Origin of the sequence: Pseudomonas entomophila (assembly GCF_013523165.1) — a bacterium.
GTDB lineage: Bacteria > Pseudomonadota > Gammaproteobacteria > Pseudomonadales > Pseudomonadaceae > Aquipseudomonas > Aquipseudomonas entomophila_A.
Map to the genome: position 1 here is coordinate 1 of NZ_JAAMQI010000021.1, position 57,671 is coordinate 57,671.

Sequence of the window (57,671 nt, forward strand, 5' to 3'; positions counted from 1 at the left end):
ATCTATCTGACTATCAGTCCAAACTCACAAGCACCCACACGAATTGCTTGATTCAAGTTGTTAAAGAGCGGTTGGTTGAGAAGCTTTCGTCTCAACCGAGGCGCGCATTCTACGCTGTCCTCGTTGTGTGTCAAGCGTTTATTTTGAAGTTCTTTTCGGGAAACCCTAACAACTTCAACCACTTGACTCGCTGCGATCTCTCGAAGCGGGAGGCGAATCATACAGCGTTACAACCTGCTGTCAACTGCCTTTTTTCACCGCTTCCGGTCGAGACCGGAGCACTTCCCGCTTCGTTCTGATTCACGCAACCTGTTGATTAACAAGGCGTTTATCGTTCCGTCTGCGTTGGAAGTGGTGCGCATTATAAGGGGATCTGAAAGTCCGTCAACCGTTAATTTCAAAAAACCTTCATTTCGGTGAAATACGCAGGAAAGCACTCACCTCGCCTTCCTGCGCACGCCTTCACAGACTCGGGAACGCGAACTGCGACGCTTCGTGGGTCTTGCGCTGCGGCCAGCGCTGGGTGATCGCCTTGCGACGGGTATAGAAGCGTACGCCATCAGGCCCGTACGCATGCAGGTCACCGAACAACGAGCGTTTCCAGCCACCGAAGCTGTGATAGGACACTGGCACCGGCAACGGAACGTTCACCCCGACCATGCCCACCTCGATCTCATCGCAGAACAGCCGCGCCGCTTCACCGTCACGCGTGAAGATACAGGTGCCATTGCCATACTCATGGGCGTTGATCAGGTTCATTGCCTCTTCCAGGCTGCCCACCCGTACCACGCACAGCACCGGGCCGAAGATCTCTTCTTTATAGATACGCATCTGTGGGGTCACGCGGTCGAACAGCGTGCCCCCTACGAAGTACCCCTCCTCGTGGCCTGCCACGCGGTAACCACGCCCGTCCACCACCAACTGCGCCCCAGCGGCCACACCGTCGTCGATGTAGCCGACCACCTTGTCACGCGCAGCAGCGGTCACCAGCGGCCCCATGTCCAGGCCGCACGCAGTCCCGGCACCGATCTTCAACGCCTTGATCTGCGGCTCGAGCTTGGCGATCAAGGCATCGGCGATCGCATCGCCCACGCAGACCGCCACCGAGATGGCCATGCAGCGCTCGCCACAGGAGCCATAGGCCGCCCCCATCAAGGCGCTGACGGCATTGTCCAGTTCCGCGTCGGGCATCAGCACTGCGTGGTTCTTCGCCCCGCCCAGCGCCTGCACGCGCTTGCCACGGCGCGTCCCTTCGGCATAGATGTACTCCGCGATCGGCGTCGAGCCGACGAAGCTCAAGGCTTTCACCTCGGGTGCCTCGATCAGTGCATCGACCGCGTCCTTGTCGCCATGCACCACGTTGAGGATGCCCTTGGGCAACCCGGCCTCCTCGAGCAGGCGTGCGATGTACAGTGTCGAGCTCGGGTCACGTTCCGATGGCTTGAGGATGAAGGCGTTGCCGCACACGATCGCCAACGGGTACATCCACAACGGCACCATCGCCGGGAAGTTGAACGGCGTGATCCCGGCGACGATGCCCAGGGGCTGGAAATCGGACCAGGCATCGATGTTCGGCCCGACGTTGCGGCTGTACTCGCCCTTGAGGATCTCCGGGGCCGCGCAGGCGAACTCCACGTTCTCGATCCCGCGCTTGAGTTCGCCAGCGGCGTCTTCGAGCGTCTTGCCATGTTCGGTGCTGATCAGTTGTGCGATGGCCGCCTCGTGCTGCTCGAGCAATTGCTTGAAACGGAACATCACCTGCGCGCGTTTGGCGGCAGGCGTGTTGCGCCACGCCGGGAACGCGGCCTTGGCAGCGTCGATCGCCTGTTGCACGGTCGCGCGGTCGGCCAGCTCGACCTGGCCGATGACCTGGCCGGTGGAAGGGTTGAAGAGATCGGCGGTGCGCCCGCCATGGGAAACCAGCTCACCGTTGATCAGGTGCTGAACAGTGCTCATGCAAGACTCCAGTCGAAAAGGGACGGCAGGCGCCGTGACGGCGCCCGCGCGTGGCATTCAGTCGGTCAGTCGACCTGGGCGAGTGTCTCGCCCACCGCGTCGAACAGACGATCGAGCTCGTGCGGTTGGGTCGCGAAGGTCGGGCCGAATTGCAGGGTGTCGCCGCCATAGCGCACGTAGAACCCGGCTTGCCAGAGCTTCATGGCCGTCTCGAACGGCCGCACGATCGCATCGCCGTCGCGCGGTGCGATCTGGATCGCGCCCGCCAGCCCGTAGTTGCGGATGTCGACCACATGGCGCGTGCCCTTGATGCCGTGCAGCGTACGTTCGAAGTGCGGCGCCAACTCGGCGGCCGCCTGCACCAGGTTCTCGCGCTCCAGCAGTTCCAGCGTCGCCAGGCCGGCGGCACAGGCCAAGGGGTGCGCCGAATAGGTGTAACCGTGCGGGAATTCCACGGCGTATTCCGGGATGGGCTGGTTCATGAAGGTCTGGTAGATCTCCTGCCGCGCGACCACGGCCCCCATGGGCACGGCACCGTTGGTGATCTGCTTGGCGATGCACATCAGGTCGGGCGTCACGCCGAACGCCTCGGCACCGGTCATGGCCCCCATGCGCCCGAAGCCGGTGATGACTTCATCGAAGATCAGCAGGATGTTGTGCTGGGTGCAGATCTCGCGCAGCCGCTTGAGGTAGCCCTTGGGGGGCGGCAGCACGCCCGCCGATCCGGCCAGTGGCTCCACGATCACCGCAGCGATGTTCGACGCATCGTGCAGTTCGATCAGCTTGAGCATCTCGTCGGCCAGGGCGACACCGCCCTGCTCGGGCAGCCCCTGACTGAAGACGTTGACCGGCAGCACGGTGTGCGGCAAGTGGTCGACGTCCAGCAGCTGGCCGAACATCTTGCGGTTGCCATTGACCCCGCCCAGGCTCGTGCCGGCGATGTTCACACCGTGGTAGCCGCGTGCACGGCCGATGATCTTGGTCTTGCTCGCCTGCCCTTTCAGGCGCCAGTAGGCGCGCACCATCTTCAGCGCAGTGTCGGCGCACTCGGAGCCCGAGTTGGTATAGAAGACGTGATCGAGATCGCCAGGCGTCAGCTCGGCGATCTTCTCTGCCAGTTGGAACGACAGCGGATGCCCGAACTGGAAACCTGGCGAGTAGTCCAGCACGCCCGCCTGACGGGCGATGGCTTCGGTGATGGTCTGGCGAGTATGGCCGGCGCCGCAGGTCCACAGCCCGGACAAGGCATCGAAGATCTGCCGACCCTTGTCATCAGTCAGGTAGTTGCCCTGGGCCGCCACGATCAGCCGCGGGTCGCGGTGGAAGTTGCGATTGGCGGTGTACGGCATCCAGTGCGCATCCAGCTTGAGCTGGCTGGCGACACCTGTGGGCGCATTCTCGAACATGTTCATCAAGGGTCCTCGCGGATTCGGTCAGCGATGGGGTGTTGTTGCAGCCACAGTGGCACGCGGATAAAGTTCGGAAAACCCCTCGCTTCTAACCTTCAGTCAGGCGTTCACTAAACCGATGAGCCGTCGCCCCGACGTGCTGGCCCAGGTCAGCGACTTCGATATCCGCCTACTGAAGATCTACCGCAGCGTGGTCGAGTGCGGGGGGTTCTCGGCTGCCGAGAACGTGCTGGGCATCGGCCGCTCGGCCATCAGTCAGCACATGAACGACCTGGAGCAACGCCTGGGCCTGCGTCTGTGCCAGCGAGGACGTGCCGGGTTTTCCCTGACCGAGGAGGGCCGCGAGGTCTACCAGTCGTCCCTGCAGCTGCTCGCGGCCCTGGAAACCTTCCGCACCGAGGTCAACGGCCTGCACCAGCACCTGCGTGGCGAGCTGAACATCGGCCTCACCGACAACCTGGTCACGCTGCCACACATGCGCATCACCCATGCCCTGGCCGAACTCAAAGACCGCGGGCCGGACGTGCACATCCAGATCCGCATGATCCCGCCCAGCGAGGTCGAGCAAGGTGTGCTCGCGGGCAGCTTGCACGTGGGCGTCGTGCCGCAGACCCATCCACTGGCCGGGTTGGACTACCAGCCGCTGTACAGCGAGCGCTCGTTGCTCTACTGCGCCGTGGGCCATCCGCTGTTCTACGCCGACGATGCGCACGTCGACGATGCGCGACTCGACGCCCAGGACGCCGTGGCACCGACCTTCCGGCTACCGGCCGAGATCCAGGCGTACTACCAGGCCCTGCGCTGCACGGCCAGTGCCTCGGATCGCGAGGGCATGGCCTTTCTCATTCTCACCGGACGCTACATCGGCTACCTGCCCGAGCATTACGCCGACACCTGGGTCAGGGAGGGGCGCCTGCGTGCGCTCAAGTCGGCCTCGCGCTTCCATGACCTGAACCTGTGCTGGGTCACCCGCAAAGGGCGTCGCCCGAACCTGGTCGTGGAAAGCTTCCTGGAAAGCCTGGCGGCGACACGCTAGGACTTGTCACCCTGTTTCAGGCAGGTACTCTGTCCCCTCGTCATCCGCACCTTTCGTATGGAAGCGCTCAATGAGTCTAGAAGTGCCCGCGCACCGCGCCTCCCCCTCCGGCAGACCGGCCGGGCGCATTCGTCAGAAGAACGAGCAGGCCATTCTCCAGGCGGCCGAGGACGAGTTCGCGCGCCATGGGTTCAAGGGCACCAGCATGAACACCATCGCGACCAAGGCCGGCTTGCCCAAGGCCAACCTGCACTATTACTTCACCAACAAGCTGGGCCTGTACGTCGCCGTGCTGAGCAACATCCTCGACCTGTGGGACAGCACCTTCAACACCTTGACCGTCGATGACGATCCGGGCGAGGCCCTGACGCGCTACATCCGCGCCAAGATGGAGTTCTCCCGACGCAACCCCAAGGCCTCGCGGATCTTCGCCATGGAAGTGATCAGCGGCGGGCAGCGGCTGGGCGACTACTTCAGCGCCGACTACCGCCACTGGTTCCAGGGGCGCGCCGAGGTGTTCCAGGCCTGGATCGAGGCCGGCAAGATGGACCCGGTCGACCCAGTCCAGCTGATCTTCCTGATCTGGAGCAGCACCCAGCACTACGCTGACTTCGCCACCCAGATCTGCCAGGTCACCGAGCGCAAGCGCCTGACCAAGCAGGACATGCAGATGGCCAGCGACAACCTGGTCCATATCATCCTCAAAGGGTGTGGAATCACCCCGCCCGTCTGACGTGAGCCTATGCCTTCTACCCTGCTCGACCTCTGCGAGTTTCGCGAGGAGATCCGCAAGAGTCGTTTCATCACCCTGGCCGCCCCGATCACCTCGGTCGAGGACGCCGTGCGCTTCCTGGAACGCCATGCCGACCCCGCCGCCACGCACAACTGCTGGGCTTGGAAACTGGGCGACCAGTACCGCAGCACCGACGATGGGGAGCCGGGCGGCACGGCCGGACGGCCCATCCTGGCGGCGATCGAGGCCCAGGACTGCGATCAGGTCGTGGTGCTGGTGATCCGCTGGTACGGCGGTATTCAGCTGGGCACCGGCGGGCTGGCACGGGCGTATGGCGGCGGCGCCAACAAGTGCCTGCAACAGGCACCCAAGCGAGTCCTGGTGCAGCGCGACACGTTCACCTGCACCTGCACGTTCAGTGAACTGGCCCTGCTCAAGCTACGCCTGGCGGAAGTCGATGGGATCGTGGTCGAGGAGCAATTCACCGCCAACGGCGTCGACCTGCACCTGGCCCTGGGTCCGGACCGGGCCGAGCACTTGCAACGGCTGCTGGCAGACTTGAGCCGCGGCCGCATCCAGCTTGTACCCCTGGCCTAAGTTGCCCACATCCGCTGTGGGCCGCCTTGTGGATAAGCTTGGGGCATACCCCTGCACCCCACGCACGGCGTGCCCTGCAAGAGATTGGCTGTTTTTTGACCAGGCGTTTCATACCGGTTGCCGAGTACCGGATCCCACCGTTCATCCACAGGCGGACAGGCAGACCTGGCCAGATCGACGCTGAGTTTCACACACCTGCTGTGGATCAGCCTGTGGATAACCCGTGCGTGCCTCGCGAAGCCCGTGATGCGACAAGGCTCGCAGCCGATAGATCATTTTTTGTACAGCTTACCGGCCTGTCGAGCGCCGTGACCTGGCGTATGCTGGGGCTTTCATTCACCACTAGGAGTTTCCATGAGCGCATCCAAAACCGCAGTGGTCATCGGCGCCTCGCGTGGCCTCGGCCTGGGGCTGGTCCAGCGGCTGCACGAACAGGGCTGGCACGTCATCGCGACCGTGCGCGATCCGGCCAAGGCCACGGCCCTGCATGAATTGCCGGGCGTACGGGTCGAAGCCCTGGACATGAACGACGCCTCGCAGCTCGATACGCTCCAGCACCGCCTGGCGGATGAAGTGCTCGACCTGCTGTTCGTCAACGCCGGCGTCATGGGCCCCTTGCCGCAGTCCGCTGACACCATCCACCTCGAACAGGTGGGCGAGCTGTTCCTGACCAACGCGGTCTCGCCGATTCGCGTCGCCCGTCGCCTGGTCGATCAGGTGCGGCCCGGCACGGGCGTCGTGGCCTTCATGAGTTCGGGCCTGGGCAGCGTGACCAGCCCGGATGCCGGTGAGATCTGCTTGTACAAGGCCAGCAAGGCCGCGCTCAATTCGATGATCAACAGCTTCGTGGTGGCGCTGCAGCGTCCGGACCTCTGCGTGCTGGCCATGCACCCTGGCTGGGTCCGCACTGAAATGGGCGGCGAGAACGCCGAGATCGACGTGCTGACCAGCACCCGAGGGCTGCTCGAGCAGGTCGAGGCCCAGGCCGGTCACGGCGGGCTTCGCTTCCTGGACTACACCGGCAAGCCGCTGCCCTGGTAACTGGCAGGCCTCGCGCGCGGCGGGATTCGAGCACGGCCCTGGCGTCACTCGGTCGACTCGTCCCCCGTGTGGGGGCTGGACCTGTACAATGCTCGATTGTTAGTTGATCGAGATTCGCACCATGTATGACTGGCTCAATGCCTTGCCCAAGGCCGAACTGCACCTGCACCTTGAAGGTTCGCTCGAGCCCGAGCTGTTGTTCGCCCTTGCCGAACGCAACAAGATCGCCCTGCCCTGGCAGGACGTGGACGCGCTGCGCAGCGCCTATGCCTTCGGCAACCTGCAAGAATTCCTCGACCTCTACTACCAGGGCGCGAACGTCCTGCGTACCGAGCAGGACTTCTACGACCTGACCTGGGCCTACCTGCAGCGCTGCAAGGCGCAGAACGTCATCCACACCGAGCCGTTTTACGACCCGCAGACCCACACCGACCGTGGCATTCCCTTCGAGGTCGTGCTCGACGGCATCACCCGTGCGCTCAAGGATGGCCGCGAGCAGCTGGGCATCACCAGCGGGCTGATCCTGAGCTTCCTGCGCCACCTGAGCGAGGAGCAGGCCGAACGCACCCTGGACCAGGCCCTGCCGTTCCGCGATGCCTTCGTCGCCGTCGGCCTGGACAGCTCCGAGATGGGCCACCCGCCCAGCAAGTTCAAGCGCGTGTTCGACCGTGCCCGTGCCGAAGGCTTCCTGACCGTGGCCCATGCCGGTGAGGAAGGCCCGCCCGAGTACATCTGGGAGGCCCTGGACCTGCTGAAGATCGAGCGTATCGACCATGGCGTGCGCGCCATCGAGGACGAGCGCCTGATGCAGCGGATCATCGACGAGCAGATCCCGCTGACCGTCTGCCCCCTGTCCAACACCAAGCTGTGCGTGTTCGAGCACATGGGCCAGCACAACATTCTCGACATGCTCGAGCGTGGCGTGAAAGTCACGGTCAACTCCGACGACCCGGCCTATTTCGGCGGGTACGTGACCGAAAACTTCATGGCCTTGCACGAGCACCTGGGCATGACCCAGGCCCAGGCCACCCGGCTGGCGCAGAACAGCCTGGATGCACGTCTGGTCAAGTAAGGCGTCGCCCCGCCCTGCCGAACGCGAATCGCACCTGTGCGTACGATTCGCGTTCGGCACACGCCGGCGCGGCCGCGGCGTCAGCTAACCGACCTGCCAGGTCGGCAGGCACGCGATCTGATTGATCTGCTGCAAGCCGAAGGCCGAGAGGCGCAGGGCACGCGACTGCTCATGCTCGCGAATCCAGCCTGACTGCATGAACAGCTTGAGGAACGCCTGCCCCATGCTACCGCCCAGATGCGGGCGCTGATCGCTCCATTGGCAGCAATGGCAGATCACGCAGTCACGCTGCGCGCCCGGTGCCAGGGCATCGATGAACACGCCAATCGCGGCCATCTGCTGGCGCCCTTCCAGACTGACACGCTGCTGCGGCTCCTGACCCTCCAACCAGTTCGCCAGCACCAGGCGCTCGTACAGGTCGGCAGCCAGCTTCCCTCCCAGATGATCACCGCACCGCCGTGCCTGGCGCATCGACACAGGAATGTCCAACGGCAGACGCTGGACGGGTTTGCCTGGCGCAGCACCAATGCGAACACTGGCCATGGCTTCCACCGCCATGCCGACCTCGGGCGTGGCCAGGCGGAAATAACGTTTGCGGCCACGCGTTTCCGGCCGCACCAACCCGCCCGTGGACAGCAGCGAAAGGTGGGCGCATGCCGACGACGCGGTCAAACCGGTCATCGCGGCCAATTCCTCGGCCGGCCGCGCGACCCCATCGATCAGCGCCCACAACATGGCGCTGCGTTTGGGGTCGGCCATCAAGCTGGCGATCTGGCTGATACTGCTGACAGCTTTCATCTTTCGGGTACTCCCTGCGTCATCTGTCTGATTGCGGAACATCAGCCAGGCTGGACGAGCGCCTCGGACAATCACCAGGCCGCGCAAGGTACGAACACGTCAGAACGGCATGACCTCTGCCAGGCTGCCCCCACGTGGCCGCGCACTGCGCCCTGGCAGGGAAGCGTCTCTCGCTGGCACTGGCTGCCGGGGGCAGTATAAGCGGCGCGCCTGCACGCGCTTCTGACCTGAAACAGGCTCGAACCGCCGCAGAGGCACAGGGTCGTTCAGGTTGATGGATCCAATGTCGTGCACGTGACCCATCAGTCAGAGCATGCGCACGATGTCATGCCCAGTCTTTGCCAGCTCGCACACGTCGAGGGCATGTCACTGCATCCAGGCGGATAAGCGAATGCCCACGTGGAGGTTCACAAGGTATGGCAGAAGAATAGGAAATTTCCCTATTCGCCAAGTTGTGTCAAAGCTTCACACCCGCGCCGCACGACCCCGGCTTTCAAGCCAAGCGCCTCACCCGGCGCGCCAGTGCGGCCATGACGACCACAGCTGCACCGCACAGGCTGATGACCAGCGCCATGGGCACCGCGCTGCCATCGTGCAGCACGCCGACCAGCGCCGCCGTCCCGGACGCCACGCTGAACTGCAGGCAGCCCATCAGTGCCGAGGCGCTGCCGGCACGTGCGCCCTGCCCGGCCATGGCACAAGCCGAGGCATTGGGCGCGATGCACCCCAGGCTGGCGATACAGATGAACAGCGGCACCAGCAGTGGCCAGAGCGACGCAGGCCGCAGCGTGGCCACCAGCAGCAGGGCGAGCGCTGCCCCCAGGTAGACCCAGACAGCCCGCCCCAGCAGGACGGCCGGGCCACGGCGTGCCAGAAGACGTGCGTTGACCTGGGCGACGAGGATGAAGCCTGCGGCGTTGATCCCGAACAGCCAGGCATAATGTTCGGCCGGTACGCCATAGAGCTTGATGAACACGAACGGCGAGCCGGCGATGTAGGCGAACATGCCGGCGATGGCGATGCCGCCGGTCAAGGCATGGCCCACGAACGCCCGGTCACGCAGCAACCGACCATACTGACGCAGCGCGCCTGACAGGGGTTGGCGCGGCAGGTGCGCCGGCATGCTTTCGCCCAGGCCCAGGTAGACTGCCAGCAGGCACATCGCACTGAACAGGCTCAGCACCAGGAAGATGGACTGCCAGCCCGAGACGCTGACCAGCAATCCCCCGAGCATCGGTGCCAGGATCGGTGCCAGCCCCATGACCAGCATCAGTTGCGAGAACACCTTGGCCGCGTCGATCGGCTCACAGCGGTCGCTGACGATGGCCCGCGACAGCACCATGCCGGCGCAGCCCCCCAGCGCCTGAACGAAGCGTGCGGCGATCAGCGCGTCCAGTGTCGGCGCATAGGCGCACACGAATGAAGCGACGGCGAACAGCCCCACGCCGAACAGCAATGGCAACCGTCGACCGAAACGGTCGGCGATCGGCCCATAGGCCAACTGCCCGATCGACAGGCCGAGGAAGTAGGCCGCGAGCGTGGTCTGCACGTGCTTTTCATCGGTGGCGAAGGCCTGCGCCATGGCCGGAAAGGCAGGCAGGTAAAAGTCGATCGCCAGGGGCCCGAACGCGCTCAGGGCCCCCAGGATCAAGATCATTCGAAGGTTCATCCAACATCCTTAGCAGGCTAAGCAATTGCGCAGTCTACCTGGCCTGCCTGCGCTCGGCATGAAAACCTTGCCGAGCGGTCGGACACCTCCGCACTCGTCTAGAGCGCGTTAGCCTGATAGCCCTCGTCGGTGATGGCTGCGAGGATCTGATCGGCCGACAACGCGCTGGTCACGCTCACCCGTCCGCTCGCCAGGTCCACGTCCACCACCGCCTCGGCATCGTGTGCCTGCAGGGCGCGGGTTACGGCCTTGACGCAGTGGCCACAGCTCATGCCTTGTACCTGGAACGTCTGCATGGTCTTCCTCCTGTCGAAATGAACGTCAGTCTCTTGCTTGCCCCCATGGCAAGGTCAAGCCCGTGCAGCGCCTGGCGCTGGAAATCTGGCCCCAGGTCGGCCAAGCTGCGCCTTTGCCAGGCGGTCGACAGGAGAGCCGTGATGATCAAGACAACGATCGGCGTGATGGGGCTGCTGAGCGCCCTGGCGCTGCCCCCTGCCCATGCCGAAGGCAACCATGACTACAGCGTGCTGATCATTTCCCGGGAGCGCCTGGAAGTGGCGACCAGCTGCGAGATCGGCATCTACCTCAACGATCAACTGGTGGCGCGGCTGTTCCAGGAGCAGTCCACCTCGTTCAACCTGCCGGCCGGACAGGTGGACGTGCGCCTGCGGCGCTTGCCCGGCCAGGCACCGGGCTGCAGCAACGGTCTGGAAAACCAGCGCAGCGTGCGCCTCACGCTGCCGGCCGGGCAGATCGTCAAATACCGTATCGCCATGGAAGGCCCTGGCTTCACGCTGAGGCCGACCAGCCTGGGCTATTGACCTTGACCACGGGGCAAGGTCGATGCTGACGGTGTGAACCGAGGAGCCAGACCATGCCAGCAGCCATCACCTATCACCTGCCGATCGACGGCATGACCTGCGCCAGTTGTGCAGGCCGGGTCGAACGGGCCTTGCGCCAGGTGGCCGGGGCCGACCAGGTCAGCGTCAACCTGGCGACCGAGCAGGCGCGCGTCGACGCCCCGCCGCAGAGCCTGCCGAGCTTGATCGAGGCAGTGTCCCAGGCGGGTTACCACGTGCCCTCGCAGACGCTGGACCTGCGCATCGACGGCATGACCTGCGCCAGTTGCAGCGCACGGGTCGAACGCGCCTTGCTCAAGGTGCCCGGCGTGTTGCAGGCGAGCGTCAACCTGGCCAGCGAACGGGCCCAGGTCCAGGCGCTCGGTTCGGTCGCCCTCGACGCGCTGACCGACGCCGTGCGCGACGCAGGCTACGACGCCAGGCCCCTGACGGATGCGCAGCCGGCTGCTGCCGGGCACCGCCAGGGCCTGTTCAGCGAGCGCACGGCCTTGATCCTCGCCCTGCTGCTGGCCGCCCCACTGGTGTTGCCCATGGCACTGCAACCGTTCGGTGTACACGGGATGCTGCCGATCTGGGCGCAATGGCTGCTCGCGACACCTGTGCAGTTCGTGCTCGGCGCACGCTTCTATGTCGCCGCCTGGAAAGGCCTGCGCGCCAGGACCGGCAACATGGATCAACTGGTCGCGCTCGGCACCAGCGCCGGGTACGGGTTGAGCCTGTACCAGTGGGCAATGGCCGACGCAGGCGCTTCCCCGCACGTGTATTTCGAGGCCTCGGCGGTGGTCATTGCCCTGGTCTTGCTCGGCAAGTACCTGGAGCGGCGCGCCAAACGCCAGACTGCCAGCGCCTTGCGCGCCCTCGAAGCCTTGCGACCGGAACGGGCGACACGGGTGGTCGAGGGTCAGGAAGAGGACGTCGCGATCAGCCAATTGCGTGTGGGGGACCAGGTGCGGATCAAGCCCGGCGAGCGCTTCCCGGTCGACGGCGAGGTCCTGGACGGCAGCAGCCTGGCCGACGAATCGCTGATCAGCGGCGAGAGCCGGCCGGTGCCCAAGCAGCCAGGCGATCGTGTGACGGGCGGCGCCATCAACGTCGACGGGCAACTGCTGGTGCGCACCCTGGCGGTCGGCACCGAAACCGTGCTGGCCCGCATCATTCGCCTGGTCGAACAGGCCCAGGCGGCCAAGGCGCCGATCCAGCAGCTGGTGGACCGGGTCAGCCAGGTGTTCGTCCCGGTCATCCTGCTGGTGGCCCTGTGCACCTTGCTCGGCTGGCTGTGGGCAGGGGCCGAGGCCCAGGTGGCGGTGATCAATGCCGTCGCCGTGCTGGTGATCGCCTGCCCCTGCGCACTGGGCCTGGCCACGCCTGCGGCAATCATGGCAGGCACTGGCGTGGCGGCCCGCCACGGTATCCTGATCAAGGACGCCGAGACCCTGGAGCGCGCCCATGCCGTGGGCCAGGTGGTCTTCGACAAGACCGGTACGCTGACGTCCGGCCGTCCACGCCTGGTGCACTGGCAGGCCAGCGACAGCGATGAGGCCGACGTGCTGGCACTGGCCGGCAGCCTGCAGCGCGGCAGCGAGCATCCACTGGCCCACGCCATGCTCGAGGCCTGCCACGCACACGGCGTGACGGTGCAGCCGCCCGACCGAACCCGCGTGGTCAGTGGGCAAGGCATCGTCGGCCAGGTCCAGGGGCGAACCCTTGCCCTGGGCAACGCTCACCTGCTCACACCGGGCGAATCGCTCCCCAGCGCACTGGCCGTCCAGGCACAGGCCTGGGAGGGGCAAGGTCATACCCTCTCCTGGCTGGTCGAGCAGGCCCCGGTACCGCGCGTACTCGGCCTGTTCGCGTTCGGCGACACCCTCAAGCCTGGCGCACGCGTGGCCGTGCAGGCCTTGCAGGCCCAGGGCATCGCCTGCCACCTGCTGACCGGCGACAATCACGGCAGCGCCCAGGCGGTGGCCGAGGCGACCGGCATCACCCAGGTGCAGACGCAGGTGTTGCCGGCCGACAAGGCTGCCCGGGTACAGGCGCTGCGCGAGCGAGGTGTGGTGGCTATGGTCGGCGATGGCATCAACGATGCGCCCGCCCTGGCAGCTGCCGACATCGGCATCGCCATGGGGGGCGGAACCGATGTGGCCATGCAGGCCGCCGGCATCACCCTCATGCGGGGCGACCCTCGGCAGGTGCCCGCCGCGCTCGAGATCAGCCGCAAGACCTACGCCAAGATCCGTCAGAACCTGTTCTGGGCCTTCATCTACAACCTGATCGGCATCCCGCTGGCCGCGTTCGGCCTGCTCGACCCGGTGCTGGCCGGTGCCGCGATGGCATTGTCCAGCGTCAGCGTGGTCAGCAATGCATTGTGGTTGAAGACCTGGTCCCCCTCCCTACTCCGCGAGGCCTCATGAACATCGGACAAGCCGCCCGACGCAGCGGGCTCAGTGCCAAGATGATCCGCTACTACGAAACCATCGGCCTGTTGCGACCGGCCACACGCAGCGACAGCGGCTACCGCGTGTACCGCGAGCAGGACCTCGACAGCCTGGGGTTCATCAAGCGTGCGCGCGACCTGGGGTTCTCCCTGGATGAAGTCGGCCAGTTGCTGCGCCTGTGGCAGGACGGCGACCGGGCCAGTGCCGACGTCAAGCGGCTGGCCACCCAGCACATCGACGATTTGAACAGGCGTATCGACGAGCTGGTCGGCCTGCGTGACACGCTCGATCGCCTGGTCACCTCCTGCCAGGGCGACACGCGCCCCGACTGCCCGATCCTGGAAGGCCTGGCGAGCGGCTGTTGCAACGCGCCGAACCACACCGACGAAAGACCGCGCATGCCGAACCCGACAGGATGATGTTCCGATCGCGACATCCCTGGCTGAATCCAGACGCGATGCCTCAAGAGAACCCCCTGCGCTGCCGATGGCTTGTGTATCTGCCAAGCTTTATAAAAAAAACCGGGAGCGTGGATGAACATCAAACAAAAACTGACGTGGGCGTTCGCCGTCATCGCCGGCCTGCCCATCGTGCTGGTCGCCACCCTCGTGGTGCTGAACCTGCGCAGCGAGTCGCGTGAGGGCTTTCTCGACAGCAGCACGCGCGAGGTGCGGCAGGTCAGCAATGCCATGCAGCTGTTCTTCAAGGCCATCGACGAGAACGTGGAAATGCTCGCCAATCACCCGGCGATCACGGCCGGCAATGGCGAGCTGAACAAGTACATGAGTGCAGCACCCTCCCGCGTGCTGGGCGAGCGTGACCAGCGCGTCCTGGACATCTTCAACGCCCTGGGCAACAGCCATGCAAGCTACGCCTACCTGTCGTACGGCGTGAGCGACGGCGGGTACGTCTCCTACCCGGCCGGGCAGAACTTCACCAACTACGACCCCCGTCAGCGCCCCTGGTATCAGGCGGCCATGGCGCAGCCGGGCAAGACCGTGCGCACCAGCGCGTACTACTGGCCGGCGGACAACGCCGTGCTCATTGGCAACGTGCGCACCGTCACCAACCAGTTGGGCAACCCTGGGGGCGTCGTGGGGGTCGACGTGTCCATTGGCGGCCTTACCGAGATCGTGCGCAAGATCAAGCTCGGCGACAGCGGCTACCTGATGCTGGTGGAAAACAACGGCAACGTGCTGGTCGACCCGCGCGACGCCGAGCACAATTTCAAGCCGCTGGCCAGCTTCGGCGACGGCTATGCCGAGCTGGCCCGTGCCGGCAAGGGCCTGGTCGAGGTCACCATCGACGGTGAGCGCTACATGGCCAACGTGTACCCCGACGAGGCCCTCGGCTGGACCTTCATCGGCCTGATCCAGGAGCGTGAAGTGATGCAGTCGGCCACCCGCCTGTCCTGGCTGATCGGCGGGATCGCCCTGGTGCTGGCGATCGTCTTCGCCATCGTCGGCGCTGCCTTCGCGCGGCTGATCGTGCGCCCGATCAACAGCGTCACCAGCGGCCTGGAAGACATCGCCCAGGGCGAAGGCGACCTGACCCGCAGCCTGGACGTACGGGGGCGTGACGAAACCGCGCAACTGGCCAGCTGGTTCAACCAGTTCCTGGGCGCCATTCGCAGCCTGATCCAGCACATCGGCGGTGCGGCGGGCAAGATCCTCAGCACGTCAGCCAGCTCCACCCAGGTGTCCGGCAACATGGCCGAGGCCGCCGGGCGCCAGCGCGAAGCAGTGGACATGGTCTCCACCGCCTTCCACGAAATGGTCGCCACGGCCAACGAAGTGGCGCGTTCCTGCAGTCAGGCCGCCGAATCCGCCGACAGCGGTCAGCGCCAGGCGCATGAGGGGCAGCAGCAGATCGACGCGGCGGTGCAGAGCGTGCACCGCCTGAGCCAGGAGATCGAACAGTCGGCGCAGTCGATCCAGCAACTGGAGCGCGACAGCAACTCGATCCAGTCGATTCTCGGGACCATCCGCTCGATCGCCGAACAGACCAACCTGCTGGCGCTCAACGCCGCCATCGAAGCGGCGCGCGCCGGCGAGCAGGGCCGAGGGTTCGCGGTCGTGGCCGACGAAGTCCGCGCCCTGGCCAAGCGCACCGCCGACTCCACCGCCGAGATCGACGGCCTGCTCGGCAACCTGGCGTCGCGGACCGCCGAAGTCGCCGGGCAGATGCACGCCAGCCTGGACGTGTCCCAGGACTCGGTCACCCGCATCAGCCAGGCCCGTGACAGCTTCGGGCAGATCCGCGAGTCGGTGGACATCATCCGCGACATGAACACCCAGATCGCCACGGCGGCCGAGGAGCAGCACCAGGTGGCCGAGGACATAAACCGCCACATCAGCCAGATTCATGGCGATGCGCAACTGGTGGCCGAACTGGCCCAGGCGGCCCGTCACGACTCGGAAAGCCTGGCCGGCCTGTCCAACGAGCTGGATGCACTGGTACGGCGCTTCCGGACCTGATCCTCAGCGCCGCAGTTCGCCGGGCGTGAAACCGAAACGCTGGCGAAAGGCGGCGATAAAGGCCGACGTCGATTCATAGCCGCAGCCCAGCGCGGTGTCCGTCACGCTGTCGCCGTTCTCCAGCAGGGCCAACGACGACAGCAGGCGCATGCGCTGGCGCCAATGCCGGAAGCTCAGGCCCGTCTCGCGGGGGAAGAGCCGGGTCAGCGTTTTTTCCGAGCAGGCCAGGCGCTCGGCCCAGGGCCCGAGCGTGTGGGGCCGATCCGGTTCGGCGAGCATGGCATTGCACAGCGTCAGCAAGCCGGGATGGCGCGGCAACGGCAACGAGAACCCCACCTCCGGCAGGCCTTCGAGCTGATCCAGCAGCACCGCGACCAGGCGCGCCTCGGCGCTGTCCGCTTGTGGATAATGCGCGTCGAACAGGCAGAACTGCTTGATCAGCTCGCGGGTCAGGGGCGTCACCTCCAGGACTCGGCAGTAGGGAGCCGCCCACGTGCAGGCGTCGCGTCGTACGTACAGGCTGCGCATGTCCGCCCGGGTCGAGGTGACCACCTCGTGCGCCACGCCTGCCGGGATCCAGATGCCCCATTGCGGCGGCGCAAAATAGCTGCCGCTTTCGGTGTAGACGCCCAGCACGCCTGTGATCGCATAGGAAAACTGCACCCAGTCGTGGCAATGCCGCGTGGTCCACGAGCCGGCCCCGAGGCTTTCGGCGCGGGCGTACAGTGGCCTGGGCAGGGCCTCGAGCGTCGGGATGGGTCTTGGGCTGGCGAGGCGGTTGGGGAGCGGCATGGCGTCGTCTGGGTCAAAAGCCGGAGCATGCCAGCAAAGACCATGCCGCGTCCTCTGGCGTTCGTGGATACCAGCTTGTGGGTCCTGACGGGCCCAATCGCGGGGTTGCAGGCTATCGCGGTCACCTGTGGGAGATTCTATGGTTTCTGCCAAGTGTGATGTGGGCCCTGTGGGCCCACAAAATCAGTCCCCCGCCTATATATAACGACCCTTCACTGCCTAGCGCTCGATGATCGCCGTCACGCCCTGACCACCCGCCGCGCAGATGGAAATCAACCCCCGCCCCTTCCCGGCATGCGCCAGCAACTTGGCCAGGTGCGCCAGGATACGCCCGCCCGTTGCCGCGAACGGGTGACCGGCCGCCAGCGAACTGCCCTTGACGTTCAACCGGCTGCGGTCGATCGCGCCCAGGGCGCCGGGCAGCCCCAGCGTCTCGCGGCAGTACGCCTCGCTTTCCCAGGCCTTGAGCGTGCACAGCACTTGCGCTGCGAAGGCCTCGTGGATTTCGTAATAGTCGAAATCCTGCAGGCTCAGGCCATTGCGGGCCAGCAACCGGGGCACGGCATGCACTGGCGCCATCAGCAACCCCTCCTGGCCCCTGACGAAGTCCACCGCCGCCGTCTCGCCATCGACCCACCAGGCCTGGACCGGCAGCCCTTGTGCCTCGGCCCAGGCCTCGCTCCCGAGCAGCACCAGGGACGCACCGTCGGTGAGCGGGGTCGAGTTGCCCGCCGTCAACGTACCCTGCCCGCCACGCTCGAACACCGGCTTGAGGGCCGCCAGCTGCGCATCGGTCAGGCCGGGCCGCAACGTGTTGTCGCGCGTCAGCCCCAGGTAAGGCGTGAGCAGGTCGTCATGCCAGCCTTCAGCGTACGACGCGGCCAGGCGCCGATGGCTGAGCAGCGCCAGGGCATCCTGTTCTTCCCGCAGAATCTGCCAGTGCTGGGCCATGCGCTCGCAGTGCTGGCCCATGGACAAACCGGTCCGTGGTTCGCCATTGCGCGGCAACTCAGGCTTCAGGTGCGACGGGCGCACCTTGAGAAAGGGCTTGAGCCGCTGGCCAAGGTCCTTGCCACGATTGGCCTGCAACAGCACCTGGCGCAGGCCTTCGCTGACAGCGATCGGCGCATCCGACGTGCTGTCCACACCGCCGGCGATGCCACAGTCGATCTGCCCCAGGGCGATCTTGTTCGCCACCAGCAGGGCCGCTTCCAGCCCCGTGCCGCAGGCTTGCTGCACGTCATAGGCAGGCGTCTGCGCAGACAACCGCGACCCCAGCACGCACTCGCGGGTCAGGTTCAGGTCGCGCGAATGCTTGAGCACCGCCCCGGCCACCACCTCCCCCAGGCGCTGGCCATGCAGGCGATAGCGCTCGACCAGGCCCTCCAGGGTGGCGGTCAGCATCGCCTGGTTGCTGGCCTGGGCGTAGGCACCGTTGGAACGGGCGAACGGGATTCGGTTGCCGCCGATGATCGCGACCCGACGTGCTTCACGCATGCGCATACTCCTCCTGACACCTCTTGATCCATAGAGCCTAGGTGTTTTTGCCCGGTTCGAACGACCCCGGCGTACGAATGGTCCACACTGCATGCTTGCCTCAAGGAGACCCGTACATGAGTGATCGATACCTTGGCTTCGCCAACTCCCCCCTGGGCCGGCGCCTGGTCGACGCGCTCGGGCTGCCCCGTCCTGCCCCGCTGGAGCGCTGGCAATCCGGCCGCCTGCGCCCGGTCGACGGCGCCCTGGTCATCGGTGGCGGGCCCCTGGCGAATACAGTGGAAGCGTTCGCCGCGCGCCTGACCGACACCTGCTACAGCTACGCCGGCGAAGGCTTGCACACGCCCGCCTGGGTGGCCGGGCTGGGGCCGAAGCTCAAGGCGGTGGTCTTCGACGCCAGTCACCTGTCCGACAGCGGCCAGCTCAAGCAGTTGCGCGAATTCTTCCAGCCGCTGCTGCGCAGCCTCGACCGCAGTGCCCACGTGGTCCTCCTCGGCAAGCCCCCGGAAACCGTGCAGGACCCGGCCGCCAGTGTCGCCCAGCGCGCCCTCGAAGGGTTCAGCCGCTCGCTGGCCAAGGAGCTGCGCAACGGTGCCACGGCTCAACTGCTGTACGTGAGCGAAGACGCCCACGACCAGCTCGAAGGCGCCCTGCGCTTCTTCCTGTCGCCCAAGAGCGCCTTCGTATCCGGCCAGGTCCTGCGCCTGCAAGGGTGCGAGCGCCAGGTCCAGGACTGGACCCGCCCCCTGGGTGGCTGCCGGGCCTTGGTGACCGGCGCAGCCCGCGGCATCGGCGCCTCGATCGCCGAAACCCTGGTGCGCGATGGCGCCGAGGTGGTGTTGCTGGATGTGCCCCAGGCACGTCAGGACCTGGAGGCCCTGGCGGCTCGCCTGGGAGGCCAGGCGCTGGCCCTCGACATCTGCGCCGCCGATGCCGCCGAACGCCTGCAGGCGAGCCTGGGCGACGGCGTGGACCTGGTCGTGCACAACGCCGGCATCACCCGTGACAAGACCTTGGCCAACATGACGCCCGAGTACTGGGACTCGGTCATGGCGGTGAACCTCGACGCCCCCCAGGTCCTGACCCAGGCTCTGTTCGACACCGGCACCCTGCGCAGCGGCGGCCGCGTGGTGCTGTTGGCGTCGGTCAGCGGCATCGCCGGCAACCGTGGCCAGACCAACTACGCCACGAGCAAGGCCGGACTGATCGGCCTGGCACAGGCGCTGGCCCCTCGCCTTGCCGAACGCGGGGTAACCATCAACGCCGTGGCCCCAGGCTTCATCGAGACCCACATGACCGCCGCCATGCCCTTCGGGCTGCGCGAGGCCGGCCGGCGCCTGGCCTCCCTGGGCCAGGGCGGGCGTTCGCAGGATGTGGCCGAGGCCGTGGCCTGGCTCGGGCAACCGGGCTCCGGGGCCGTCACCGGCCAGGTGCTGCGGGTCTGCGGCCAGGCCTTGATGGGAGCATGAACATGGCTATCGAGTGGCATGACCTGCACGCCCCCGACCCGACCGCAAGCCTGTACCTGCGCGCGTTGCGCACACGCACGATACGTGGCAAGACACTGCCCGCCCATGGCCTGCGCTGCACCCTGCGCGTGGACCGCGACCACCTGGCCGCCTACCGAGGCCTGTGCCGCTTTCCTGACGACAGCCATCTGCCGGCGACCTACCCCCACGTCCTGGCCTTCGGCTTGCACCTGCAACTGATGACCGCGCCGGACTTCCCCTTCCCGCTGCTGGGCATGGTCCACCTGGGCAACCGTCTCGAGGTCCTGCGCCCACTGGGCGCCCTCGACAGCCTGCAGTTCGCGGTGCACGCCGAGAACCTGCGCCCGCATGCCAAGGGTGGCACCTTCGACCTGGTCACCGAGGCCGAGGATGGCCTGGGTGTGATCTGGCGCGAGACCAGCCGCATGCTGGTCCGCGGCCTGCGCCTCGACGTCCCGGCAGACGCTGACGCCACAGCGCACGACGCCCCGTCCACGCAGGCCCCTTTGACCCGCTGGTACGCCGACAGTGACATCGGCCGTCGCTACGCCAAGGTCAGCGGCGATTACAACCCGATTCACCTGAGCGCCGTCAGCGCTCGACTGTTCGGCTTCCCCACGGCCATCGCCCACGGCATGTACAGCCTGGCCAGAACCCTGGCGGCCTTGCAGGATCACCTGCCTTCCAGCGGTCATGGCGTCGAGGTCGCCTTCCACAAGCCGATCCGCCTGCCCAGCGAGGTGATCCTCTCCACCAGCGATCTACAGGGCACGACCGGGCAGATGCGCCTGGAGGGGCACAGCGGGCCCTTGCACCTGGAGGGTCGCTGGTACGGGCTGACCTGAGGACCGGGGGGGCACCGACCTGCACGGCCCGTCCGATGCGGTCTTGCCCCTTGCGTTGCCTCGACGCGGGCCCGAAGCTATGCGCCTGGGTCCGCATTGATGAAACGAGTCCGATGAACCTGTCCGAACTGACCGCACGCCTGCATGCCATCCGCGACGCCAACGACTGGCAACGCTTCCACAGCCCCAAGAACCTGGCCATGGCGGCCAGCGTCGAAATGGCCGAGCTGGTCGAGATCTTCCAGTGGCTCGGCGAAGACCAGTCACGTCAACTGCCCGCCGATCAGCTGGCCCACGCCGGTCAGGAGATCGGTGACGTGGTGCTGTACCTGTTGCTGCTGTGCAGCGAACTGGGGCTGGACCTGGACACCGTCGTGCGCGACAAGCTGGCCGACAGCGAACGGCGCTTCGCCCGATGAACGATCGTCACTTCGACGCGCTGGCCACGCGCTTTGCGCACAAGATCTACGGCGGTGCCAAAGGCGCCATCCGCCTTGCCGTCCTGCAGGCCGACCTGGCGCAGACCCTGCCCGACCGCCCGTTGCGCGTGCTCGACGTCGGTGCCGGGCTGGGGCACATGGCGCTGTGGCTGGCCGAACGTGGGCACCAGGTGACGCTCGCCGAGCCTGCCGCGCCCATGCTCGAAGGCGCGCGTGAGCGATTTGCCGAGGCCGGTCGACACGCCACCTTCCTCCAGGCCGACTGGCAGTCCCTGCCGGCGCAGCTCGACACTCCCTTCGACCTGGTCGTCTGCCATGCCGTCCTGGAGTGGCTGGCCGAGCCACCGGCCATCCTGCCGGTCCTGCGCCACCTGACCCGTGACGATGGCTGGCTGTCCCTGGCGTTCTACAACCGCGATGCCCTGGTCTACCGCAACCTGCTCAAGGGCCACTGGCGCAAGTTGCGCAGCGACGAACTGGCCGGAGAGAAGCAGAGCCTCACCCCACAGACGCCCCTCGACCCTCGCGAACTGCGCACGCAACTCGAACCCCTCTGGCAGGTCGAAAGCGAAAGCGGCGTACGTGTCTTCCACGACTACATGCCCAGGGACTTCCAGACCAAGGCGGCGTTGGCCGACCTGCTGGAGATGGAACTGGCCCACCGCCGTCACCCCAGCTTCGCCGGATTAGGTCGCTACCTGCACTGGATCTGCAGGCCACGCTGATGACAACCCGGCAGGAGGTCACCATGTTGCATCGACGCCTGTGCCTGGCCGTGCTGCCTTTCGTGCTGAGTGCCTGCCAGAGCCCCAACCCGTACGTCGCCAGTTCGCTGCCCCTGCCGCCCGCGCCGGCGCAGGCCAGCCGGACCTTCGACGCCAGCGCCTACCCGGCACCTCCCCGCGACTACGGCCGCTACCGAAGCTGGAGCTGGCGTGAAGGTCGCCTGCCGAGCGGGGGGGCCAACACCGACCCTGCGCAACTGGCCGATGCCATCGGCAGCGCGCTCGACCAGCAAGGCCTGCGCCCGGCACGGGACCGCGCGGGCGATGTGCTGGTCAGCGCGAACGTCCGGCTCGAGCGGCGGGTGCGCCAGGTGCGCGATTATGACGACTACCCCTACGGCGGCTCGCCCTACGGCGGCGTAGGCTACGGTGGCTATCGCAACGGCTATGGCGGTTACGCCAGCGTTCCGGTGGTGCGCACCTACACGGTCGAAGTGATGGTGGTGAACATCGACCTGTTCGATGCGCGGGACGGCCAACCCGTGTGGAGCGGCAGCGCCGAAACCGGCAGCGATGGCTCATCGCCGCGGGAACGCGAAGGCGCCGTGCGCGAGGCGGTCAAGAAAGCGCTGAGCGGCTTCCCGCCCAGCTGAATACAGGTAACGGAGAAAGGCCATGGTCTCTCGTATCGTGCTGCTGTCGTTCATGCTGTTGCTGGGCGCTTGCGCCACCAGCCACGTCTCACAGGATTTCGATGCCGGGCGCGATTTCGCGGCCTATCGCAGCTGGGCCTGGCAACGACCGGCACTGGAGTACCGCCCGGACGACCCACGCATCAAGAGCGACTTGACCGAGCAACGCATCCGCGAAGCCATCGCCAGCCAGCTCGACCAACGGGGCCTGCGCCCGGCTCAGGCGAGTGCGCCGGCAGACGTGACGGTACGCGCCTACCTGGTGGTCGAGGATCGTCAGCAACAGGTCACCAACAACTACGGCGCAGGCTGGGGCGGCTACTGGGGAGGGGGGTACTGGGGCGGTCCGATGTACAACGAGACGCGCAGCATCGACTACAAGGTCGCCACGCTTCAGATCGACCTGTTCGACGGTCGCGACGGCAAGCTGGTCTGGCGAGGCAGCGCAGAGCACGTGGTCGACGAATCGGCGTCTGGCCCGCAGGCGCGCAGCCAGGCCATCCAGAAAGAGATAGGCCAGATCATGGCGCATTATCCGCCGCGCTGACCCTGCATGATGCCATCTAGCCATCGTTTCAGGTTTTTTACATCCGTTTACAGGCTCGCATCGCCGAGACGGTCTACCCTGAAAGCAAGGCTGCCGTCAGCCTGAACCGATGACCAACCTGAAGCGTGGTGCTGGGTCGATGCAGAGCATTGTTCTCTTGATGTGGCTGGCCATGTGTTCCGAGCAGGACATCCGCGGACGTCAGATCGCCGACACCCTGACCCTCGGCGTTGCCACCGGGGCCCTGATCTGGCTGTTCGCCACGGGGCACACCTGGATTGGCGCCTCGGCCAGCGATGCCGGATGGGGGCTGGCAATCGTCATGATGATGACGCTGCCCGGTTACTGGCTCGGGCATTTCGCGGCTGGGGATGTGAAACTGCTAGGTGCCTTGGCATTGGCGACCAGCCATGACTATGTGTTGGGCACTTTCATCGGTGCAGGCATTGCCTTGCTGGTCTGGATACTGGGGCGTCGTCGCCTGTGGACGGTGCTCAACGCACGGCTCAAGCAGCGCATGCGCCAGGTGATCGAAGGCCTTGGCGACAAACAGCCGCTGGCACCCTACGTGATGGTCGGGTTCGTCTGGACGGTGCTGTGGTTGTCGTGAATCTGATCGCGCTGCAGGCCTTTCTGCAGCCATGAATCGCCCGGTAATGGCGCAGGAGCGCCACCGTCGACAGGGAGTTGAACGTGAGTCAGCGTAACCATGAAGTGAAAGTCCTCATCGTCCATGATGGCGTGTGCGCCGTCGATGCCCTGCGCACCGTGCTCACACGTGACGGTTACGCCCACGTCACCGTCGAGGGCCCGGCGCAGGCCTTGAAGCGCTATGCCGCCGAAGCCGACATCGGCTTGATCGTCTGCGCCGTACAGACACCCGATGTCGAGCACTGGGCGCTGGTCCGATCCCTGGAGCGTGTCGGCACCCCGCAACGTGCCTTCAGGGCCACGCTGATCACTCAACGCGACGACGCCCCTGCCGTGCTCCAGGCGCTGCGTGCAGGGTTCGCCGATTATCACGCACGCCCGCTCGATCTCGACGAGTGGCTGCTCGAGATGCACCGACTGGAACACGAAGTGCTCCAGGGGCGCCGGGTCCAGCAGGACGTCGAGCACCTCAGCCAGCGCCTGCAAGACCTGGGCGATTTCATCGACCATCTGCACCAGGATCTCGAACGCGCCCGCGGCGGCAACCTGTCTCGTCGCTCGAGTGATCCAGACATCGAGGTGGACACCGACCTCGAATTGTTGCCAGCCGTGTTCGGCGCCCTTTCGCCCCGGCAACTGGAAGTCGCGCGCCTGGTCGGGCGCGGCCAGACCAACCATCAGATCGGCTGCGCGCTCGGTATCACCGAAAACACGGTCAAACTCTACGTGTCCCAGGTGCTACGCCTGACACGCATGCACAACCGGACCCAGCTGGCCCTTGCCCTGACGCCCAGCTCGTCGCCGGTGCGACAGCGGTTGACCAACCATTGAGCGAGCAGGCGGCCAGTGACGTGGCCTGCGAGGCAGGTGGCGACGAGCCGGACGCTATCGCGGGCAAGCCCGCTCCCACAAGTGGCTGCTCCCACAGGTTGCTTCAGGCAGGCAGCACAGCTCGCTGCTTCAGATGGCAGCACAATGATTCGCATCGGTACCTGTTTCTAGCAGGCAGAAACAGGCTGGCTCAGCATCCTGTGGGAGCGGGCTTGCCCGCGATGGCGGTCGTGATTTCACCTGATTGGTCAAAGGCTGTCTTGCCCCTCACCGACGCCTCACTCCCGCACCTCGAACGCCACCCGACCCGTCTGTCCGCTGTCATCCAGCACACTCAACTCAAACGACCCGACGCGCGTCAGCGCCACCATTAGTTCCTCCTGCCCTGCCGTCTCTCCGACCTGCCCGCCATTCAGGAACCACCAGCGCTGACCGTCGCCGCCAAGTGCCGACACGCGCAGACGCAAGGGCTCCCCGCTGGCCGCTAGGCGACGCAGCTGGTCGCCAGGGCGAATACCGACGATCGACAGCGGCGCTGCCGGCGGGGACTGCCGCGGAGGGCATGCAGGATCGACCGCAGGCAACCGTGCAGCACGGCGCTCGGCTTTCGGCAGCCAGGGTTCCACCGGTGCGGGCCACAAGGCGAAAACACGCGGCGTCGCACCGGGGCAATCCTCGTTCACCCGCAGCCCCTGGGCATTGACCCACACCGTGTCGCGCAGCCCCAGGCCCAAGGGCTGGTCGCTGGCCTGCAGGGTCGGCGGCACCGTGCCCTCCAAGGTCCAGGCGAAGCGCTGGCGCCGGCAATTCGGGTCGGTGCGGTCGAGGGGCTGGCCCAGCGGCCAGCAGATCGCGGCCACCCCGACACTCGCCGGCTTGTGCGGGGCCGGCTGCCCGAGGCCACGTTGCCGATCACGGTTGCTCAACAGGTCGTGCACCTGCAGCATCAACGGCGCGGCCGAGGCCAGGCCGAACTGGCCTGGCACCGGGGTGCCGTCCGGTCGACCGATCCACACCCCGATCAGGTAGCGCGGCCCGACCCCGATGGACCAGGCGTCGCGAAACCCGTAGCTGGTCCCGGTCTTCCAGGCCAGGGGCGCTGGCCCGGTCAGCTCGGCGTGCGGGTCACGGTCCGGGCGTGCCAGCCCCGACAGAATCCGCCGCGTGATCCAGGCCGCCCCGGGCGACATCAGCCGTCGCTCGATCAGCGAATCCTGTGGCTGCAAGCGGATCCGCGCCGCCTTGCCGTCACGCGCCAGGGCCGCGTAGCCACCGACCAGGTCCTCCAGGCGGCTGCCGACACCGCCCAGGATCAACGCGAGGTTGGGTTCGGCCAGCGGCGGCAAGGCCAGCGGCACGCCCCCCATGCGCAGTTGCGCGGCAAAGCGCTTGGGCCCGTAGGCTTCCAGCAGCTGCACCGCCGGGAGGTTCAACGACAGCGCCAACGCCGAGCTGGCCGACACCGGCCCGCTGAAGCCGCTGGAGAAGTTGCCTGGGCGATAGTCCCCGTACCGGCGCGGCACGTCCTGCAACAGCGACTCGGAATGGATCAACCCATCGTCCATCGCCATCGCGTACAAAAACGGCTTGAGCGTCGAGCCCGGCGAGCGCAGCGCATGGACCATGTCGACGTGACCGAAGCGCCGTGCGTCCTCCAGATCCACCGAGCCCAGGTAGGCGCGCACGGCCATGTCGTGGGCATCGACCACCAGCAGCGCGGCGGACGTGCGCTCCGGCAGCCGGGCGCGCCACCCCAGCAGCAGGTCTTCCAGGCGCCGTTGCAGCGCAGCGTCGAGGGTGGTGCGGATCAGCGGCGGGCTGCCAGGACGGTTCAGGCGCCGGGCCAGCAAGGGAGCCAGCGCAGGCTCTTGGCGCGGAGCCAGCAACAGCGGTTCCTCACGGGCCTCGGCGATGCGCTGGGCCGGCCAGGTGTGGTACTCGGCCAGGCGCTCCAGCACCTTGTCGCGGGCCTGCCGCGCGCGCAGCGGGTGACGATCCGGTCGCAGGCGGCTGGGTGCCTGGGGCAGCACCGCCAGCAAGGCGGCTTCGGCCGGCGTCAGGTGCTGGGGTGACTTGCCCAGGTAGGCCCAACTGGCCGCCGCCACCCCCTGCAAGGTGCCACCGAAGGGTGCCCGGTCCAGGTACAGCTGGAGAATCTCTCGCTTGGACAGGTGCCACTCCAGCTGCATGGTGCGCGCCATCTGCCGCAACTTGCCGCGCAAGGTCCGCGGGTGAGGCTCGAGCAGCCGCGCCACCTGCATCGACAGCGTGCTGCCACCCGACACCACACGCCCGCCGTGCAGGTTCAGCCAGGCCGCGCGCGCCAGCGCCAGGGGGTTGATGCCCAGGTGGTGGTAGAACCAGCGGTCCTCGTAGGTCAGCAGGGCCTCCAGGTACAGCGGTGACACCTGCTCGGCACTGACGGGGTAACGCCACACGCCATTGGCATCGGCGAACCGCCACAACGGCGTGCCATCCTCGGCGACCACCACCCGCGCCAGGTCATCCTCCGGCAAGGGCAAGGGCCACAGTCGGTCGGCCAGCCACACCAGGCTCAGAAGCGCCAGCGACGCACCGGCCAGCACACGCAGCCAACGCGGCCCACGCATCACGTAGCGCATCGACGCCCCCGGGTCAGGGAACCGAACCGGGCGCTCGGCAGCCAAAGTGTGGGCAACGGCAGCGACGCCGGCACTTTCATCAGGAAACGACTATGCATGTAGAAGGCTTTTTCGAATGGTTGGGCCAGGCGCTGGGCGCGTTGATCCGGGTCGTCGTGGACGCGCTCAGCGGCGTGTTCAATGGGCTGGCCAATGCCGGCGGCAACTTCGTCGACGGGCTCTCGCGAACGCTGGGGATGGACACGTCGCTGATCAGCATCCTGGCCTTGATCGTTGGCCTGGCGCTGCTGTACTCGGCGGTGCGTGCTTTCATGCGGGCGTCGGTGATCGCGGGCATCATCTGGGCCTTGCTGGGGTTGTGGGTGCTGAGCTGGGTCGTGCACTGAGTCACGCCCCCGCTCTGGGGCCGGGCGATCCCGCCCTGCCCCGTTCGCCCTCCGTTACCGCCCCTTGATCACCATCGGTGCCTGAGAGGCGCCGACCGCTTGCAGGTTCGGCCGGTACATCGACTCGACCTGCGGCGGCGGCACCTGATAGCTGCCCGGCGTGACCGCACGTGCCAGGTACAGCAGGTGCGAGGTCTGCTGGGCCTCGAGCTTAAGCGCTGCCACGTAGCGGTCGTCGCGGAACTCCTGGTGCACCAGGTTGGCGTTCTGCATCCCGTCGCGCCACTCACGCACTGTGCCGCTGGCATTGTCCAGGCTGGCCGAACTCTGCGCCAGGTTCTGGTTCTCCAGCTCCAGGCCCGCAGGCAGCAGGTCGACCACCAGGGCATCCGGCACCTGCGTGGCGGCCTTGACCGCCAGGTGGACCAATACCAGATCACCGCTGCGCACGTTGCGCAGGTCCAGCGGCTGGCCGTTCAGGCCCAGGTAGTCGCGCTGGATCTGCAGGCCATGGCTGCTGGCCGGTGGCGCCTGGCGCGGGTAACCGGACAGGGTCAACTGCTGGTAGAGGGTCTGATCGCTGTCATTGTGCAGGCTCAACGGGGCGGCCAGTTGCGAGCCTTCCAGGGTCAGCCCGGACGCCGCAGACGTCAGCTCGCGGACCTCGTCGCCGGTTTCCAGGCGCGCCTGCCAGTCGCTTTCGGGCTTGCCGAGCAATTGGCGACCGGCCAGGAACAGCGCGTTGCGCTCCTGGGTCGACAGCCAGGCATTGGCAGCCAGTGCGTCGGACAGCGCGAACAGCCGCTGCTCGACCTGATCGCTGGCCAGCTTGTCTTCCTGCAGCAGCGCCAGGATCAGCGCCTGGTCCCGCACTTCGCTGCCATAGTCGGCCATCCAGTCCTTGCCACGCTTGACGTTCAGGCCGGCATGCAGGGCTTGCTGGGCGCGCGGCTTGTCGCCCATGGCGTCCAGCGCGACCGCCAGTTGCACCAGCGGCAAGCCGGAGCGCGCATCGGCGCGCCGCTCGAACAGGCTGCGCAGGGCACCCAGCGGCGCCTGCTGACTGCGGGCCAGCACCAGCCCGGCATACGCCTGCACGGCGAAGCGGGTGTGATCGATGTTCTCGCTGTAGTCGGCCTCGATCAGGTTGCGCTCCTGCACGTAGCGCAGCAGGCGCTCGCTGGCCTTCTTCAAGGCCTCGGCCGGGACGCCGTAGCCCTGGTCGCGCGCGCGCAGCAGGAAGTCGGTCACATAGGCGGTCAGCCAGTACTCTTCATCGCTGTCGGCGCTCCACAGGCCGAAGCTGCCGTTGTAGCGCTGCATGCCCAGCAGGTGCTCGATGCCCATCTCGATCTTGCGTTTGCGCACCTCGGCCGGCTCGCCCTTGATGCCCAGCCGCTGCAGACTCTGCGGGTCGGCATAAAGCGACGGGTACAGGCCGCTGACGGTCTGTTCCAGGCAGCCATAGGGGTAGGCTTCGAGCGCGCGGATCTGCTCGGCCAGGTTCAAGGGTGGGCGGCTGGACAGCGCCAGGCTGGCTTGCAGGCCGGCCGGTTCGAAAGCTTCCAGCTCGCCGGGCGGCAAGGTCCAGGACTGATCCTTGAGCGCCACCCGGTAGTGCTTGAGCGTGGCGGGATAGGCCGGGCGCACGCCCAGCGTCCAGTGCCGCTCGAAGGTGCCGAACGACTCGCCCGGCAGCGTCAGGCCGTCGATGCGCACACGCACCGTGCCCTGGCCCAGGCCGCCCTGGGCATGCACCGGGATCATCAGCGTGGTGCGCTGGCCTTTCTCCAGGGTCAGCGAGCGTTGCGCGGCGCCGTCCAGCGCCAGTTGGCCTTCGGCGTCGAGCTGCACGCTGAGCTGCTGGGCCTGGCCGGACTGGTTGGCCAGGTCCAGGGCCAGCTGGGTCTGATCGCCACTGGCCATGAAGCGAGGTGCCGACAGCTCGGCGATCAGGGGCGCGGCGACCACGGTGCTGGCTTCGGCGACGCCGAACTGCTCGTCGCTCCAGGCTTGCGCCATCAGCCGCAGCTCGCCGTTGAAGTCCGGGATGTCCAGCGAGACCTGGCCTTCCCCCTGCTCGTTCAAGGTCACGGGCAGGCTTTGCAGGGCGACGATGTTGACGGTGGTGTTGGGCCGCTTGCCGCCCTTGGCCATGGCCGCATCGCCACCGAACGCCAGGCTGGCCAGACGACCCTGGCCGGCTTCGATCAGTTGGCCATAGATGTCCAGCTGGTCGGCCCCGTAGGCCTTGCGCCCGAACAGGCCGGTGAAGGGGTCCGGAGTCTTGAACTCGGTGATGTTGAGAATGCCGACGTCAACGGCCGCCAGCAGCACGTGCACCTGCTTGGGCAGCGTGCCCTCGGTCGTGCTGGCCTTGAGCTTGACGGTCAGCGGCTGCTTCGGGCGCATCTGCTGCGGCGCCTGGAGGGTCAGGTCGAGCTTGCGCTGCGACCGCGCCAGCGGCAGGTGCAGGATGCCCACGGCACGCTTGGGCGTGGCGTTGGCCTTGCGCTCGCCGGGCCGGATCACCAGCGCGCTGACGTAAAGGTCGTGCCGGGCCCAGCTCGGGTCCAGGCGCACGTCGAAGGTCTTGCCTTCGGCGGGGACGTCGATCTGCTCCCACCACAGGGGGCCGTCGCTGGACTCGACCATCAGGTAGCCACTGCCGGCCGCGGGCGGCGTGACGGTGACCTTGGCGGTCGCGCCATCGGCATACGCCGGGCGATCCAGCGCCAGCTTGACCTGATCCGGCCGCACGGCGCCGCCTTCGGCATTGTCCTGGGCACGGTAGCCGGCCCAGAACCGTTCGCTGGTCACCAGGCCGGTGTCCGGGTCTTCGACCTCGATGCGGTAAGGGCCCCACTCGACCTGGAAATCGACCTTGGCAGTGGCGCCGGCCGCCAGGTTGACGGTCTGCTCGCCTTCGTCGAGGAATTTCTCGTTGTAGGCGTAGCTCCAGCCGTCGCTCTGCGAGTAGTTCCAGTAGTAGTCACGGCGCTCGCGGATCAGCCGGACCTTGAGGCCCTCGGCGGCCAGCTTGTGCCCGTCACGGTCGGCCACCAGCACCTCGAAGCTGACCGGCGCATCGCTGTCGGTTTCCTCGCCGTCGAACAGCGCACGGACCCCTGGCAGCCGCTCGGCAGGCCAGATCGGCTGTTCCAGGCGCCGGGTGATGGGACGGCCGCCCGACTCCTGCAGGCTCGCCTGCACGGTCAGCTGCAATGGCGAACGTGCCTCGGCCCAGCGGCTTTCGATGGCCAGGGTGGTCTTGCCGGCCTGGTCGAGGGTGACCTCGTCGAGTTCCAGGTCCTGGCTGAGTTCGCTTTCGGTGACCGACCCGAACTGGTAGCCCGGCAGCGCCTTGACCGCTTCGCGCAAGGGCCGCAGGTACGCCTGGCCGCTGAGCCGGTTGCCGGCGGCCGGTGCGCCATAGAGGTAACGCCCTTCGACACGGACCTTGGCAGTCTGCTCGGGGCTGATCGGGCGCTCGCTGCCCTTGAGGTTCAGTGCCAGGCGCTCGGGCAGGAAGTCCTCGACCAGGAACTCGTGCACCTGCTTGCGCCCGCCGCCCAGGTCGAACAGCAGTTGCCAGCGCCCGGTCGGCGCCTCGTCGGCCAGTTGCAGCTGGTACTGGTACAGCCCGCTGTCGCCGGCCTCCCAGACGAACTTGCGGCTGACCTGCTCGTCGGGACGGCGCACCTCGACGCTGACTGGCTGGGCCTTGACCGGTTTGCCGTCCTGGTCGCGCAGCAGGCCGTTGAGCAGCACCGTCTCGCCCGGGCGATACAGGTCGCGCGGGCCGAACACGAAGAACTGCAGCGGGTTGGACGGTGGCCCGGCGATGTCGAATTCGGCCAGGTCCAGGGCGGCGCTGTCCAGACGCAACAACGTGGTCTCGCTGCCCTGGGTGGCAATCAGCGTGTTGGCCTTGGCCGTGATCGGCAACTGCGCATGGCCGTCACCGTCGGTCTTGGCCTGGGCCAGCAGCTTGCCCTTGTCGTCGCGCACTTCGAGGTCGACGCCACCGAGCGTCTTGCCACCCTCCAGGGCCTGGGCGAACACGTCCAGGCGGTCGCGGTAGCGGTGCGCCGACAGGCCGATGTCACTGAGGGTGAACAGCGTCGCCGGTTGCGAGTAGTCGTAGGTGCCGGCCGCGCGCATCACCGCCAGGTAGACGCCCGGCGCCTGCAGCGGCTTGATCCCGGCGATGGGCAGCAGCACGGTGTCGCGGGTGTTGCGCGGCGAATCGAGGTCGAAGCGGCCGCTGTAGACCAGCTCGGCCAGGTCCAGCAGCTCCTTGGACTGGTAGTACTCCAGGCTGCTGTTGCGCCCCCAGTTGACCAGGAAGGTCGACAACGTCTCGGGTTTGACGCGGAAGAACTCGACGTCCACCTTGTTCACGTTCAAGGCGATCACCGGCAGCCCTTCGGCCAACCGCGTCGGCAGCAGCGAGCCACGGCTGGCGAAGCCGACGGTCGGCTGCATGTCGCGGGTCTCCAGGCGCGTCACCGATTCCTCGGCCAGGCGCTTGCCGGTCACCGCCAGCAGGCCCGGCTCGACGGTCAGCACCAGCTTGCGCTGGGGCTCGAGGTGCCGCAGACGCAGCTCCATCTGGTTGTCCGACAGCTCCCAGGCGCCGTCGACCTTGCCCTTGACCGTATCGACCAGGTGAACCTTGGCGGCGAAGTCCTGGTTGGCATCCAGCGGGGCCGAGAAACTGATCGACAGGGCCGCTGCGCCTTCGAGCTGGATTTCCGAGGCGTCCGCCACGGTCAGCTCGCGATCGGCGTAACGCTTGGCCAGTACCGCCGGGTCCTGGCGCACGGGCGCCTTGGCCTGGGTAGGCGCGGTGGCTTGGGTGGTCGGCGCCGCCGGCGGCGCGCTCGAGGAACCACTGTCGCAGGCGGTCAGCAACGCCAGCGCACAGGCCAGCAACAATCCTTTGTCCAACATGGAGGGCAACTCTTAGGCAGGGAGGTCGTGAGGGCTGCAATCATAACGCACCTGCCGGCCCGCGTAGCGCTCGACTTTCGCCCTAGAGGCAGACGGCAGGCCGCATGCCCTGACGGCTGGCGACCGGTATACTGGCCCCTTGTCACAGGAGCCTGCATGTCCGTCCTATCCCACGACTGGCGCCATCGACGCACCCATCGTCAGGTCTGGGCCCTGGCTGCGCCCATGGTCCTTTCCAACATCTCGGTGCCCTTGGTGGCCCTGGTCGACAGCACGGTGGTCGGGCACTTGCCGCATGCCCATCAGTTGGGCGCCGTAGCCGTCGGTGCGACCCTGTTCACCTTCATGATCGGCCTGATGACCTTCCTGCGCATGGGCGCCACCGGGTTCGCCGCCCAGGCAGCCGGGCGGGCCGATGGCGACGGGCTGCGCCAGGTGCTGGCCCAGGGTCTGCTGCTGGCGCTCGTGTTCGCCGTGTTGCTCGGTGGGCTGGCCCTGCCCTTCAGCCGTCTGGCCTTGCAGGTGATGCAACCGAGCGCGGCCCTGGGCGAGGCCACCGAGGCGTTCTTTCACATCCGCCTGCTGGGCCTGCCGGCCGCGCTCGCCACCTATGCTCTGGTGGGCTGGTTCCTCGGCACGCAGAACGCCCGCGCGCCGTTGGCCATCCTGCTGACCACCAACGCCCTGAACATCGTGCTCAACCTGTGGTTCGTCCTGGGCCTGGACTGGGGCGTGCAGGGCTCGGCACGGGCCTCGGTGATCGCCGAGTGGAGCGCGGCACTGCTGGGGCTGGCCCTGACACGGCCCGCCCTGCGCACCTACCCGGGGCGCCTGGTCTGGGCCAGACTGAAGCGCTGGTCGGCCTGGCGCCCGCTACTCAGCGTGAACCGCGACATCTTCGTGCGCAGCCTGGCCTTGCAGGGTGTGTTCCTGCTGATCGCCCTGCAGGGTGCGCGCCTGGGCGAAGCGACGGTCGCGGCCAATGCCCTGCTGCTCAATGGCCTGATGCTCACCGCCTATGCCCTGGACGGGTTGGCCCATGCCGTCGAGGCGCTGTGCGGCCATGCCATCGGCGCCCGCGATCACGCAGCGCTGCGCCGTGCCCTGGTGGTGGCCTGTGGGTGGTCGCTGATCGTCAGCCTGGGGTTCGCGGCGGTCTTTCTGCTGGCCGGCCCTTTGTTCATCGACCTGCAGACCGACATCGCCGTGGTACGCGACGCGGCCTACCCCTTCCTGCCCTATCTGGCCGTGCTGCCCCTGGTGGCCGTGTGGAGCTACCTGCTGGACGGGCTGTTCATCGGCGCGACCCGCGCGCGGGACATGCGCAACGCCATGCTCTTCAGCGTGGTGCTGATGCTACCGGTGGCCTGGGGGCTGAGTAGGTTCGGCAACCACGGGTTGTGGTGGGCGTTCCTGGGGTTCATGGCGCTGCGGGCGCTGAGCCTGGGGTGGCTGGGCTGGCGGCTGGCGCGGCGTGGGGCGTGGGTGGGGTAACGTGAGGCAAGGCCCTCATGGCTGATTCCGTGGGCCTGCAAAGCCCCGTCGCAGCCGGTGCGGACCTGTGGGGGCAGGCTTGCCCGCGATGGCGGCCGATCCGTCACCGCCTGCATCGCGGGCAAGCCCGCTCTCATAGAACATGAAATATCTTGTTGATTTTAAATGAAGTAATTACAGAGCTTTGTGGGCCCTGCGGGCCCAATCGCGGCACAGGGGCCGCACATGAGACCGCGATTGCCTGTACCACTGCGGCGGGTGTAGGAGCGGCCCCAGTGCCGCGATGGACCGCAAAGCGGTCCCAGAAATCGATCAGCGACACAGTATCTGAGCACTGCCAGCTATCGCCATGTTCTCTGCGCGACAGCGCGGCGCCAAGGCGGCGGGCGGACTCCCACAGGGAGGGTGTTGGTCTCAGAGCGGCGTTGCAAGCCCGCGCAGTACCACCCACTTGCTACCCATGAAAAACCGCAGCTCAAGGCTGCGGTCCGAAGGGCATCGCGGTCACGGGGCGGGCCGGGCGAACGGCCCGCCCTGCTCTGTCAGGACGACAGGTAGGACGATCGCGTCAGCCCCAGCCGCAACGCGTCCAGGTACTGCGTCCGCTCGCGCGCGGTGATCCGTGCGCTGGCGACCTTGTCGCGGTAATGGGTCATCAGCTCTTCCGGCGACAGGTGCACGTAGCGCAGCATGTCCTCGATGGTGTCGTGGGTCTCGATACCGGCGTGGTAGACGCTGCCGTCGGCACGCTGGTAGATGTTCACCGAGTCGGTATCGCCGAACAGGTTGTGCATGTCGCCGAGAATCTCCTGATAGGCGCCTACCAGGAAGATGCCCAGCAGGTAGTCCTCGCCTTCACGCACGGCATGCACCGGCAGGCTGGTCTCGATGCTCTGCTCGTCGACGTACTGGTTGATCTTGCCGTCGGAGTCGCAGGTCAAATCCTGCAGCACCGCGCGGCGCAGCGGCTCTTCGTCCAGCCGGTGCAGCGGCAGGATCGGCAGTACCTGGCCGATCGCCCAGGTGTCGGGCAGGCTCTGGAACACCGAGAAGTTGCAGATGTACTTGTCGGCCAGCTTGTCGTTGAGCTCGTCGAGCACCTGGCGGTGGGAGCGCTGGCGCGCCTTCAGCGAGTTGTACAGCCGCCGGCAGACGGCGTAGTAGCACTGCTCGGCCAGGGCCTTCTCGGCCAGCGTGACCTTGCCGTCGGCATACTGAGCGGCCACGTCGCCGATGTAGTGCGTCGCGCGCCAGTAGGTTTCGGTGACCATCTCGATGTCGGTCGGCCCCAGCAGGTCCACCAGCCACTGCACGGTTTCCGGCAGGCTGTCGCGGTTCTCGATCAGCGGCATCTCGTCGTTGTGGCGCTCGACGTCGGTGACCTGCACCACCAGCATGGCGTGGTGCGCGGTGAGCGCCCGGCCGCTTTCGGAGAAGATGTGCGGGTGCGGCAGGCCCTGCGCGTCGCAGAATTCCTTGAGCATGCCCACAACCACGGCCGCGTATTCGTCGATGTCGTAGTTGATCGAGCTGGCGTTGCGCGAATGGGTGCCGTCGTAGTCCACGCCCAGGCCGCCGCCCACGTCGATATGGTCCACCGGCAGGCCCAGGGCACGCAGCTCGCCGTAATAGCGGATGGCCTCCTTGAACCCGTGCTGGTAGTCGGCCAGGTTGGCGATCTGCGACCCCATGTGGAAGTGCAGCAGGCGCACGCCCTGATCCAGCCCGGCATCGCGGAAGCGTTGCACCACCGACAGCAGCTGCGCCGCCGACAGGCCGAACTTGGACTTCTCGCCCCCGGTGTCGGCCCACTTGCTCGAGGCCAGCGACGAGAGGCGCACGCGCAGGCCGACCTGCGGCTTGACCTTGAGGTCGTTGGCCTCGTCGATCACCAGGGCGACTTCGGACTCTTTCTCGATGACGATGAACACGTTGTGACCGAGCTTCTGCCCCATCAGCGCCAGGCGGATGAACTCACGGTCCTTGTAGCCGTTGCAGACGATGGTGCCACCCTTCGGCGCCAGTGCCAGCACCGCCAGCAACTCCGGCTTGGAGCCGGCTTCCAGGCCGATGGAGACGTTCTCGGTGGCGATGATGTTCTCGACCACCGCTTCCTGCTGGTTGACCTTGATCGGGTACAGCGCCGTGTACTGGCTCTGGTACTCGAGCCGCGCGATGTTGGCGTCGAAGGCGCCGGTCAGCTGGCGCACCCGGTCCTGCAGGATATCGGGGAACCGCACCAGCAACGGCAACGAGAGGCCGCTTGAACGCAGCTGTTCGACCTGCTCGTACAGGTCGATCGGCGAGCTGTCCGGGCCATTGGGACGCACTTCGACACGCCCGGCCTCGTTGATCGCGAAATAACCGGCGCCCCAGTGACGGATGCCATAGACACTGCGGCTGTCGCCCACGGTCCATTGGCTGCCATCGTCTTTGCGTGTGCGTCGTACGGACATTCAAGTCCCCTATAAGAAAGTCGAAGACACGGCAGGCGAAACCCTCGGCCCACCGTGCAGAAACTGAAAATGACGAGTTCCCGTGTCAGGGGTAGACCCTGCCCACCGGAGCGAGTTTAGAACCTGCCTGGCAAAAAACCTGTGACAGCGCTCAGCCGCCGGACTTCTTGGCCTTGAACCCTTGGCGGATCAATTCGGCCAGCAGCAGCTCGACATGATCGCCCTGGATCTCGATCACGCCGTCTTTCAGCGCGCCACCGGTCCCGCAGCGACGCTTGAGCGTGGCGGCCAGGTCCTTGAGCTGGTCGAGCGGCAACGGCACGCCGCTGACCGAGGTGACGGTCTTGCCGCCACGCCCCTTGGTTTCACGGCGTACCCGGGCGATACCGTCGCCCTCGGGGATCACCGCCTGGCCACAGATGCAGGCATCAAGGGGCTTGGCGCAGGTCGGGCAATGTCGCCCGGCGTCGGTGGAATACACCAGACCGCCCAGGGCGGCGAAGGATGAGGCTTTCTTGGCCACTTTTGTGCCTCTTGCTGAGGACAAAAAATGATCGACCCCTGGCACCAGGATCGACCGCGATGCCCCACTCTGGCAGGGGCGGCGCTACCGTCGCATGCAGTGCGTCGGCCCGAAAAGGTCGCGCAGTGTACCCAGATTGCACGCGCTTGCTAAGCCGGGAATGCGCCATTTCCTGAAGCTGTCGCGACGTCAGCCACGCCGGTCCAGCACGTGCTGCAGCGCGACCAGCGAATCGGGGCAGTAGGGTTGCCAGCGGCAGTCGGTCTCGACCTGCGCCAGGCTGAGAAAGCGTGCTTCGCTGACCTCCTCGGGCTGCAGCTGCAGCGGGCCGTCCCAGGTCGCCGAATACACCGCGCACCAGACCCGGTTGCCGGGCTGGTCGAAGAAGAACGTGTCGTGAAAGTGCAGCGCGACGCCACTCACACCCAGCTCTTCGCGCAGTTCCCGTGCGGCGGATTCGTCGTAGCTTTCTCCGGCCGCGACCATGCCGCCGGCGGCCACGTCCCAGTAGCCTGGGTAGATCGCCTTGCTCAACGTGCGCCGGTGCACGCACAGCTCGCCGGCGCGGTTGAACAACAGGATGAAGGTGCAGCGACCGATCAGCCCGCGGGCGCGCAGCTCGGCACGTGGCAGGCTGCCGAGCGGTTGATCGTGCTCGTCGACCCAGGCGATGGGCTCGGCATCGGAGGCCGCACGGTGTGCGGCCTCGCGGGCAGAGGGCGTCATCAGCCCTGGGACAGCAACTGACGCAGGTCGATGACCGCAGCGTTGGCACGCGAGATGTAGTTGGCCATGACCAGCGAGTGGTTGGCCCACATGCCGAAGCCGCTGCCGTTGAGCACCATCGGGCTCCACAGCTGCTCCTGGGAGGCCTCCAGCTCACGGATGATCTGACGCACGCTCACGGTGGCGTTCTTCTTGGCCAGCACGTCGGCGAAATCGACCTCGATGGCGCGCAGCAGGTGCGACAGGGCCCAGGCCTGGCCGCGGGCTTCGTAGAACACGTTGTCGATCTGCAACCACGGCGTCTCGACCACTTCTTCGTCGAGCTGTGGCGCCTGACCGGCGACCACGGCTTCGGTCTTCAGGTTGCTGTTGAGCTTGACCCGGCCAACGCTCGCCGACAGGCGCTGGGACAGCGAACCCAGACGCGTGGCGACATCGCCCAGCCAGTTGTTCAGGTTGTCGGCGCGGGTGTAGAAGATCGCGCCCTTGTCGCCCGAGGCCAGGCGCGCCTGGTAGCGGCTCAGCGACTGGATGCCCTCGCGGTATTCGGATTCGCTCGACGGCAGGATCCAGCTCTTCTGGTCGAAGTTGAAGCGCGGTTCGGCACGGGCCAGGTCGGCGTCTTCGGTGGACTGCGACTGCGAACGGGCGAAGTCCTTGCGCAGTGCCCGGGACAGGTCACGGACCTGGACCAGCACACCGTATTCCCAGCTCGGCATGTTGTCCATCCACAGCCCTGGCGGGAACCGGTCGTTGCTGATGTAGCCGCCCGGCTTGGTCAGCAGCGTGTCGGCCACGGTCTTGAGGGTTTCGATGGTGGTGTAGCCCACGACCATCTGCTGGTTGTTGCGCTGGGCGGCCGACTGGGCGTTCTGCTGCACCGGGAACAGCTCCGGTTCCTGACTCCAGTACCAGCTAAGGCCAATGCACACCAGCAGGTAGAGACCGATCAGGATGGCCAGCGCCTTGCCCCACAAGCCGCCGAGGTAGGTACGGGTGGCGGTGCCTCGGGTGTTCACGCGCTCGCGCGGCTCGGCTTGGCCCTTTCGGTTTTTCCAGTCCAGCATGGCAGTGTCCTTTTTAGTCACGACGATTCAGGGGCTTGGACCACGTGCACCGGCCAGGGTGCCACGGCAAGCATCGCTGAACTATAAAGCAAGCGTGCCCAGGAAGATAAGCGGCAAGGGCCCGGCAGGCGGGTGGGTCGCTGTCGCATCGGGCGGCGTCGCTTCCACGAATCGCCACACCCGGACACGCGCCACCGCCTGAAGGCCAATGGCCACTTCTTTTGCGTGTCTCGTCATCACAGCGTCACAGAAACGCCCTAGGTTCAGCGGCCTATCGTTGACTCCAGAGGCAGAGACGGCAATGCGCCTGAAATGGCTGACCAACCTCAATACCACGCTGCTGGTGGCCGTCTGCCTGGCCTTGGCCGCCACCTTGTGGTGGTCGCAGCGCGCCCTGGAACAGCCTTACCAGTGGATGGAGCGCTACCTGGCGCTGTCCCAGCACTTCCAGAACCAGGTCGCCCGGGGCATCGAGGGCTACCAGCGTACGGGCGACGCGGTGCGTCACGCCGCCGCCATGGAGGCCATCGAGCAGGCCTCGGCCAGCCTGGACGACTGGCCCGCGTCATTGACCGGCCACGTGCGGCCAAGCCTCGAGGCACTGCACGGCTTCATGGGCGGCGAACTGCTGGCGGCCGGCAAGCTGGCCGGCGACCCGCAGGCCTTGCTGCTGCAAGCCGAGCGCGAACTGGGCGCCACGCTGGAACAACTGATGCGCTACGCACGCGACGGCGGCCCAGCCGGTGAGGCGTATCGCCCGCCGTTGCTCGAAGCGACCTTGCACCTGGGCCGTCTTTCACTGGCCCGGGACAAGCTGGTCAGCAGCGGCCATGCCGAACTGACCGAGGACGTGCTGCGCGAAGTGGCGCTGATCCGGGCACAGGCCGAGGTGCTCGACGGGCTGCCACTGCTGGGCGTGACCCGCGACAGTGACTCCGGCGCCGATGACTTTGCCGCGCTGATGGGCCTGCAGAGCCAGGCGAACGCACAGCGCGAGGACGCGGCCGTGCCCTTGAAGCGCGAGCTGTCGAGCCTGCTCAACCGCTATCCGGCCGAACTGCAGCGCACCCGCCAGCAGATCGAGCAGCGCACGGCCCTGACGGCGCGCACCGCGCAACTCATCGACAGCGTGCGCCTGGCCTTCGCGGCCCTGGAGCCGGAGGTTCGCGCCCAGCACGCGCGGATCCAGGGCGAAGTGCGGCTGCTTCAGGGCCTGATGATCGCCTTGATCCTGGGCATCGCCGTGCTGGTGGACACGCTTCAGCGACGCCTGGCCCGAGTGCTGACACGCCTGGCGCCTGCCCTGTCACGCTGGGCGGAAGGCGACTTCAGCCAACCGATCGGCCTGGGCAGGAGCCACCGCGAGCTGCAGGACATCCAGGGTTCGCTCAACCGCCTGCGCGATTACCTGCTCGACCTGGTCGGCACCTTGCGTCACCAGGCCGAGCAGGTGGCCAACAGCAGCCATGCTCTGGCCGGGGTGAGCAGCGCACTGCACGCCGGCGCCGAGCGCCAGGCCGGCGACACCGGGCAGATCCGCGATGCACTGGGCGCCCTGGAGGCGACCATCCAGCAGGTGGCCGGTGATGCCAGCGCCGCCGCCCAGGCCAGTGGCGATGCCGGCCAGGCCGTCGAGCAGGGCCAGGTGGTGATCGGCCAGAGCCTCGAAGGGCTGCGTTCGCTGGTCGATGAGGTGCAGGGCAATGCCCAGGCCATCGAGCAACTGGCCGACGAATCGGCGACCATCGGCAGCGTGCTCACGGTCATCCGCAGCATCGCCGAGCAGACCAACCTGCTGGCCCTCAACGCCGCCATCGAGGCGGCCCGTGCCGGTGACATGGGGCGCGGCTTCGCGGTGGTGGCCGACGAAGTCCGCTCGCTGGCCCAGCGCACCACGGGGGCGACGGGCGAGATCCAGGCACTGATCGACCGGTTGCAGGTGGCCGCGCAGCGGTCCGTGCAGGGCATGCGCGCCCAGCTCGCCCATGCCGAGACCACGGCCGGACAGGCCCAGGCGGCCGACCAGGCGCTGGCGCGAATCGTCGGTGCGATCGGCACCATCGCCGACACGGCGGTGCGCATCGCCGAGGTGACCGGGCAGCAGACCGGTGCAGTGAGCGAGATACGCGATCACAGCGAACGCATCCATCGGCTGGGGGAAGACAACCTGCAGCGCATCGGCGAAGGGCGCGAGCAGGGCGAGCATCTGCTGAGGCTGGGTGGGACGTTGAATACGGCAGTCTTGGCGTTCAAGGTGTGAGGCCGCCATCGCGGTGACGGGTTTTGCGGGCCCGATCGCGGCACTGGGGCCGCTCCCCCAGGGAACCGCGATGGCCTGCCTCATCGCAGTGTGACTACAGGTGAGCGGCCCCTGCCGGAGCGTCGGACTGGCCGCGAGTGGGCAGCGTTGCGCTCAGGTCGATCAGGTAGACACCGCCCTTCTGTGGGAGCCGGCTTGCCGGCGATGGCGTCGGCGGGGTCGATGCTGATCGTGAACCCCGCCCGGCCGCGATGCCCCTGGGGCCGTCAGACTCCGCTATCATGCCCGCACGTTCCACCGTGCGAGACCACCATGCGCCGCCTGTTCTTCCTGCTGCTCCTGTCGCTGGCCCTCCCCGTCTGCGCCGCGGGTCTGCTCGACAACCGCCCCAGTGCCACCTTGGGCGCCGCCGCCCAGAGCGGCGCGGACTTCCTCCCCGTGCGCGAGGCGTTCGCCCTCAGCCGGGTCGACAGCGATGACCCGGAGACCCTCAAGCTGCGCTTCGTCGCCGCCGAAGGGTACTACCTCTATCGCCACCGCCTGCAGTTCAAGACCGAGCCGGCGGACATTGCCCTGGGCGCCCCGCGCCTGCCGCCAGGCGAGGCCAAGCACGACGAGTTCTTCGGTGACGTCGAGGTCTACCATGGCGTGCTCGATGTCGAGATCCCGCGCCCGACCGACGAGACGCGTGCCTTCACCCTGCTGGTGACCTACCAAGGGTGCGCCGACAAGGGCCTGTGCTACCCGCCGGAAACCGAACGCCTGGCGATCGCCGGCACCGCAGGCGCCACGGTCACGCCCCCCACCCTGCCGGCCGAGGGCTGGAGCTGGCGTTCGCTGGCCCTGTTCTTCTTCGCCGGCCTCGGCCTGACCTTCACCCCGTGCGTCCTGCCAATGCTGCCGATCCTGTCCGGGGTGGTGCTGCGCGGGCAGAACGGCGGCCTGCGCGGCCTGAGCCTGTCGCTTGCGTTCGTGCTGCCGATGGCGGCCTGCTTCGCACTGCTCGGCGCGCTGATGGGGGTGTTCGGCGCCGGCCTCAACCTGCAGGCACGCTTGCAGTCGGCCTGGGTGCTGGTGCCCTTCGCGCTGTTCTTCGTGGTGTTCGCCCTGGCCATGTTCGGGGTCTTCGAGCTGCGCCTGCCGCGGCGCCTGAGCGATCGCCTGGACCAGATCGCCCACCGCACCCAGGGCGGCTCGCTGCTCGGTGCGGCGGTGCTGGGCGTGCTCTCCAGCCTGCTGGTGTCGCCCTGCGTCTCGGCCCCGCTGGCCGGCGCCCTGCTGTACATCAGTGCCAGCGGCGATGCGCTGGGCGGTGCACTGAAGCTCTTCGCCCTGGGCCTGGGCATGGGCGCCCCCCTGGTGCTGATCGCGGCCGGCGGCGCCGCCTGGCTGCCACGCAGCGGCCCCTGGCTGGGCACGGTGAAGAACGCCATCGGCGTGCTGCTGCTGGGTCTGGCCATCGGCCTGCTCAGCCGCGTGCTGCCTGGCCCGCTGACGCTGCTCGCCATCGGCCTGCTGGCAGCTGGCGTGGCGCTGTTTCTCGGCACCCTGGAATTCGGCAGCAAGACACCCGGCCAGCGCCTGGCGCAACTGGCCGGTCTCTGCCTGCTGTGTTACGCCCTGGCCTGCTGGTATGGGGCCTTGAGTGGGCAGAGCGATCCGCTACGCCCCCTGCCATCGGCTGCTCCGGCAGGTGTCTCGGCCAGCCCGGCGACCGCTGCCGAGGCCTGGCACACGGTCGAGACGCCCGAGGCGTTGACCGCCGCGCTCGCCGAAGCCAAGGCCCAAGGGCGACCCGTGGTGCTCGACTGGTACGCCGACTGGTGCATCAGCTGCAAGGTGATCGAGCGCGATGTGCTGACCGACACCGCCGTCAAACGCGGCTTGCAGGGCTTCATGCAGGTGCGGGTGGACATGACCCAAAGCACGGCCGCGCAGCGTGCGTTGCTCGACCGCTACCACCTGTTCGGGCCACCGGCTTTGCTGTTCTTTGCAGCGAACGGCAGCGAACTGACCACTGATCGGGTGATCGGCGAGATCGGTGCCGCCGAATTTGCTGCTCGTCTGCAGACCCTACGCACGCACCTTGGCCTGTAACCGCCCGTCCGGCAGGCCTTTTTCACCTGGAATGACCAAACCCGCGATTCCAGTCACATACTTTCCACGATTCTCGGACAACGTGCGGGCTATTGCCGGGAACTGGACAGTGGGTGCCGCTTGCGGCATAGTCGCCGCGCTACGGCGATTTGCCCTACACGATCAAGGAACTGCAGATGGCGACCTTTCTGGTGCTGCATGGCCCCAACCTGAATTTGCTCGGGACCCGTGAGCCCACGGTCTATGGTGCCACCACCCTGGCGCAGATCGACCAAGGCCTGGTGCACCAGGCGCGTGCCGCCGGTCACCATCTGCTGCACCTGCAAAGCAATGCCGAGTACGAACTCATCGAGCGCATCCATGCCGCGCGCGACGAGGGCGTCGACTTCATCCTGATCAATCCGGCTGCCTTCACCCACACCAGCGTCGCATTACGTGACGCGTTGCTGGCGGTGAGCATCCCATTCATCGAAGTGCACCTGTCGAACGTGCACAAACGTGAACCGTTCCGTCATCACTCCTACTTCTCCGACGTGGCGGTGGGCGTGATCTGCGGCCTTGGCGCCACCGGCTACCGCCTGGCGCTGGAGTCGGCGATGGAACACCTGGCTGCGCGCGTACAGCCCTGATGCCACACGACCCTGGCCTTGAAGGGCCCGGGTCTCGAGAAACGTCTTCGCTACGTTTTCAATTCAATCCCTGACCAACTTGGGAGCTGCTGCTCAATGGATATCCGTAAAGTCAAGAAACTGATCGAGCTGCTGGAAGAGTCTGGCATCGACGAGCTGGAGATCAAGGAAGGCGAAGAGTCCGTCCGTATCAGCCGTCACAGCAAGACCCCAGCCGGTCAGCAGTACTTTGCCGCCCCCGTCGCCGCACCGGCACCTGCCGCTGCACCAGCGCCTGTCGCTGCCGCCGCCGCCCCGGCCGCCGAAGCCGCCCCTGCCCTCAAAGGCACCGTGATTCGCTCGCCGATGGTCGGCACCTTCTACCGCAAGCCTTCGCCGACCTCGCCGAACTTCGCCGAAGTGGGCCAGACGCTGAAGAAAGGCGACACCCTGTGCATCGTCGAAGCCATGAAGATGATGAACCACATCGAAGCCGACATCGGCGGCGTCATCGACGCCATCCTGGTAGAAGACGGCCAGCCGGTTGAGTTCGACCAGCCGCTGTTCACCATCGTTTGAACCGCGGAGAGCCTCCGATGTTGGAAAAAGTTCTGATCGCCAACCGCGGCGAAATCGCCCTGCGGATCCTGCGCGCGTGCAAGGAGCTGGGCATCAAGACCGTCGCCGTCCACTCCACGGCCGACCGTGAGCTGATGCACCTGGGCCTGGCCGACGAGTCCGTCTGCATCGGCCCGGCGCCGTCCAAGGATTCCTATCTGCACATTCCGGCGATCATCGCCGCGGCCGAGGTGACCGGCGCGACCGCCATCCACCCAGGTTATGGCTTCCTCGCGGAAAACGCCGACTTCGCCGAGCAGGTCGAGAAATCCGGCTTCGCCTTCATCGGCCCGAAGGCGGACACCATCCGCCTGATGGGCGACAAGGTGTCGGCCAAGGACGCCATGATCAAGTCGGGCGTTCCGACCGTGCCGGGCTCCGACGGCCCGCTGCCGGAAGACGAAGAGGCCGCGCTGGCCATCGCCCGCGAAGTCGGCTACCCGGTGATCATCAAGGCCGCCGGTGGCGGTGGTGGTCGCGGCATGCGTGTGGTGCACAAGGAAGAGGACCTGATCTCCTCGGCCAAGCTGACCCGCAACGAAGCCGGCGCCGCGTTCGGCAACCCGATGGTCTACCTGGAGAAGTTCCTCACCAACCCACGTCACGTGGAAGTGCAGGTTCTGTCCGACGGCCAGGGCAACGCCGTTCACCTGGGCGACCGCGACTGCTCGTTGCAGCGCCGTCACCAGAAGGTCCTCGAAGAAGCGCCGGCCCCCGGCATCGACGAGAAGGCCCGCCAGGAAGTCTTCGCTCGTTGCGTGCAGGCCTGCATCGAGATCGGCTACCGTGGCGCGGGGACCTTCGAGTTCCTGTACGAGGACGGCAACTTCTACTTCATCGAGATGAACACCCGCGTGCAGGTGGAGCATCCGGTGTCGGAGATGGTCACCGGGATCGACATCGTCAAGGAGATGCTGAGCATCGCCGCTGGCAACACGCTGTCGTTCACCCAGGACGACGTGGTCATCCGCGGTCACGCGCTGGAGTGCCGGATCAACGCCGAAGACCCGCGCAAGTTCATCCCGAGCCCAGGCACCGTCAAGCACTTCCACGCGCCAGGCGGCAACGGCGTGCGGGTCGATTCGCACCTGTACAGCGGTTACACGGTTCCACCGAACTACGATTCGCTGATCGGCAAGCTGATCACCTACGGCAAGGACCGCGACGAAGCCATGGCACGCATGCGCAATGCCCTGGACGAGATCATCGTCGACGGCATCAAGACCAACGTCCCCCTGCACCGGGACCTGGTACGCGATGAAGCCTTCTGCAAGGGCGGCGTCAACATCCACTACCTCGAGCACAAACTGGCCGACCAGGCGTGATCGACAGGTAGGCCTCAGGGCACCTCGTCCCTGGGTCGTGCGGCTGTTCAACTGAGCAGCGCGCGTCCAGGCGAGGCGTTTCGAAAAAATCCGGTACCAGGCTCTGGTGCCGGATTTTTTTTGGCTGTCCAAACGTGAAGATTGGCCATGCCAAGACACCGATGTCACTACAGGTGATGGTGATCGCCTACGGGAACGATCGCATTCTACTGTCTCGATCCATGCCTGAACGCGCTGACGATGCGCGCTTGGCATCGGAGATCGTGGGCTTGCCCGCGATAGCGTCCGGACCGTCACCTCCTCTCATAGAACATAAAATAAATTTTTGATTTAAAAGTAAATAATTTCAGATTTTTGTGGGCCCTGCGGGCCCAATCGCGGCACAGGGGCCGCTCCCACAGGGGAATGCGATTGCCTGCGATGCCGTGGTGCGGCTACGGGAGCGGCCCCTGTGCCGCGATTGGGCCCACAGGGCCCACATCACACTTGGTAGAAACCATAGAATTTCCCACATGGGACCGGGATTGCCTGTGCCACTGCGGCGGGTGGAGCGGCCCCAGCCGGGGCGCCGGACCGGCTGCGATGGACCGCAAAGCGGTCCCAAAAATCGATCAGCGACACAGCATCTGAGCACTGCCAGCTATCGCCATGTTCTCTGCACGACAGCGCGGCGCCGAGGCGGCGGGCGAAACTCCCACAGAGGGGCATCAGGCCTGGGTATCTGCTGGAGAAAGACAGGGACCACAGCAGCCTGCGCCACCTCACCCTTCTGCACAAACCCCCTGCACTCAAGTAGACTGCACGCCTCTGGCAGCCTGGCGCTGCCCTTCTCGAATCTGTCACAGGTACCCGCCATGCCCTGGCTGCAAGTACGCCTGGCCATCAGCCCGGAACAAGCCGAAACCTACGAAGATGCGCTGCTGGAAGTCGGCGCCGTCTCGGTCACTTTCATGGACGCCGAGGACCAGCCGATCTTCGAGCCAGACCTCAACACCACGCCGCTGTGGAGCAACACCCACCTGCTGGCGCTGTTCGAGGCCGACACCCAGCCCGACAGCGTGTTCGCGCACCTGCGCCTGCTGACCGATGCCGAACTGCCCGAGCACCAGGCCGAGGTGATCGAAGACCAGGACTGGGAGCGCAGCTGGATGGACAACTTCCAGCCCATGCGTTTCGGCCAGCGCCTGTGGATCGTGCCGAGCTGGCACGAGGCGCCGGATGCCCAGGCGGTGAACCTGCTGCTCGACCCGGGCCTGGCCTTCGGCACCGGGACGCACCCGACCACCGCGCTGTGCCTGGAATGGCTCGATGCCCAGGCGCTGGACGGCGTTCAGGTCCTGGACTTCGGTTGTGGCTCGGGGATCCTGGCGATCGCCGCCCTGCTGCTCGGCGCCCGCGAAGCGATCGGCACCGACATCGACGTGCAGGCGCTGGAGGCTTCGCGCGACAATGCCGGGCGCAACGGCATCGCCGAGGCGCGTCTGAGCCTGTTCCTGCCTGAGCAATTGCCGGCACTGCACGCCGACGTGCTGGTGGCCAACATTCTGGCCGGTCCGTTGGTCTCGCTGGCGCCCCAGTTGGCCGGTCTGGTCCGCCCAGGTGGTCTGCTGGCCCTCTCCGGCATCCTGGCCGAACAGGGTCAGGAAGTGGCCGACGCCTACGCCGAGGCCTTCGACCTCGACCCGATCGTCGAGCGCGATGGCTGGGTCCGCATCAGCGGCCGTCGGCGCTGATCCTTGCACTCCAGCAGACTCAGGACCGGCGTATGAGCGACAGCTTCGTCACCCAGTGCCCGCATTGCCAGACGCGGTTTCGCGTCACGCACCACCAGCTCGGCGTCGCCCGCGGGGTGGTGCGCTGCGGCGCCTGCATGCAGATGTTCAATGCTGCCAAGCAGTTGCTCGACGCCCACCGTGCGCAGGGTGATGCGGCGACCGGAGAGCCTGCCGTGGCACCGGCCGTGGACACGTCTGCACCGGCCTCGGTAACGCCTGCGCCGGCCACGCCCGTGGCACCGGCCCATGACTGGACCCACAGCACGCTGGACGAGGTCGATCTCGACGAGGAGCTGGCCCGCCTGGAGCAGCGCGACCGCCCCGTCGAGGCCCGTGACTCACGCCAAGCCGTGAGCCTGCACGCACGACGCGACGAACACCGCGACGAGCCCCAGGACGAACGCCCGTTCGGCACGGCCTCGGACGGTGCCGATGAGCCGGTGTCCACGGTGCTCGATGCCGACGACATCTCGCCCCGTGACGTGCCGGCCCTGTTCGAACGCGACGAGCCGACCCTGAGCCTCGAGGCCGCCGTGGACGCACCCGCTGACACGGCCCCTCCCCGGCTCGGCGACCTGCGTGACACGTCGGAGCCGTCCGCCCCGCTGGGGTCGCTGTCGGCAGTCGATGACGAAGAAACCGACGATCGGCTCGGGGGCCACTCCCTTGCTGCCGACGACGCGGACCGCATCGAGCCAGGCCTGGGCCAACCCTTGCCAGAGGCCCGACGCAAGGAGCCGTTGATCGACGTGGTCGACGACCCCTTGCGCCTGGACTGGCAGAAACCCAAGCCCAACTGGCGCAAGCGCATCCTGTGGAGCGTTCTGACGCTTCTGGCCCTGGGCGGGCTGGCGCTGCAATACGTCATCTATCACTTCGACGCGCTCGCCCGGCAGGACCAGTACCGCCCCCTGTTCCAGAGCCTCTGCCCGGCCCTGGGCTGCCAGGTGCCGACGCGGGTCGACATCGAACGGATCAAGAGCAGCAACCTGGTGGTGCGCAGCCATCCGGACTTCAAGGGTGCGCTGATCGTCGACGCGATCATCTACAACCGTGCGCCCTTCGCCCAGCCGTTTCCGCTGCTCGAGCTGCGTTTCGCCGACCTCAATGGCCAGCTGATCGCCAGCCGCCGCTTCAAGCCCACCGAATACCTCAGCGGCGAACTGGCCGGGCGCGGTGACATGCCCAGCCAGACCCCCATCCACATCGCCCTCGACATCCTCGACCCGGGGCCCAACGCCGTGAACTACAGCCTGAGCTTCCGCTCGCCACAGTGAGCCGTGCGCCCGATACCGTGAACGGCAGGTTCCAAGCGTCACGCTGCAAGTAACAGCGGATCGCGTCGTTTCGCCGATCCGCTCCTGCTTGCAGCGTGACACTTGTCGCTCGAAGCCCGAAGCTCGTCGCCTGCCCCTCCAATTGCTCAGATTTTATCCAATTCCATCTTTATCCAGTCACCGAGAGCGGGTATCATGCGATCCCTTTTTCGAACTCCCATGATCCGGCCCCACAACAGGGAACACCTATGTCGGCGGTACGCATCGGCCCTTATACATTACGGAACAACCTGATCCTTGCGCCCATGGCCGGGGTCACGGACCAGCCTTTCCGTACGCTCTGCCAACGGCTGGGCGCTGGCATGGTGGTCTCGGAAATGGTCACCAGCGACCTGCGTCTCTGGAACAGCCGCAAATCCCGGCTGCGTCGCATCCACGAAGGCGATCCCGAGCCGCGCTCGGTGCAGATCGCCGGGGGCGACGCGCAGATGCTGGCGGCTGCCGCACGGGCCAATGTCGAGTCGGGGGCACAGATCATCGACATCAACATGGGCTGCCCGGCGAAAAAAGTCTGCAACAAGGCGGCAGGCTCTGCTTTATTGAGAGATGAAGCGCTGGTCACCGAGATCCTGCACGCCGTGGTCGGTGCCGTGGACGTCCCGGTGACCCTGAAGATCCGTACCGGCTGGGACCGGGACAACAAGAACGGCCTGAACGTGGCGAAGATCGCCGAGCAGGCCGGGATCCAGGCCCTGGCGGTGCACGGCCGTACCCGCGCCGACCTGTACACCGGCGACGCCGAGTACGACACCATCGCGCAGATCAAGCAGGCGGTGTCGATCCCGGTCTTCGCCAATGGCGACATCACCTCGCCGGCCAAGGCCCGGGCGGTGCTCGAGGCGACCGGGGTCGACGGCCTGCTGATCGGCCGTGCGGCGCAGGGTCGGCCGTGGATCTTTCGCGAGATCGAGCATTACCTGCGCACCGGCGAGACGCTGCCGGCGCCAGGGCTGGACGACGTGGAAAGCATCCTGCTGGGGCACCTGGCCGCATTGCATGCCTTCTATGGGGATGTGATGGGCGTGCGCATCGCGCGCAAGCATGTGAGCTGGTACCTGGCGACACAACCGGGCGGAAAGGAGTTTCGCCAGCGATTCAATGCCTTGGAAGAGACACAAGCGCAGTGCGCCAACGTTCGCGAATTCTTCGAGGAACGTCGACAGAGCCTTGAGACAACGGAAGGACCAGGGGTGGCCGCATGACGATGATGACCGAGACTTTAGTGAGTGGAACAACGCCCGTGAGCGACAACGTCAACCTCAAACAGCACCTGAACACGCCGAGCGAAGAGGGCCGGACCCTGCGCGGCAGTGTGGAAAAGGCGCTGCACAACTACTTCGCCCACCTCGAAGGCGCGACCGTCACGGACGTGTACAACCTGGTGCTCTCCGAAGTGGAGGCGCCGCTGCTCGAAAGCGTGATGAACTACGTCAAGGGCAACCAGACCAAGGCCAGCGAGATGCTCGGACTCAACCGGGGCACCTTGCGCAAGAAGCTCAAGCAGTACGACCTGTTGTAACCCGAATCCCAACCAGAAAAGGCGACTCCCATTCGATGAGGTCGCCTTTTTTGCTGACTCCACCGCGTTATGGAATCCGAAATGACCGACCAGACTACCCGCCTGCCGATCCGCCGCGCCCTGATCAGCGTCTCCGACAAGACCGGTATCCTCGAATTCGCTCGTGAACTGCAACAGCTGGGCGTCGAGATCCTGTCCACCGGCGGCACCTACAAGCTGCTCAAGGACAATGGCGTCGACGCGGTGGAAGTGGCCGATTACACCGGCTTCGCCGAAATGATGGACGGCCGGGTCAAGACCCTGCACCCCAAGATCCACGGTGGCATTCTCGGGCGCCGCGGCACCGATGACGCCATCATGGCCGAGCACGGCATCCAGCCGATCGACCTGGTGGCCGTCAACCTCTACCCCTTCGAGGCGACCATCACCAAGCCAGGCTGCGACCTGCCGACGGCGGTCGAGAACATCGACATCGGTGGTCCGACCATGGTCCGCTCGGCGGCCAAGAACCACAAGGACGTGGCCATCGTGGTCAACGCCAGCGACTACGCCAGCGTGCTCGACGGCCTCAAGGCCGGCGGCCTGACCTACGCCCAGCGCTTCGACCTGATGCTCAAGGCCTTCGAGCACACCGCGGCCTACGACGGCATGATCGCCAACTACATGGGCACCCTCGACCAGTCCCGCGAGACCCTGAGCACCGACGCGCGCAGCGAATTCCCACGCACCTTCAACAGCCAGTTCGTCAAGGCGCAGGAGATGCGCTACGGCGAGAACCCGCACCAGAGCGCGGCGTTCTACGTCGAGGCCAAGCAGGGCGAAGCCAGCATCTCCACCGCCGTGCAGCTGCAGGGCAAGGAACTGTCGTTCAACAACGTGGCCGACACCGACGCCGCACTGGAATGCGTGAAGAGCTTCACCAAGCCGGCCTGCGTGATCGTCAAGCACGCCAACCCCTGCGGCGTGGCCGTCGCCCTGGACGCCGACGGCGGCATCCGCCAGGCCTACGAACTGGCCTACGCCACCGACAGCGAGTCGGCGTTCGGCGGCATCATCGCCTTCAACCGTGAGCTGGACGGCGCCACCGCCCAGGCCATCGTCGAGCGTCAGTTCGTCGAGGTGATCATCGCCCCGAGCATTTCCCAGGCCGCCCGCGACGTGGTCGCCACCAAGCAGAACGTACGCCTGCTCGAGTGCGGCCAGTGGCCCGCCGAGCGCGCCGCCGGCTGGGACTTCAAGCGGGTCAACGGCGGCCTGCTGGTGCAGAGCCGTGACAACGGCATGATCACCGCCGACGACCTGAAGATCGTCACCCGCCGCGCCCCGACCGAACAGGAAATCCACGACCTGGTGTTCGCCTGGAAAGTCGCCAAGTTCGTCAAGTCCAACGCCATCGTCTACGCCAAGAACCGCCAGACCATCGGCGTCGGTGCCGGCCAGATGAGCCGCGTCAACTCCGCCCGCATCGCCGCCATCAAGGCCGAACACGCCGGGCTGCAGGTGCAAGGCGCGGTCATGGCCTCGGACGCGTTCTTCCCGTTCCGCGACGGCATCGACAATGCCGCCAAGGTCGGCATCAGCGCCGTGATCCAGCCAGGCGGCTCGATGCGTGACGCCGAAGTGATCGCCGCGGCCGACGAAGCGGGCATCGCCATGGTATTCACCGGCATGCGCCACTTCCGCCACTGATTGACCGTAATCGGCCGCACTGAAGCAGGCATCTGCTGCGTTGGGGCCGGTTCCGCTGATGCTCATTGCCATCAGGCAACCCCGCTCATCGGAACCGGCCCCGCCTTGCATCTACCCACTTCATTGCGGCCTCGTACAGTGCGAAGCAACGCTTCCCGTTCGACAGATTTCGAGGTTTTGACATGAAAGTTTTGATCATCGGCAATGGCGGTCGCGAACACGCCCTGGCGTGGAAAGTCGCTCAGGACCCCCGCGTCGAAAAAGTCTTCGTCGCGCCAGGCAACGCCGGCACCGCCATCGAGCCCAAGTGCGAGAACGTCGCCATCGACGTCACCGCCCTGGAACAGCTGGCCGACTTCGCCGAGAAGAACGTCGACCTGACCATCGTCGGCCCCGAGGCGCCGCTGGTGCTGGGTGTGGTCGACCTGTTCCGCAGCCGTCGTCTGGACTGCTTCGGCCCGACCAAGGGCGCAGCGCAGCTGGAAGGCTCCAAGGCGTTCACCAAGGACTTCCTGGCGCGTCACAAGATCCCGACCGCCGACTACCAGAACTTCACCGAGATCGAGCCGGCGCTGGCCTACCTGCGCGAGAAGGGCGCACCGATCGTGATCAAGGCCGACGGCCTGGCCGCGGGCAAGGGCGTCATCGTCGCCATGACCCTGGACGAGGCCGAAGCCGCCGTGCGCGACATGCTGGCGGGCAATGCCTTCGGCGATGCCGGTTCGCGGGTGGTGATCGAAGAGTTCCTCGACGGCGAAGAAGCCAGCTTCATCGTCATGGTCGACGGCCACAATGTGCTGCCGATGGCCACCAGCCAGGACCACAAGCGCGTCGGCGACGGCGACAGCGGCCCGAACACCGGCGGCATGGGCGCCTACTCCCCTGCCCCGGTGGTGACCGCCGAGGTGCACCAGCGCGTCATGGACCAGGTGATCTGGCCGACGGTGCGCGGCATGGCCGAAGAAGGCAACGTCTACACGGGCTTTCTGTATGCAGGCCTGATGATCGACAAGGCTGGCAACCCCAAGGTCATCGAATTCAACTGCCGCTTCGGTGACCCGGAAACCCAGCCGGTCATGCTGCGCCTGGAATCGAGCCTGGTGCTGCTGATCGAGGCGGCATTCGCCGAGGCGCTGGACAAGGTCGAGGCGCAATGGGACCCACGGCCGAGCCTGGGCGTGGTCCTGGCTGCCGGCGGCTACCCGGGCGACTATGCCAAGGGCACGCCGATCAGTGGCCTGGACGCAGCGGCAGCGCTCGAAGGCAAGGTCTTTCATGCCGGCACGGCGCTCAAGGACGGCCAGGTCGTCACCAGTGGCGGGCGTGTGCTGTGTGCTACGGCGCTGGGCGACACGGTCGAGGCAGCCCAGCAGCAGGCCTACCGCCTGGCCGAGCAGATCCGTTGGGACGGCGGCTTCCACCGCAGCGACATCGGTTACCGTGCCATCGCCCGCGAGCGCGGCGAGCAGCACTGATCGCTCACGGACCGGACAGCGCCAGCGGTGCGACGCACTGTCCCCGGTTCGTCGCAAGGCCCGCCCTGGGCCTTGCCTTCGGCTTGGTATGCCACGCATAGTGGCGACCCCGGCACCTAGCAAAGAAGGGAACTCGTCGTGCGTCGGCTTCGGATTGCCATTGTCCTGATCTTCAGTGCACTGACCTTGTTCTGCCTGCCGCCGGCCACTGCCAACCAAGGCGATGGCTGGGCCGTGCTGCTCGACGAGCAGGCCAACCTGCAGGTGAGCGACGTGCGCTCCGACCGCTATCGCCACCAGTTCAGCCCCCTGCGCCTGGAGGAGCTGGATGCGGCACTGCCCGACCAGGCCCTGTGGCTGCACTACCGACTCGAACCTGGCCAGCAGGAACGCCTGCTGCGCATCTTCGCCCCCGACCTTTCGCGCCTGGACCTGTACGCCCTCGACGGTCAGACCGTCGTGCGCCAGTTGCACCATGGGCGCGACATGACCGGCGCCAGCCCGACCCTGCGCAGCAGCGATCATGTGCTGGCGCTGCCCAACACCGACCGCCCCTTGGACATCTACCTGAGGCTGGTCTCCGAACACCAGTTGCGTCCGGCGATCAGCCTGGAAACCGCGGCGGTCGCCGCCGCCCACCAGTTCCAGCCGCTGCTGTTCGGGATGCTGTTCGGTGGGCTGGTGATGCTGATCCTGCACAACCTGATCCGCTTCTTCCATTCACGCTCCAGCACCTGCCTGGTCCTGGCGCTCTACCATGGGCTGATGCTGCTCAGCGCCTTGATCCTGCTCAACCTCAGCGGCCCCTGGTGGCACCTGTGGCACACCGCGCAAACCCCGGCGGCCTACCTGACGCTGGTGCTGGCGGGCATGGCCGGGCTGTATTTCACCCAGCACTTCTTCGCGCCTTGCCAGTCGGCGCGGCTGAACCGGCTGCTGCAGATCGAGATCCTGGTCGCCGGCATCAGTGGGCTGGTCCTGCTGTTCGTCGACACCCTGCCCCTGAACCTGATGACCTATGGTCTGCTCGCCCTGGGCAGCCTGAGCATGCTGGCGGTGGCGATCTACCACGGACATCGCGGCTACGCCCCGGCGCGCCTGTTCATCGCCGCCATGCTGGTGTTCACCGTCGGCGGCCTGGTGCTGCTGCCGGCCCTGCTGGCGTTCACCCGCACGCCCATGCCCTGGCTGCTGTGCACCCTGATGGGCATGACGGTGATCAGCGGGGTGCTGTTCAACATGGCGGTCGGCGAGCGCCTGCGCAAGATCAGCCTGGCGCGCATCAGCGCCAGCCGGGCCCTGGCCGCGAGCGATGCCGAAATCAATGCCAAGGCCGAGTTCCTGTCCAAGATCAGCCACGAGATCCGCACCCCGATGAACGGGGTGCTGGGCATGACCGAACTGCTGCTGGGCACTCCGCTGTCGGTCAAGCAGCGCGACTACGTGCAGACCATCCACAGCGCCGGCAACGAGCTGCTGACGCTGATCAACGAGATTCTCGACATCTCCAAGCTCGAATCCCGGCAGATCGAACTCGACGACGTGCAGTTCGACCTCAACGCGCTGCTCGAGGACTGCCTGGACATCTTCCGCGCCAAGGCCGAGCAGCAGGACATCGAGCTGATCAGCTTCACCCACCCGTCGGTGCCCAAGGTGGTGAGCGGCGACCCGACCCGCCTGCGCCAGGCGCTGTCGAGCCTGCTGGACAATGCCCTGAAGAACACCGAGCAGGGCGAGATCCTGCTGGCGGTGGCGCTCGAGCAGCGTGGCGAGTCATCGCGCCTGCGCATCGCCGTGCAGGACAATGGCGCCCCCATGCCCGAGGCCGAGCGCGAGGCCCTGTTGCAGTCCGAGCTGCACAGCCGGCACTTCCTGTCCGACCATGAACTGGGCGGGCACCTGGGGCTGGTCATCGCCAAGCAGCTGGTCGGGCTGATGCAGGGCGAGTTCAACATCAAGAGCACCAGCGGGCTGGGCAACACCTTGTGGTTGACCCTGCCACTCGACCCGAGCCGCCTGCAACAATCACCGACCGACCTGGACGAGTCCCTGCGAGAAGCACGGGTGCTGGTGGTCGACGACAACGAAACCTGCCGCAAGGTACTGGTGCAGCAGTGCAGCGCCTGGGGCATGAACGTCAGCGCGGTCGCTTCGGGCAAGGAAGCTCTGGCCCTGCTGCGTACCAAGGCCCACCTGCGCGACTACTTCGATGTGGTGCTGCTCGACCAGAACATGCCCGGCATGACCGGCATGCACTTGGCGGCCCGGATCAAGGAAGACCCCAGCCTAAACCACGACATCCTGGTGATCATGCTCACCGGCATCAGCAACGCCCCGAGCCGGGTGGTCGCGCGCAACGCCGGGATCAAGCGCATCCTGGCCAAGCCGGTAGCCGGGTACACGCTCAAGACCACCCTGGCCGAAGAGCTGGCCCAGCGTGGCCGGGAGGCCGTAGCGTTCCTGGGCGTCGAGGGTGCGCCTGCCCTGGAGCTGCCCAGCGACTTCCACATCCTGGTGGCCGAGGACAACAGCATCTCCACCAAGGTGATCCGCGGCATGCTCGGCAAGCTCAACCTGGAGCCCGATACCGCCAGCAATGGCGAAGAGGCGCTGCAGGCCATGCAGCGCAAACGCTACGACCTGGTGCTGATGGATTGCGAGATGCCTGTGCTCGACGGTTTCTCGGCCACCGAGCGCCTGCGCGCGTGGGAAGCCGAGCAGCAGCGTCCCCGCACCCCGATCGTGGCCCTGACCGCGCACATCCTCTCCGAACACAAGGACCGCGCGCTGCAGGCCGGCATGGATGGGCACATGGCCAAGCCGGTGGAGTTGTCGCAGTTGCGCGAGCTGGTGCAGCACTGGGTCGAGCAGCAGGCGCAGCAGGCGGGAAAGCGGGTGTCGTGAGGCTGGGGCTGGTCTCGAGCGCCCTGCGGGCTCGTCGCGGGCAAGCCCGCTCCCACAGGGGCCAGTCAGCAGGCTGATCTCACTCAGGGGCCAGTCAGTGGGCTGATGCCAGACAGTGGTTTGGAATGAGGGCCGGTGGGAGCTGGCTTGCCAGCGATAGCGTCCGATCCGGCGGCGCCTGCATCGCGGGCAAGCCCGCTCCCACAGAGGCCAGTCAGCAGGCTGATGCCAGGCAGTGGTTTGGAATGAGGGCCGGTGGGGCTTGCCAGCGATAGCGTCCGATCCGGCGGCGCCTGCCTCACGGGCAAGCCCGCCCCACCAGCCCCTGCCAGTAGCCGCTATCACGGCGCTCGAGGCTCACGGCTTGCTGCCATACCACCGGGGCGTGTACACCCACACCCCACCCTCGGCGCGCGGGAACGTGCAGGTCGTCGACGACCCCACCAGCACCATGGTGCGCATGTCGACCATCTCCGGCACCAGCTCGCCCAGGGTCACTACCCGCAGCGCCTGGGCCGGACGGCCGACGTCGCGCCCGAGCACGACCGGCGTCGCCGGGTCGCGGTGACGGCGCACCACATCCAGGGCCTTGCCCAACTGCCATGGACGAGCGCGGGAAATGGGGTTGTAGAACGCCAGCGCCAGGTCGGCCTGGGCGGCCAAATCCAGACGGGTCTCGATGATCGACCAAGGCTTGAGGTTGTCGGACAGCGACATCACGCAGAAGTCGTGCCCCAGAGGAGCGCCTGCCAAGGCGGCGGTGGCCAGGGACGCGGACACGCCCGGCAGCACCTCCAGCTCGACCCTGGCCCAGGCCGGGTCGCTCGATTCGTGCAGGGCCTCCATCACCGCCGCCGCCATGGCGAACACGCCCGGGTCCCCCGACGACACCACCACCACCGAGCGGCCTTGCGCCGCCAGTTCGAAGGCATGCCGCGCACGCTGCATCTCTTCACGGTTGTCGGTGCAGTGCAGCACCTGGTCCGCGCGGAACGGGCCGGCCATGCGCACGTAGGTCTCATACCCCAGCACATCGTTGGCACGGGCCAGCTCGGCCTTGACCGCAGGCACCATCAAGTCGGCAGCGCCCGGCCCGAGGCCGATCACCGCCAGGCGTCCACGGGCACGCCCTACCGCCTCGGGCGGCACCGGTTGCGCGGCCACGGCCAGCGCGACACCGGTGACGTCGGTCGGGACGAAGCGCGCCTCCGGCAAGGCCTGGGCCAGCACGGCTTGTGCACA

At 66.7% G+C, this 57,671-nt stretch carries 45 protein-coding genes and 1 pseudogene (1 of these 46 running past the window's edge); 32 read left to right on the plus strand and 14 right to left on the minus strand.

The window, feature by feature from the left end; all coding sequences use genetic code 11:
- Positions 1–462: 462 nt before the first annotated feature.
- Together G7Z99_RS15670 and G7Z99_RS15675 are read right to left on the minus strand one after the other, a co-directional pair.
- Positions 463–1,956 (minus strand): CoA-acylating methylmalonate-semialdehyde dehydrogenase, encoded by a 1,494-nt coding sequence (locus G7Z99_RS15670; RefSeq protein ID WP_181095347.1) that lies wholly within the window; start codon positions 1,954–1,956, stop codon positions 463–465.
- Positions 1,957–2,021: 65 nt separating this feature from the next.
- Positions 2,022–3,368 (minus strand): aspartate aminotransferase family protein, encoded by a 1,347-nt coding sequence (locus G7Z99_RS15675; protein WP_181095349.1) that lies wholly within the window; start codon positions 3,366–3,368, stop codon positions 2,022–2,024.
- A 115-nt stretch (positions 3,369–3,483) separates the two neighbouring features.
- Between G7Z99_RS15675 and G7Z99_RS15680 the strand changes: the two genes are divergently transcribed.
- The 5 genes from G7Z99_RS15680 to G7Z99_RS15700 all read left to right on the plus strand — a co-directional run bounded on the left by G7Z99_RS15680 (position 3,484) and on the right by G7Z99_RS15700 (position 7,844).
- A complete protein-coding gene (locus tag G7Z99_RS15680) occupies positions 3,484–4,401 on the plus strand; it encodes a LysR family transcriptional regulator (RefSeq protein WP_181095351.1) in 918 nt (305 codons plus the stop codon).
- A 70-nt stretch (positions 4,402–4,471) separates the two neighbouring features.
- The gene (locus G7Z99_RS15685) at positions 4,472–5,134 is read left to right on the plus strand and encodes a TetR/AcrR family transcriptional regulator (RefSeq protein WP_181095353.1); all 663 of its coding nucleotides are present in this window, start codon (positions 4,472–4,474) and stop codon (positions 5,132–5,134) included.
- Positions 5,135–5,143: 9 nt separating this feature from the next.
- The gene (locus G7Z99_RS15690) at positions 5,144–5,731 is read left to right on the plus strand and encodes an IMPACT family protein (protein WP_181095355.1); all 588 of its coding nucleotides are present in this window, start codon (positions 5,144–5,146) and stop codon (positions 5,729–5,731) included.
- 354 nt (positions 5,732–6,085) lie between these two features.
- Positions 6,086–6,772, plus strand: a complete 687-nt coding sequence (locus G7Z99_RS15695) for an SDR family oxidoreductase (protein ID WP_181095357.1) — start codon at positions 6,086–6,088, stop codon at positions 6,770–6,772.
- Positions 6,773–6,893: 121 nt separating this feature from the next.
- Positions 6,894–7,844 (plus strand): adenosine deaminase, encoded by a 951-nt coding sequence (locus tag G7Z99_RS15700; protein ID WP_181095359.1) that lies wholly within the window; start codon positions 6,894–6,896, stop codon positions 7,842–7,844.
- 84 nt (positions 7,845–7,928) lie between these two features.
- On the opposite strand, the gene G7Z99_RS15705 is transcribed toward G7Z99_RS15700, so the two are convergent.
- From G7Z99_RS15705 to G7Z99_RS15715, 3 genes are all read right to left on the minus strand, one after another.
- The gene (locus tag G7Z99_RS15705) at positions 7,929–8,642 is read right to left on the minus strand and encodes an ArsR/SmtB family transcription factor (RefSeq protein WP_181095360.1); all 714 of its coding nucleotides are present in this window, start codon (positions 8,640–8,642) and stop codon (positions 7,929–7,931) included.
- 493 nt (positions 8,643–9,135) lie between these two features.
- Positions 9,136–10,311 carry a multidrug effflux MFS transporter gene (locus G7Z99_RS15710; protein ID WP_181095363.1) on the minus strand — a complete coding sequence of 392 codons (1,176 nt, stop codon included), beginning with the start codon at positions 10,309–10,311 and terminating at the stop codon, positions 9,136–9,138.
- A gap of 98 nt (positions 10,312–10,409) precedes the next feature.
- Positions 10,410–10,607 carry a heavy-metal-associated domain-containing protein gene (locus G7Z99_RS15715; RefSeq protein WP_181095365.1) on the minus strand — a complete coding sequence of 66 codons (198 nt, stop codon included), beginning with the start codon at positions 10,605–10,607 and terminating at the stop codon, positions 10,410–10,412.
- Positions 10,608–10,748: 141 nt separating this feature from the next.
- On the opposite strand from G7Z99_RS15715, the gene G7Z99_RS15720 reads away from it, so the two are divergent.
- From G7Z99_RS15720 to G7Z99_RS20225, 5 genes and pseudogenes are all read left to right on the plus strand, one after another.
- The gene (locus G7Z99_RS15720) at positions 10,749–11,132 is read left to right on the plus strand and encodes a hypothetical protein (RefSeq protein WP_144940027.1); all 384 of its coding nucleotides are present in this window, start codon (positions 10,749–10,751) and stop codon (positions 11,130–11,132) included.
- A 53-nt stretch (positions 11,133–11,185) separates the two neighbouring features.
- Complete coding sequence (locus tag G7Z99_RS15725; protein ID WP_181095367.1) at positions 11,186–13,582, plus strand: heavy metal translocating P-type ATPase; 2,397 nt, start codon at positions 11,186–11,188, stop codon at positions 13,580–13,582.
- On the plus strand, positions 13,579–14,025 hold the full coding sequence (gene cueR / locus G7Z99_RS15730) for a Cu(I)-responsive transcriptional regulator (protein WP_181095369.1): 447 nt from the start codon (positions 13,579–13,581) through the stop codon (positions 14,023–14,025). Before G7Z99_RS15725 ends, cueR begins: the two co-directional genes overlap by 4 nt.
- Positions 14,026–14,334: 309 nt before the next feature.
- Positions 14,335–15,225 (plus strand): annotated as a pseudogene (locus G7Z99_RS20220) (cache domain-containing sensor histidine kinase); the annotation flags it as partial.
- 129 nt (positions 15,226–15,354) lie between these two features.
- Positions 15,355–16,083 carry a methyl-accepting chemotaxis protein gene (locus G7Z99_RS20225; protein WP_375139165.1) on the plus strand — a complete coding sequence of 243 codons (729 nt, stop codon included), beginning with the start codon at positions 15,355–15,357 and terminating at the stop codon, positions 16,081–16,083.
- A gap of 3 nt (positions 16,084–16,086) precedes the next feature.
- Here G7Z99_RS20225 and G7Z99_RS15740 read toward each other — a convergent pair whose 3' ends face one another.
- Positions 16,087–16,875 (minus strand): AraC family transcriptional regulator, encoded by a 789-nt coding sequence (locus G7Z99_RS15740; protein WP_181095373.1) that lies wholly within the window; start codon positions 16,873–16,875, stop codon positions 16,087–16,089.
- Positions 16,876–17,094: 219 nt separating this feature from the next.
- Positions 17,095–18,372, minus strand: a complete 1,278-nt coding sequence (locus tag G7Z99_RS15745) for an acetyl-CoA C-acetyltransferase (RefSeq protein ID WP_181095375.1) — start codon at positions 18,370–18,372, stop codon at positions 17,095–17,097.
- 116 nt (positions 18,373–18,488) lie between these two features.
- On the opposite strand from G7Z99_RS15745, the gene G7Z99_RS15750 reads away from it, so the two are divergent.
- The 8 genes from G7Z99_RS15750 (at position 18,489) to G7Z99_RS15785 (ending at position 24,593) form a co-directional block, all read left to right on the plus strand.
- Positions 18,489–19,841, plus strand: coding sequence for a 3-oxoacyl-ACP reductase (locus G7Z99_RS15750; RefSeq protein WP_181095377.1), 1,353 nt, complete (start codon positions 18,489–18,491; stop codon positions 19,839–19,841).
- A 2-nt stretch (positions 19,842–19,843) separates the two neighbouring features.
- Positions 19,844–20,707 (plus strand): MaoC family dehydratase, encoded by an 864-nt coding sequence (locus G7Z99_RS15755; protein WP_181095379.1) that lies wholly within the window; start codon positions 19,844–19,846, stop codon positions 20,705–20,707.
- 113 nt (positions 20,708–20,820) lie between these two features.
- Complete coding sequence (locus G7Z99_RS15760; protein ID WP_181095381.1) at positions 20,821–21,126, plus strand: MazG-like family protein; 306 nt, start codon at positions 20,821–20,823, stop codon at positions 21,124–21,126.
- Positions 21,123–21,872, plus strand: coding sequence for a methyltransferase domain-containing protein (locus G7Z99_RS15765; protein WP_181095383.1), 750 nt, complete (start codon positions 21,123–21,125; stop codon positions 21,870–21,872). The genes G7Z99_RS15760 and G7Z99_RS15765 overlap by 4 nt, the downstream gene beginning before the upstream one ends.
- Positions 21,873–21,895: 23 nt before the next feature.
- Positions 21,896–22,525, plus strand: a complete 630-nt coding sequence (locus G7Z99_RS15770) for a DUF4136 domain-containing protein (protein WP_181095385.1) — start codon at positions 21,896–21,898, stop codon at positions 22,523–22,525.
- Between the two features lie 22 nt (positions 22,526–22,547).
- On the plus strand, positions 22,548–23,111 hold the full coding sequence (locus tag G7Z99_RS15775; protein WP_181095387.1) for a DUF4136 domain-containing protein: 564 nt from the start codon (positions 22,548–22,550) through the stop codon (positions 23,109–23,111).
- A 139-nt stretch (positions 23,112–23,250) separates the two neighbouring features.
- A complete protein-coding gene (locus G7Z99_RS15780; RefSeq protein ID WP_181095389.1) occupies positions 23,251–23,721 on the plus strand; it encodes a prepilin peptidase in 471 nt (156 codons plus the stop codon).
- Between the two features lie 83 nt (positions 23,722–23,804).
- Positions 23,805–24,593 carry a LuxR C-terminal-related transcriptional regulator gene (locus tag G7Z99_RS15785; RefSeq protein WP_181095391.1) on the plus strand — a complete coding sequence of 263 codons (789 nt, stop codon included), beginning with the start codon at positions 23,805–23,807 and terminating at the stop codon, positions 24,591–24,593.
- Between the two features lie 278 nt (positions 24,594–24,871).
- On the opposite strand, the gene pbpC is transcribed toward G7Z99_RS15785, so the two are convergent.
- Positions 24,872–27,214: a peptidoglycan glycosyltransferase PbpC gene (gene pbpC, locus G7Z99_RS15790; RefSeq protein ID WP_181095392.1), complete on the minus strand. Its 2,343-nt coding sequence runs from the start codon at positions 27,212–27,214 to the stop codon at positions 24,872–24,874.
- 92 nt (positions 27,215–27,306) lie between these two features.
- Here pbpC and G7Z99_RS15795 point away from each other — a divergent pair, with 92 nt between their 5' ends.
- Positions 27,307–27,600 (plus strand): hypothetical protein, encoded by a 294-nt coding sequence (locus tag G7Z99_RS15795; RefSeq protein WP_060395050.1) that lies wholly within the window; start codon positions 27,307–27,309, stop codon positions 27,598–27,600.
- A gap of 54 nt (positions 27,601–27,654) precedes the next feature.
- Here the strand turns inward: G7Z99_RS15795 and G7Z99_RS15800 are convergent, their stop codons facing one another.
- A complete protein-coding gene (locus tag G7Z99_RS15800; protein WP_181095394.1) occupies positions 27,655–32,556 on the minus strand; it encodes an alpha-2-macroglobulin family protein in 4,902 nt (1,633 codons plus the stop codon).
- A 156-nt stretch (positions 32,557–32,712) separates the two neighbouring features.
- Between G7Z99_RS15800 and G7Z99_RS15805 the strand changes: the two genes are divergently transcribed.
- A complete protein-coding gene (locus tag G7Z99_RS15805) occupies positions 32,713–34,050 on the plus strand; it encodes an MATE family efflux transporter (protein ID WP_181095396.1) in 1,338 nt (445 codons plus the stop codon).
- 542 nt (positions 34,051–34,592) lie between these two features.
- On the opposite strand, the gene speA is transcribed toward G7Z99_RS15805, so the two are convergent.
- The 4 genes from speA to G7Z99_RS15825 all read right to left on the minus strand — a co-directional run bounded on the left by speA (position 34,593) and on the right by G7Z99_RS15825 (position 38,822).
- Positions 34,593–36,506: an arginine decarboxylase gene (gene speA / locus G7Z99_RS15810; protein ID WP_060395053.1), complete on the minus strand. Its 1,914-nt coding sequence runs from the start codon at positions 36,504–36,506 to the stop codon at positions 34,593–34,595.
- A 151-nt stretch (positions 36,507–36,657) separates the two neighbouring features.
- Positions 36,658–37,029, minus strand: coding sequence for a translation initiation factor Sui1 (locus G7Z99_RS15815; protein WP_181095398.1), 372 nt, complete (start codon positions 37,027–37,029; stop codon positions 36,658–36,660).
- A gap of 189 nt (positions 37,030–37,218) precedes the next feature.
- A complete protein-coding gene (locus G7Z99_RS15820) occupies positions 37,219–37,755 on the minus strand; it encodes an NUDIX hydrolase (protein ID WP_181095400.1) in 537 nt (178 codons plus the stop codon).
- Positions 37,755–38,822: a DUF2333 family protein gene (locus G7Z99_RS15825; RefSeq protein ID WP_181095402.1), complete on the minus strand. Its 1,068-nt coding sequence runs from the start codon at positions 38,820–38,822 to the stop codon at positions 37,755–37,757. The genes G7Z99_RS15820 and G7Z99_RS15825 overlap by 1 nt, the downstream gene beginning before the upstream one ends.
- Before the next feature lie 301 nt (positions 38,823–39,123).
- Here G7Z99_RS15825 and G7Z99_RS15830 point away from each other — a divergent pair, with 301 nt between their 5' ends.
- From G7Z99_RS15830 to G7Z99_RS15885, 12 genes are all read left to right on the plus strand, one after another.
- Entirely contained in the window at positions 39,124–41,082 is a 1,959-nt protein-coding gene (locus G7Z99_RS15830; protein WP_181095404.1) for a methyl-accepting chemotaxis protein, read from the plus strand.
- A gap of 312 nt (positions 41,083–41,394) precedes the next feature.
- A complete protein-coding gene (locus G7Z99_RS15835) occupies positions 41,395–43,179 on the plus strand; it encodes a protein-disulfide reductase DsbD (RefSeq protein WP_181095406.1) in 1,785 nt (594 codons plus the stop codon).
- Positions 43,180–43,355: 176 nt separating this feature from the next.
- On the plus strand, positions 43,356–43,808 hold the full coding sequence (gene aroQ, locus G7Z99_RS15840) for a type II 3-dehydroquinate dehydratase (RefSeq protein ID WP_181095407.1): 453 nt from the start codon (positions 43,356–43,358) through the stop codon (positions 43,806–43,808).
- 96 nt (positions 43,809–43,904) lie between these two features.
- Positions 43,905–44,366 carry an acetyl-CoA carboxylase biotin carboxyl carrier protein gene (accB, locus tag G7Z99_RS15845; RefSeq protein ID WP_181095409.1) on the plus strand — a complete coding sequence of 154 codons (462 nt, stop codon included), beginning with the start codon at positions 43,905–43,907 and terminating at the stop codon, positions 44,364–44,366.
- A 17-nt stretch (positions 44,367–44,383) separates the two neighbouring features.
- Positions 44,384–45,730: an acetyl-CoA carboxylase biotin carboxylase subunit gene (gene accC, locus G7Z99_RS15850; RefSeq protein WP_181095411.1), complete on the plus strand. Its 1,347-nt coding sequence runs from the start codon at positions 44,384–44,386 to the stop codon at positions 45,728–45,730.
- An 854-nt stretch (positions 45,731–46,584) separates the two neighbouring features.
- On the plus strand, positions 46,585–47,463 hold the full coding sequence (gene prmA, locus G7Z99_RS15855) for a 50S ribosomal protein L11 methyltransferase (RefSeq protein ID WP_181095413.1): 879 nt from the start codon (positions 46,585–46,587) through the stop codon (positions 47,461–47,463).
- Positions 47,464–47,495: 32 nt separating this feature from the next.
- Positions 47,496–48,782: a DUF3426 domain-containing protein gene (locus G7Z99_RS15860; protein ID WP_181095415.1), complete on the plus strand. Its 1,287-nt coding sequence runs from the start codon at positions 47,496–47,498 to the stop codon at positions 48,780–48,782.
- 248 nt (positions 48,783–49,030) lie between these two features.
- A complete protein-coding gene (gene dusB, locus G7Z99_RS15865; RefSeq protein WP_181095417.1) occupies positions 49,031–50,044 on the plus strand; it encodes a tRNA dihydrouridine synthase DusB in 1,014 nt (337 codons plus the stop codon).
- On the plus strand, positions 50,041–50,361 hold the full coding sequence (gene fis / locus G7Z99_RS15870) for a DNA-binding transcriptional regulator Fis (protein WP_060395064.1): 321 nt from the start codon (positions 50,041–50,043) through the stop codon (positions 50,359–50,361). The genes dusB and fis overlap by 4 nt, the downstream gene beginning before the upstream one ends.
- Positions 50,362–50,442: 81 nt before the next feature.
- A complete protein-coding gene (purH, locus tag G7Z99_RS15875; protein ID WP_181095420.1) occupies positions 50,443–52,050 on the plus strand; it encodes a bifunctional phosphoribosylaminoimidazolecarboxamide formyltransferase/IMP cyclohydrolase in 1,608 nt (535 codons plus the stop codon).
- Between the two features lie 182 nt (positions 52,051–52,232).
- On the plus strand, positions 52,233–53,525 hold the full coding sequence (gene purD, locus G7Z99_RS15880; protein ID WP_181095422.1) for a phosphoribosylamine--glycine ligase: 1,293 nt from the start codon (positions 52,233–52,235) through the stop codon (positions 53,523–53,525).
- 138 nt (positions 53,526–53,663) lie between these two features.
- The gene (locus G7Z99_RS15885) at positions 53,664–56,429 is read left to right on the plus strand and encodes a hybrid sensor histidine kinase/response regulator (RefSeq protein WP_181095424.1); all 2,766 of its coding nucleotides are present in this window, start codon (positions 53,664–53,666) and stop codon (positions 56,427–56,429) included.
- Positions 56,430–56,786: 357 nt separating this feature from the next.
- Here the strand turns inward: G7Z99_RS15885 and cobJ are convergent, their stop codons facing one another.
- On the minus strand, positions 56,787–57,671 hold the 3' portion of the coding sequence (gene cobJ, locus G7Z99_RS15890) for a precorrin-3B C(17)-methyltransferase (RefSeq protein WP_181095426.1). It continues 828 nt past the right edge of the window; only the last 885 of its 1,713 coding nucleotides appear in the window; its start codon lies off the right edge, out of view; it ends in the stop codon at positions 56,787–56,789.

What these genes read in the sequence shown, in the direction of transcription:
- G7Z99_RS15670 (WP_181095347.1), bottom strand. Translation starts at nt 1,956, where the DNA reads ATGAGCACTGTTCAGCACCTGATCAACGGTGAGCTGGTTTCCCATGGC.
- G7Z99_RS15675 (WP_181095349.1), bottom strand. Translation starts at nt 3,368, where the DNA reads ATGAACATGTTCGAGAATGCGCCCACAGGTGTCGCCAGCCAGCTCAAG.
- G7Z99_RS15680 (WP_181095351.1), top strand. Translation starts at nt 3,484, where the DNA reads ATGAGCCGTCGCCCCGACGTGCTGGCCCAGGTCAGCGACTTCGATATC.
- G7Z99_RS15685 (WP_181095353.1), top strand. Translation starts at nt 4,472, where the DNA reads ATGAGTCTAGAAGTGCCCGCGCACCGCGCCTCCCCCTCCGGCAGACCG.
- G7Z99_RS15690 (WP_181095355.1), top strand. Translation starts at nt 5,144, where the DNA reads ATGCCTTCTACCCTGCTCGACCTCTGCGAGTTTCGCGAGGAGATCCGC.
- G7Z99_RS15695 (WP_181095357.1), top strand. Translation starts at nt 6,086, where the DNA reads ATGAGCGCATCCAAAACCGCAGTGGTCATCGGCGCCTCGCGTGGCCTC.
- G7Z99_RS15700 (WP_181095359.1), top strand. Translation starts at nt 6,894, where the DNA reads ATGTATGACTGGCTCAATGCCTTGCCCAAGGCCGAACTGCACCTGCAC.
- G7Z99_RS15705 (WP_181095360.1), bottom strand. Translation starts at nt 8,642, where the DNA reads ATGAAAGCTGTCAGCAGTATCAGCCAGATCGCCAGCTTGATGGCCGAC.
- G7Z99_RS15710 (WP_181095363.1), bottom strand. Translation starts at nt 10,311, where the DNA reads ATGAACCTTCGAATGATCTTGATCCTGGGGGCCCTGAGCGCGTTCGGG.
- G7Z99_RS15715 (WP_181095365.1), bottom strand. Translation starts at nt 10,607, where the DNA reads ATGCAGACGTTCCAGGTACAAGGCATGAGCTGTGGCCACTGCGTCAAG.
- G7Z99_RS15720 (WP_144940027.1), top strand. Translation starts at nt 10,749, where the DNA reads ATGATCAAGACAACGATCGGCGTGATGGGGCTGCTGAGCGCCCTGGCG.
- G7Z99_RS15725 (WP_181095367.1), top strand. Translation starts at nt 11,186, where the DNA reads ATGCCAGCAGCCATCACCTATCACCTGCCGATCGACGGCATGACCTGC.
- cueR (WP_181095369.1), top strand. Translation starts at nt 13,579, where the DNA reads ATGAACATCGGACAAGCCGCCCGACGCAGCGGGCTCAGTGCCAAGATG.
- G7Z99_RS20225 (WP_375139165.1), top strand. Translation starts at nt 15,355, where the DNA reads ATGGTCTCCACCGCCTTCCACGAAATGGTCGCCACGGCCAACGAAGTG.
- G7Z99_RS15740 (WP_181095373.1), bottom strand. Translation starts at nt 16,875, where the DNA reads ATGCCGCTCCCCAACCGCCTCGCCAGCCCAAGACCCATCCCGACGCTC.
- G7Z99_RS15745 (WP_181095375.1), bottom strand. Translation starts at nt 18,372, where the DNA reads ATGCGTGAAGCACGTCGGGTCGCGATCATCGGCGGCAACCGAATCCCG.
- G7Z99_RS15750 (WP_181095377.1), top strand. Translation starts at nt 18,489, where the DNA reads ATGAGTGATCGATACCTTGGCTTCGCCAACTCCCCCCTGGGCCGGCGC.
- G7Z99_RS15755 (WP_181095379.1), top strand. Translation starts at nt 19,844, where the DNA reads ATGGCTATCGAGTGGCATGACCTGCACGCCCCCGACCCGACCGCAAGC.
- G7Z99_RS15760 (WP_181095381.1), top strand. Translation starts at nt 20,821, where the DNA reads ATGAACCTGTCCGAACTGACCGCACGCCTGCATGCCATCCGCGACGCC.
- G7Z99_RS15765 (WP_181095383.1), top strand. Translation starts at nt 21,123, where the DNA reads ATGAACGATCGTCACTTCGACGCGCTGGCCACGCGCTTTGCGCACAAG.
- G7Z99_RS15770 (WP_181095385.1), top strand. Translation starts at nt 21,896, where the DNA reads ATGTTGCATCGACGCCTGTGCCTGGCCGTGCTGCCTTTCGTGCTGAGT.
- G7Z99_RS15775 (WP_181095387.1), top strand. Translation starts at nt 22,548, where the DNA reads ATGGTCTCTCGTATCGTGCTGCTGTCGTTCATGCTGTTGCTGGGCGCT.
- G7Z99_RS15780 (WP_181095389.1), top strand. Translation starts at nt 23,251, where the DNA reads ATGCAGAGCATTGTTCTCTTGATGTGGCTGGCCATGTGTTCCGAGCAG.
- pbpC (WP_181095392.1), bottom strand. Translation starts at nt 27,214, where the DNA reads ATGCGCTACGTGATGCGTGGGCCGCGTTGGCTGCGTGTGCTGGCCGGT.
- G7Z99_RS15795 (WP_060395050.1), top strand. Translation starts at nt 27,307, where the DNA reads ATGCATGTAGAAGGCTTTTTCGAATGGTTGGGCCAGGCGCTGGGCGCG.
- G7Z99_RS15800 (WP_181095394.1), bottom strand. Translation starts at nt 32,556, where the DNA reads ATGTTGGACAAAGGATTGTTGCTGGCCTGTGCGCTGGCGTTGCTGACC.
- G7Z99_RS15805 (WP_181095396.1), top strand. Translation starts at nt 32,713, where the DNA reads ATGTCCGTCCTATCCCACGACTGGCGCCATCGACGCACCCATCGTCAG.
- speA (WP_060395053.1), bottom strand. Translation starts at nt 36,506, where the DNA reads ATGTCCGTACGACGCACACGCAAAGACGATGGCAGCCAATGGACCGTG.
- G7Z99_RS15820 (WP_181095400.1), bottom strand. Translation starts at nt 37,755, where the DNA reads ATGACGCCCTCTGCCCGCGAGGCCGCACACCGTGCGGCCTCCGATGCC.
- G7Z99_RS15825 (WP_181095402.1), bottom strand. Translation starts at nt 38,822, where the DNA reads ATGCTGGACTGGAAAAACCGAAAGGGCCAAGCCGAGCCGCGCGAGCGC.
- G7Z99_RS15830 (WP_181095404.1), top strand. Translation starts at nt 39,124, where the DNA reads ATGCGCCTGAAATGGCTGACCAACCTCAATACCACGCTGCTGGTGGCC.
- G7Z99_RS15835 (WP_181095406.1), top strand. Translation starts at nt 41,395, where the DNA reads ATGCGCCGCCTGTTCTTCCTGCTGCTCCTGTCGCTGGCCCTCCCCGTC.
- aroQ (WP_181095407.1), top strand. Translation starts at nt 43,356, where the DNA reads ATGGCGACCTTTCTGGTGCTGCATGGCCCCAACCTGAATTTGCTCGGG.
- accB (WP_181095409.1), top strand. Translation starts at nt 43,905, where the DNA reads ATGGATATCCGTAAAGTCAAGAAACTGATCGAGCTGCTGGAAGAGTCT.
- accC (WP_181095411.1), top strand. Translation starts at nt 44,384, where the DNA reads ATGTTGGAAAAAGTTCTGATCGCCAACCGCGGCGAAATCGCCCTGCGG.
- prmA (WP_181095413.1), top strand. Translation starts at nt 46,585, where the DNA reads ATGCCCTGGCTGCAAGTACGCCTGGCCATCAGCCCGGAACAAGCCGAA.
- G7Z99_RS15860 (WP_181095415.1), top strand. Translation starts at nt 47,496, where the DNA reads ATGAGCGACAGCTTCGTCACCCAGTGCCCGCATTGCCAGACGCGGTTT.
- dusB (WP_181095417.1), top strand. Translation starts at nt 49,031, where the DNA reads ATGTCGGCGGTACGCATCGGCCCTTATACATTACGGAACAACCTGATC.
- fis (WP_060395064.1), top strand. Translation starts at nt 50,041, where the DNA reads ATGACGATGATGACCGAGACTTTAGTGAGTGGAACAACGCCCGTGAGC.
- purH (WP_181095420.1), top strand. Translation starts at nt 50,443, where the DNA reads ATGACCGACCAGACTACCCGCCTGCCGATCCGCCGCGCCCTGATCAGC.
- purD (WP_181095422.1), top strand. Translation starts at nt 52,233, where the DNA reads ATGAAAGTTTTGATCATCGGCAATGGCGGTCGCGAACACGCCCTGGCG.